This window comes from Microbacterium gilvum (assembly GCF_039543865.1).
GTDB classification, from domain to species: Bacteria; Actinomycetota; Actinomycetes; order Actinomycetales; family Microbacteriaceae; genus Microbacterium; species Microbacterium gilvum.
In genome coordinates this window covers 835,187-889,633 of record NZ_BAABKO010000001.1, presented here as the reverse complement: position 1 = coordinate 889,633, position 54,447 = coordinate 835,187, and the positions used below count along the sequence as shown (strand labels likewise).

60 protein-coding genes, 1 pseudogene and 3 riboswitches (2 of these 64 only partly in view) are annotated in these 54,447 nt (G+C 72.6%); of the genes and pseudogenes, 39 read left to right on the top strand and 22 right to left on the bottom strand.

Annotated features, from left to right (window positions below; translation table 11 throughout):
- Window positions 1-31, bottom strand: the start of a protein-coding gene (locus tag ABD998_RS04515) for a type II toxin-antitoxin system Phd/YefM family antitoxin (protein WP_345436348.1). 248 nt of this gene lie to the left of the window's left edge; 31 of the gene's 279 nt are visible here — the first part of the coding sequence; the start codon lies at window positions 29-31; its stop codon lies beyond the left edge, outside the window.
- On the opposite strand from ABD998_RS04515, the pseudogene ABD998_RS17780 reads away from it, so the two are divergent.
- Window positions 21-101, top strand: a pseudogene (locus ABD998_RS17780) (HigA family addiction module antitoxin); the annotation flags it as partial. The gene ABD998_RS04515 and the pseudogene ABD998_RS17780 overlap by 11 nt on opposite strands.
- A gap of 117 nt (window positions 102-218) precedes the next feature.
- Here ABD998_RS17780 and ABD998_RS04510 read toward each other — a convergent pair.
- The gene (locus ABD998_RS04510; protein ID WP_345436346.1) at window positions 219-608 is read right to left on the bottom strand and encodes a VOC family protein; all 390 of its coding nucleotides are present in this window, start codon (window positions 606-608) and stop codon (window positions 219-221) included.
- Between the two features lie 36 nt (window positions 609-644).
- On the opposite strand from ABD998_RS04510, the gene ABD998_RS04505 reads away from it, so the two are divergent.
- Window positions 645-962 (top strand): putative quinol monooxygenase, encoded by a 318-nt coding sequence (locus tag ABD998_RS04505; RefSeq protein WP_345436344.1) that lies wholly within the window; start codon window positions 645-647, stop codon window positions 960-962.
- Here the strand turns inward: ABD998_RS04505 and arfB are convergent.
- Entirely contained in the window at window positions 928-1,368 is a 441-nt protein-coding gene (arfB, locus tag ABD998_RS04500) for an alternative ribosome rescue aminoacyl-tRNA hydrolase ArfB (protein WP_345436342.1), read from the bottom strand. The two genes, ABD998_RS04505 and arfB, sit on opposite strands and share 35 nt — an antisense overlap.
- Window positions 1,369-1,400: 32 nt before the next feature.
- Here arfB and ABD998_RS04495 point away from each other — a divergent pair, with 32 nt between their 5' ends.
- Window positions 1,401-2,000, top strand: a complete 600-nt coding sequence (locus ABD998_RS04495; protein WP_345436340.1) for a GTP pyrophosphokinase — start codon at window positions 1,401-1,403, stop codon at window positions 1,998-2,000.
- Between the two features lie 14 nt (window positions 2,001-2,014).
- On the opposite strand, the gene ABD998_RS04490 is transcribed toward ABD998_RS04495, so the two are convergent.
- Both ABD998_RS04490 and ABD998_RS04485 read right to left on the bottom strand, forming a co-directional pair.
- Window positions 2,015-3,889 (bottom strand): penicillin-binding transpeptidase domain-containing protein, encoded by a 1,875-nt coding sequence (locus ABD998_RS04490; protein ID WP_345436338.1) that lies wholly within the window; start codon window positions 3,887-3,889, stop codon window positions 2,015-2,017.
- 44 nt (window positions 3,890-3,933) lie between these two features.
- Entirely contained in the window at window positions 3,934-4,401 is a 468-nt protein-coding gene (locus ABD998_RS04485) for an SRPBCC family protein (protein ID WP_345436336.1), read from the bottom strand.
- A gap of 129 nt (window positions 4,402-4,530) precedes the next feature.
- Between ABD998_RS04485 and ABD998_RS04480 the strand changes: the two genes are divergently transcribed.
- Window positions 4,531-5,796: a cytochrome P450 gene (locus ABD998_RS04480; RefSeq protein WP_345436334.1), complete on the top strand. Its 1,266-nt coding sequence runs from the start codon at window positions 4,531-4,533 to the stop codon at window positions 5,794-5,796.
- Between the two features lie 15 nt (window positions 5,797-5,811).
- Here the strand turns inward: ABD998_RS04480 and ABD998_RS04475 are convergent, their stop codons facing one another.
- Entirely contained in the window at window positions 5,812-6,129 is a 318-nt protein-coding gene (locus ABD998_RS04475) for a DUF7882 family protein (RefSeq protein WP_345436332.1), read from the bottom strand.
- Between the two features lie 397 nt (window positions 6,130-6,526).
- Between ABD998_RS04475 and ABD998_RS04470 the strand changes: the two genes are divergently transcribed.
- The 4 genes from ABD998_RS04470 to ABD998_RS04455 are packed head-to-tail and all read left to right on the top strand — an operon-like array spanning window position 6,527 to window position 8,779.
- Window positions 6,527-7,501, top strand: coding sequence for an AraC family transcriptional regulator (locus tag ABD998_RS04470; RefSeq protein ID WP_345436330.1), 975 nt, complete (start codon window positions 6,527-6,529; stop codon window positions 7,499-7,501).
- A gap of 9 nt (window positions 7,502-7,510) precedes the next feature.
- Window positions 7,511-8,032 carry a GNAT family N-acetyltransferase gene (locus tag ABD998_RS04465; protein ID WP_345436328.1) on the top strand — a complete coding sequence of 174 codons (522 nt, stop codon included), beginning with the start codon at window positions 7,511-7,513 and terminating at the stop codon, window positions 8,030-8,032.
- On the top strand, window positions 8,029-8,646 hold the full coding sequence (locus tag ABD998_RS04460; RefSeq protein ID WP_345436326.1) for a YdcF family protein: 618 nt from the start codon (window positions 8,029-8,031) through the stop codon (window positions 8,644-8,646). Before ABD998_RS04465 ends, ABD998_RS04460 begins: the two co-directional genes overlap by 4 nt.
- Before the next feature lie 10 nt (window positions 8,647-8,656).
- Window positions 8,657-8,779, top strand: a complete 123-nt coding sequence (locus ABD998_RS04455) for a hypothetical protein (RefSeq protein WP_345436324.1) — start codon at window positions 8,657-8,659, stop codon at window positions 8,777-8,779.
- Between the two features lie 67 nt (window positions 8,780-8,846).
- Here the strand turns inward: ABD998_RS04455 and ABD998_RS04450 are convergent, their stop codons facing one another.
- Window positions 8,847-10,325, bottom strand: coding sequence for an MDR family MFS transporter (locus ABD998_RS04450; protein WP_345436322.1), 1,479 nt, complete (start codon window positions 10,323-10,325; stop codon window positions 8,847-8,849).
- Window positions 10,326-10,483: 158 nt separating this feature from the next.
- Between ABD998_RS04450 and ABD998_RS04445 the strand changes: the two genes are divergently transcribed.
- Complete coding sequence (locus tag ABD998_RS04445) at window positions 10,484-12,352, top strand: ABC transporter ATP-binding protein (RefSeq protein WP_345436928.1); 1,869 nt, start codon at window positions 10,484-10,486, stop codon at window positions 12,350-12,352.
- 3 nt (window positions 12,353-12,355) lie between these two features.
- On the opposite strand, the gene ABD998_RS04440 is transcribed toward ABD998_RS04445, so the two are convergent.
- The 7 genes from ABD998_RS04440 to ABD998_RS04410 all read right to left on the bottom strand — a co-directional run bounded on the left by ABD998_RS04440 (window position 12,356) and on the right by ABD998_RS04410 (window position 19,543).
- Window positions 12,356-12,589 carry a hypothetical protein gene (locus ABD998_RS04440; RefSeq protein WP_345436320.1) on the bottom strand — a complete coding sequence of 78 codons (234 nt, stop codon included), beginning with the start codon at window positions 12,587-12,589 and terminating at the stop codon, window positions 12,356-12,358.
- Window positions 12,590-13,037: 448 nt separating this feature from the next.
- Window positions 13,038-13,922, bottom strand: coding sequence for a glycosyltransferase family 2 protein (locus ABD998_RS04435; protein WP_345436318.1), 885 nt, complete (start codon window positions 13,920-13,922; stop codon window positions 13,038-13,040).
- 38 nt (window positions 13,923-13,960) lie between these two features.
- Window positions 13,961-15,070 (bottom strand): cysteine desulfurase family protein, encoded by a 1,110-nt coding sequence (locus ABD998_RS04430; protein ID WP_345436316.1) that lies wholly within the window; start codon window positions 15,068-15,070, stop codon window positions 13,961-13,963.
- A gap of 1 nt (window position 15,071) precedes the next feature.
- The gene (nadC, locus tag ABD998_RS04425; RefSeq protein ID WP_345436314.1) at window positions 15,072-15,917 is read right to left on the bottom strand and encodes a carboxylating nicotinate-nucleotide diphosphorylase; all 846 of its coding nucleotides are present in this window, start codon (window positions 15,915-15,917) and stop codon (window positions 15,072-15,074) included.
- Window positions 15,911-17,425 (bottom strand): L-aspartate oxidase, encoded by a 1,515-nt coding sequence (nadB, locus tag ABD998_RS04420; RefSeq protein WP_345436312.1) that lies wholly within the window; start codon window positions 17,423-17,425, stop codon window positions 15,911-15,913. Before nadB ends, nadC begins: the two co-directional genes overlap by 7 nt.
- The gene (nadA, locus tag ABD998_RS04415; RefSeq protein ID WP_345436310.1) at window positions 17,422-18,744 is read right to left on the bottom strand and encodes a quinolinate synthase NadA; all 1,323 of its coding nucleotides are present in this window, start codon (window positions 18,742-18,744) and stop codon (window positions 17,422-17,424) included. The genes nadB and nadA overlap by 4 nt, the downstream gene beginning before the upstream one ends.
- Before the next feature lie 103 nt (window positions 18,745-18,847).
- Window positions 18,848-19,543, bottom strand: coding sequence for an NUDIX hydrolase (locus ABD998_RS04410; protein ID WP_425562936.1), 696 nt, complete (start codon window positions 19,541-19,543; stop codon window positions 18,848-18,850).
- A 23-nt stretch (window positions 19,544-19,566) separates the two neighbouring features.
- Window positions 19,567-19,661, top strand: a riboswitch (TPP riboswitch).
- Between ABD998_RS04410 and thiM the strand changes: the two genes are divergently transcribed.
- The 7 genes from thiM to gcvPB all read left to right on the top strand — a co-directional run bounded on the left by thiM (window position 19,653) and on the right by gcvPB (window position 28,628).
- Window positions 19,653-20,459, top strand: a complete 807-nt coding sequence (gene thiM, locus ABD998_RS04405; RefSeq protein WP_345436308.1) for a hydroxyethylthiazole kinase — start codon at window positions 19,653-19,655, stop codon at window positions 20,457-20,459. (Overlaps the previous riboswitch by 9 nt.)
- Entirely contained in the window at window positions 20,456-21,124 is a 669-nt protein-coding gene (gene thiE, locus ABD998_RS04400; protein ID WP_345436305.1) for a thiamine phosphate synthase, read from the top strand. The genes thiM and thiE overlap by 4 nt, the downstream gene beginning before the upstream one ends.
- Window positions 21,121-22,572, top strand: a complete 1,452-nt coding sequence (thiD, locus tag ABD998_RS04395; RefSeq protein WP_345436303.1) for a bifunctional hydroxymethylpyrimidine kinase/phosphomethylpyrimidine kinase — start codon at window positions 21,121-21,123, stop codon at window positions 22,570-22,572. Before thiE ends, thiD begins: the two co-directional genes overlap by 4 nt.
- Window positions 22,573-22,624: 52 nt before the next feature.
- Window positions 22,625-22,715, top strand: a riboswitch (glycine riboswitch).
- A riboswitch (glycine riboswitch) is annotated at window positions 22,716-22,800 on the top strand.
- A gap of 23 nt (window positions 22,801-22,823) precedes the next feature.
- Entirely contained in the window at window positions 22,824-24,206 is a 1,383-nt protein-coding gene (locus ABD998_RS04390) for an L-serine ammonia-lyase (RefSeq protein WP_345436301.1), read from the top strand.
- Window positions 24,200-25,312, top strand: coding sequence for a glycine cleavage system aminomethyltransferase GcvT (gene gcvT / locus ABD998_RS04385; protein WP_345436299.1), 1,113 nt, complete (start codon window positions 24,200-24,202; stop codon window positions 25,310-25,312). The genes ABD998_RS04390 and gcvT overlap by 7 nt, the downstream gene beginning before the upstream one ends.
- On the top strand, window positions 25,309-25,689 hold the full coding sequence (gene gcvH, locus ABD998_RS04380) for a glycine cleavage system protein GcvH (protein ID WP_345436297.1): 381 nt from the start codon (window positions 25,309-25,311) through the stop codon (window positions 25,687-25,689). Before gcvT ends, gcvH begins: the two co-directional genes overlap by 4 nt.
- Window positions 25,686-28,628 (top strand): aminomethyl-transferring glycine dehydrogenase subunit GcvPB, encoded by a 2,943-nt coding sequence (gcvPB, locus tag ABD998_RS04375; RefSeq protein WP_345436295.1) that lies wholly within the window; start codon window positions 25,686-25,688, stop codon window positions 28,626-28,628. The genes gcvH and gcvPB overlap by 4 nt, the downstream gene beginning before the upstream one ends.
- Window positions 28,629-28,707: 79 nt before the next feature.
- Here the strand turns inward: gcvPB and ABD998_RS04370 are convergent, their stop codons facing one another.
- A complete protein-coding gene (locus ABD998_RS04370; RefSeq protein ID WP_345436292.1) occupies window positions 28,708-29,187 on the bottom strand; it encodes an NUDIX hydrolase in 480 nt (159 codons plus the stop codon).
- Window positions 29,188-29,219: 32 nt separating this feature from the next.
- Between ABD998_RS04370 and ABD998_RS04365 the strand changes: the two genes are divergently transcribed.
- The 4 genes from ABD998_RS04365 to ABD998_RS04350 are packed head-to-tail and all read left to right on the top strand — an operon-like array spanning window position 29,220 to window position 31,160.
- Window positions 29,220-29,816, top strand: coding sequence for a GNAT family N-acetyltransferase (locus tag ABD998_RS04365; RefSeq protein WP_345436290.1), 597 nt, complete (start codon window positions 29,220-29,222; stop codon window positions 29,814-29,816).
- Window positions 29,813-30,277, top strand: a complete 465-nt coding sequence (locus ABD998_RS04360; protein WP_345436288.1) for a GNAT family N-acetyltransferase — start codon at window positions 29,813-29,815, stop codon at window positions 30,275-30,277. The genes ABD998_RS04365 and ABD998_RS04360 overlap by 4 nt, the downstream gene beginning before the upstream one ends.
- Window positions 30,274-30,738 carry a hypothetical protein gene (locus ABD998_RS04355; protein WP_345436286.1) on the top strand — a complete coding sequence of 155 codons (465 nt, stop codon included), beginning with the start codon at window positions 30,274-30,276 and terminating at the stop codon, window positions 30,736-30,738. The genes ABD998_RS04360 and ABD998_RS04355 overlap by 4 nt, the downstream gene beginning before the upstream one ends.
- Window positions 30,735-31,160, top strand: a complete 426-nt coding sequence (locus tag ABD998_RS04350) for a GNAT family acetyltransferase (RefSeq protein WP_345436284.1) — start codon at window positions 30,735-30,737, stop codon at window positions 31,158-31,160. The genes ABD998_RS04355 and ABD998_RS04350 overlap by 4 nt, the downstream gene beginning before the upstream one ends.
- Window positions 31,161-31,214: 54 nt before the next feature.
- Here the strand turns inward: ABD998_RS04350 and ABD998_RS04345 are convergent, their stop codons facing one another.
- Window positions 31,215-31,976: a CPBP family intramembrane glutamic endopeptidase gene (locus ABD998_RS04345; RefSeq protein WP_345436282.1), complete on the bottom strand. Its 762-nt coding sequence runs from the start codon at window positions 31,974-31,976 to the stop codon at window positions 31,215-31,217.
- A gap of 264 nt (window positions 31,977-32,240) precedes the next feature.
- On the opposite strand from ABD998_RS04345, the gene ABD998_RS04340 reads away from it, so the two are divergent.
- The 13 genes from ABD998_RS04340 (at window position 32,241) to ABD998_RS04280 (ending at window position 45,139) form a co-directional block, all read left to right on the top strand.
- Window positions 32,241-33,869, top strand: a complete 1,629-nt coding sequence (locus ABD998_RS04340; protein WP_345436280.1) for a peptide ABC transporter substrate-binding protein — start codon at window positions 32,241-32,243, stop codon at window positions 33,867-33,869.
- 192 nt (window positions 33,870-34,061) lie between these two features.
- A complete protein-coding gene (locus tag ABD998_RS04335) occupies window positions 34,062-34,991 on the top strand; it encodes an ABC transporter permease (RefSeq protein ID WP_345436278.1) in 930 nt (309 codons plus the stop codon).
- Entirely contained in the window at window positions 34,981-35,919 is a 939-nt protein-coding gene (locus ABD998_RS04330; RefSeq protein WP_345436275.1) for an ABC transporter permease, read from the top strand. Before ABD998_RS04335 ends, ABD998_RS04330 begins: the two co-directional genes overlap by 11 nt.
- A gap of 17 nt (window positions 35,920-35,936) precedes the next feature.
- Entirely contained in the window at window positions 35,937-37,595 is a 1,659-nt protein-coding gene (locus ABD998_RS04325; RefSeq protein WP_345436273.1) for an ABC transporter ATP-binding protein, read from the top strand.
- A complete protein-coding gene (locus tag ABD998_RS04320) occupies window positions 37,592-38,119 on the top strand; it encodes a PH domain-containing protein (protein ID WP_345436271.1) in 528 nt (175 codons plus the stop codon). Before ABD998_RS04325 ends, ABD998_RS04320 begins: the two co-directional genes overlap by 4 nt.
- The gene (locus tag ABD998_RS04315; RefSeq protein WP_345436269.1) at window positions 38,116-38,649 is read left to right on the top strand and encodes a PH domain-containing protein; all 534 of its coding nucleotides are present in this window, start codon (window positions 38,116-38,118) and stop codon (window positions 38,647-38,649) included. Before ABD998_RS04320 ends, ABD998_RS04315 begins: the two co-directional genes overlap by 4 nt.
- Window positions 38,650-38,737: 88 nt before the next feature.
- Complete coding sequence (gene typA / locus ABD998_RS04310) at window positions 38,738-40,642, top strand: translational GTPase TypA (protein ID WP_345436266.1); 1,905 nt, start codon at window positions 38,738-38,740, stop codon at window positions 40,640-40,642.
- An 87-nt stretch (window positions 40,643-40,729) separates the two neighbouring features.
- Window positions 40,730-41,428: an AzlC family ABC transporter permease gene (locus ABD998_RS04305; RefSeq protein WP_345436264.1), complete on the top strand. Its 699-nt coding sequence runs from the start codon at window positions 40,730-40,732 to the stop codon at window positions 41,426-41,428.
- Entirely contained in the window at window positions 41,425-41,739 is a 315-nt protein-coding gene (locus tag ABD998_RS04300; protein WP_345436262.1) for an AzlD domain-containing protein, read from the top strand. The genes ABD998_RS04305 and ABD998_RS04300 overlap by 4 nt, the downstream gene beginning before the upstream one ends.
- Window positions 41,740-41,772: 33 nt before the next feature.
- Complete coding sequence (locus ABD998_RS04295) at window positions 41,773-42,183, top strand: histidinol dehydrogenase (RefSeq protein WP_345436260.1); 411 nt, start codon at window positions 41,773-41,775, stop codon at window positions 42,181-42,183.
- 48 nt (window positions 42,184-42,231) lie between these two features.
- Entirely contained in the window at window positions 42,232-42,552 is a 321-nt protein-coding gene (gene fdxA, locus ABD998_RS04290; RefSeq protein ID WP_345436258.1) for a ferredoxin, read from the top strand.
- Between the two features lie 2 nt (window positions 42,553-42,554).
- The gene (gene dapC, locus ABD998_RS04285) at window positions 42,555-43,667 is read left to right on the top strand and encodes a succinyldiaminopimelate transaminase (protein WP_345436255.1); all 1,113 of its coding nucleotides are present in this window, start codon (window positions 42,555-42,557) and stop codon (window positions 43,665-43,667) included.
- Window positions 43,668-43,843: 176 nt separating this feature from the next.
- A complete protein-coding gene (locus tag ABD998_RS04280; RefSeq protein WP_345436253.1) occupies window positions 43,844-45,139 on the top strand; it encodes a citrate synthase in 1,296 nt (431 codons plus the stop codon).
- Window positions 45,140-45,199: 60 nt separating this feature from the next.
- On the opposite strand, the gene dapD is transcribed toward ABD998_RS04280, so the two are convergent.
- Window positions 45,200-46,153, bottom strand: coding sequence for a 2,3,4,5-tetrahydropyridine-2,6-dicarboxylate N-succinyltransferase (gene dapD, locus ABD998_RS04275; protein WP_345436251.1), 954 nt, complete (start codon window positions 46,151-46,153; stop codon window positions 45,200-45,202).
- A gap of 60 nt (window positions 46,154-46,213) precedes the next feature.
- Here dapD and dapE point away from each other — a divergent pair, with 60 nt between their 5' ends.
- The 3 genes from dapE (at window position 46,214) to ABD998_RS04260 (ending at window position 48,775) form a co-directional block, all read left to right on the top strand.
- The gene (gene dapE, locus ABD998_RS04270) at window positions 46,214-47,290 is read left to right on the top strand and encodes a succinyl-diaminopimelate desuccinylase (protein WP_345436249.1); all 1,077 of its coding nucleotides are present in this window, start codon (window positions 46,214-46,216) and stop codon (window positions 47,288-47,290) included.
- A complete protein-coding gene (locus tag ABD998_RS04265) occupies window positions 47,272-48,510 on the top strand; it encodes a hypothetical protein (RefSeq protein WP_345436248.1) in 1,239 nt (412 codons plus the stop codon). The genes dapE and ABD998_RS04265 overlap by 19 nt, the downstream gene beginning before the upstream one ends.
- 94 nt (window positions 48,511-48,604) lie before the next feature.
- On the top strand, window positions 48,605-48,775 hold the full coding sequence (locus tag ABD998_RS04260; RefSeq protein WP_345436246.1) for a DUF3117 domain-containing protein: 171 nt from the start codon (window positions 48,605-48,607) through the stop codon (window positions 48,773-48,775).
- A gap of 52 nt (window positions 48,776-48,827) precedes the next feature.
- On the opposite strand, the gene ABD998_RS04255 is transcribed toward ABD998_RS04260, so the two are convergent.
- Window positions 48,828-49,463, bottom strand: coding sequence for an O-methyltransferase (locus ABD998_RS04255; RefSeq protein WP_345436245.1), 636 nt, complete (start codon window positions 49,461-49,463; stop codon window positions 48,828-48,830).
- Window positions 49,464-49,542: 79 nt separating this feature from the next.
- Here ABD998_RS04255 and ABD998_RS04250 point away from each other — a divergent pair, with 79 nt between their 5' ends.
- Entirely contained in the window at window positions 49,543-49,917 is a 375-nt protein-coding gene (locus tag ABD998_RS04250; RefSeq protein WP_345436244.1) for a Sec-independent protein translocase family protein, read from the top strand.
- Between the two features lie 6 nt (window positions 49,918-49,923).
- On the opposite strand, the gene ABD998_RS04245 is transcribed toward ABD998_RS04250, so the two are convergent.
- The 3 genes from ABD998_RS04245 to ABD998_RS04235 are packed head-to-tail and all read right to left on the bottom strand — an operon-like array spanning window position 49,924 to window position 52,855.
- The gene (locus ABD998_RS04245; RefSeq protein ID WP_345436243.1) at window positions 49,924-51,045 is read right to left on the bottom strand and encodes an Mrp/NBP35 family ATP-binding protein; all 1,122 of its coding nucleotides are present in this window, start codon (window positions 51,043-51,045) and stop codon (window positions 49,924-49,926) included.
- Window positions 51,042-51,566 (bottom strand): DUF1003 domain-containing protein, encoded by a 525-nt coding sequence (locus ABD998_RS04240; protein WP_425562946.1) that lies wholly within the window; start codon window positions 51,564-51,566, stop codon window positions 51,042-51,044. Before ABD998_RS04240 ends, ABD998_RS04245 begins: the two co-directional genes overlap by 4 nt.
- Window positions 51,566-52,855 carry a magnesium transporter MgtE N-terminal domain-containing protein gene (locus ABD998_RS04235; protein WP_345436242.1) on the bottom strand — a complete coding sequence of 430 codons (1,290 nt, stop codon included), beginning with the start codon at window positions 52,853-52,855 and terminating at the stop codon, window positions 51,566-51,568. The genes ABD998_RS04240 and ABD998_RS04235 overlap by 1 nt, the downstream gene beginning before the upstream one ends.
- Before the next feature lie 109 nt (window positions 52,856-52,964).
- Between ABD998_RS04235 and ABD998_RS04230 the strand changes: the two genes are divergently transcribed.
- Entirely contained in the window at window positions 52,965-53,624 is a 660-nt protein-coding gene (locus ABD998_RS04230) for a YflT domain-containing protein (protein ID WP_345436240.1), read from the top strand.
- Window positions 53,621-54,292: an alpha/beta hydrolase family protein gene (locus tag ABD998_RS04225; protein WP_345436238.1), complete on the top strand. Its 672-nt coding sequence runs from the start codon at window positions 53,621-53,623 to the stop codon at window positions 54,290-54,292. Before ABD998_RS04230 ends, ABD998_RS04225 begins: the two co-directional genes overlap by 4 nt.
- Before the next feature lies 1 nt (window position 54,293).
- On the opposite strand, the gene ABD998_RS04220 is transcribed toward ABD998_RS04225, so the two are convergent.
- Window positions 54,294-54,447, bottom strand: the final stretch of a protein-coding gene (locus ABD998_RS04220; RefSeq protein WP_345436236.1) for an aminopeptidase P family protein. The gene runs 1,262 nt beyond the window's last position; the window shows 154 of its 1,416 coding nt (coding positions 1,263-1,416); the start codon falls outside the window, past its right edge — the gene reads right to left on this strand; it ends in the stop codon at window positions 54,294-54,296.

Genomic DNA, 54,447 nt, shown 5'->3' with positions numbered 1-54,447 from the left:
GCCGGGGGAGGTGGAGATCGTTGACGATCACTGACAGGATCGAGCCGATCCATCCCGGGGAGGTCCTCATGGAGGACCTCATCGAGGGATTCGGGATCACTACGAGCTCGACCGTGCGGAGGATCTCGCAGGAGAGCAGATCGCGGCGGCGATCGCGCCACTGAAAGTCGCATGAGCGAGGGCCCGTCGCTCGATCTCTCACACCCCGCCGCCGCCCCTCACAGATACGGGCGGGTGATGAGCTCCAGGTAGTGTCCTGACGGGTCGAGAAGGTAGACGCCGCGCCCGCCGTGCTCGTGGTTGATCTCGCCGGGCCGCGACCGCTGCGGGTCGGCCCAGTGCGCGCGTCCGCTCTCCGTGATCCGCGCGTGCGCGCGGTCGAAGTGCTCGTCGTCGAGCAGGTACGCGTAATGCTGCGGCGGGAACTCCGTCGGCGGAGCCGCGAACTGGAGCAGGACGCCCCCGCCGATGACGATGTTGACGAACGGTCCCCAGCTCGGGGCATCGTCCGCTTCGAGCAGGTCGCGGTAGAAGCCGGCCATCTCGGCCGGGTCGGTCGAGGCGATGATGGTGTGGTTGAAGTGCGCGGTCATGGTCCTCTCACCCAAGCAGGGATCCTGGTCGCCGTCGACTACCGTGGCGTGATGGCGATCATGCTCACGGGACGGCTCCTCTGCGCGAGCGCGGACGAGGCAGACATCGTGACGCGGCATCTGGCGCGCCATGTCGAGCTCACGCGGGCCGAGCCGGGATGCCTGTCCTTCGCCGTGACCGCCTCCGACGACCCCCTCGTGTGGGACGTGAGCGAGCGCTTCGCGGATCGTGCAGCGTTCGACGCGCACCAGGCGCGCGTCGCCACGAGCGTATGGGGTCGCGCGACGGCCGGCATCCGACGCGACTACGTCGTGCGGGACGACCCGGATGGCGTCACTCCGCGCTCGGACGACGCCGCGTCTGCTTGACGGCGCCGCGACGCTGCTTCGCCTCGAGACGGCGTCGCGTCGAGCCGCGCGTCGGCTTCGTCCTGCGTCGGTCGATGTCGGGCACGACCGCCTCGCGCAGGATGTCCGCGAGCCGCTCGCGCGCCATCCGGCGGTTGCGCAGCTGCGAGCGCTCCTCCGACGCGGCGATCGTCAGCACGCCGTCGACGAGCCGGCCTGCGAGGCGGGCGAGGACACGCGCCCGCTGGACGTCGTCGAACGCCGCGCTCGCCGCGATGTCGAGCCGCAGCTGCACGCGCGAGTCGGCCGTGTTGACGCCCTGGCCGCCCGGGCCCGATGACCGAGAGAACAGCTCGACGAGCTCGTCCGCGGGGATGCGGATGCCGTGCGGGGCGCCGGGACCTGGCGGCACGAGCAGATCGTCCATGCTCCAATCATCTCCCGGCATAGGCTGTCCCGGTGGACATCGAGGCCGAGGTCAAGGAGGCGCTGCGCGCCTACGATCGCGCCCTGCCCGCCTACCGCCTGCTGTGCGAGGCTCTCGAACGAGAGCTGCCCATCCACCTGCGTCAGTGGGGCGTGTCGTACGTCCGCGTGGAGGCGCGCGTGAAGAAGCGCTACTCGTACGAGCTCAAGGTGCGCAGCGACCCGACGCGCCCCGTGCTCGACATGATCGGCGTTCGGGTTATGGCGTTCTTCCGTCGCGACCTGCCCCAGATCGAGAAGATGGCGCGCCGGCTCCTCGACGTCGCCGAGGACTCCTACATCGACAAGGGCGAGCTGCTGGGCCCCGAGAGCTTCGGCTACCGCAGCGTGCAGTTCGTCGGCCGCACGCGCGGCGACGGCGCCTTCCCCGACTTCGACGCCGGCATCCCCGTCGAGGTGCAGATCCGCACGATGCTCGAGCACGTGTGGGCCGAGGTCGAGCACGATTTCCGCTACAAGCCGCAGGCCGAGCCGCCGACGGCCGAGATCAACCGCCGTTTCGCCCTCACAGCGGCGCTCCTGGAGCAGGCCGACCGCAATCTCGACGACATCCGCGAGGCGCTCGAGGGATGACCCGTGGCCGCGCCTCACCAGCGTTCGAAGAACGCCTGCAGCAGGGGTCCCGCCGTCTCGGCGCCTGAGACGCCGTCCTCCACGAAGACGGCGACGGCGAGATCTCCGTGGGTTCCGACCATCCAGCTGTGCGTCGCGTAGGCGCCGTCGGCATCCGGCTCGCCGTACTCGGCCGTGCCCGTCTTCGCCCCGACCGGCTCGCCGGCGATCCCCGCGAGGAAGGTCGCCGACCCCTCCGTGACGACGGCGCGCATGAGCTGCTGCAGCGATGACGCCTCATCCGACGTGAGCGGCACGTCGGCATCCGCCGTGCCGGCCTCCTCGACGAGGAGGTGGGGCACGACCGTCTCGCCGGCCTGCACCGACGCCGCGACCGCTGCCATCGCGAGGGGGGTGGCGAGCACGCGCCCCTGCCCGATGAGATCGGCGGCCTTCTCGGTCTCGCCCTCCGGCGCGGGCACCTGGCCGAGCGACGCGGGGTAGCCGAGATCGATCTCGCCGCCGACGCCGAGCGCTGCCGCCGCCGACTCGAGCGCTCCCTCGTCGACGCGGTCGCGCGCGCCGATGAGCGCCGTGTTGCACGAGTGGGCGATGGCCGTGCGGAAGGTGACATCGCCGAGCGCCGACGCGGGGTAGTCGTCGTAGTTGGAGAAGGTGTAGCCGTCGACCGTGAGCGATTCGGGGCAGCTCAGCACGTCGTCGAGCCCGACGCCGGCCCGCAGGAGCGCGAGCGACGTGACGAGCTTGAACGTCGAGCCCGGGGCGTACGCTCCCGTGGTCGCGACGTTCATCCCCTCCGCACCCTGTCCGTTGGCGGCGGCGAGCACCTCGCCGGTGGACGGGCGGATGGCGACCATCGCGCTCGCGGGCGCGTCGTCGCCCAGGCCGGCGAGGATCTCCTCGGCGCCGATCTGCATGTCCTGGTCGAGCGTCAACGCGAGCGGGGTGCCGTCCTCGCCGTCCCACGCCGCGAGCTCACGGCGGTCCTCGCCCGCGACCGCCTCGACGACGACGTCTGGCGTGCCGCGGAGGGCCGCGTCGTACGTCAGCTGGAGGCCGGAGAGCCCGACCTCGTCGCCCGCGCGCACGGCGCCGTCCGACGCCTCGACGGCCTCCGCCGTCGCCTGTCCGACGATGCCGAGCAGCTCCCGCGCGAACGTGCGCGTCGGGGCGAGCGGGATCTCGTCGGCCACGACGAGCGCACCGGGGATCGACGAGAAGTCGTCCGACACGTAGCGGTCCTCCTCGCCCTCGCGGACGACGATGGCCTCCACGAACGCCTGCGGGCCTGCGCCCTCGGCGGCCGCGCGGTACGCGGCGGCATCGATTCCGACCGCGGCGGCGATGCGCTCCGCCGACTCGCCCACGGCGGTCGGATCGACGTTCGCCTTGTCGAGGCCGTAGCGTCCGACCGCGCGCTCCGTGACGATGGGCTCGCCCGATGCGTCGACGATGTCGGCGCGGGGGCCGAACGATCGCGTGACCGAGAGCTGCTCGTCGGCGGCGAGACCGGGGACGAACGTCTCCGACGACCAGTCCGCCGTCCATGCGCCGTCTTCCTCGACGAGCGTCGCGACCGTCTCGTACTCCCAGGCGTGGCCCTCGACGTCCCACGACCATGACAGCGGGACGGTCGCCTCGGCCTCCTCGCGCTCGACCTCGCCGGCCGTGACCGAGACGTCGTACGCCGCGAGCGGCTCCGCCTGCGCGGCGAACGCCTCCGCGGCCGCCGCGTCGGCGACCCCCTCGAGCGACCGGTCCTGCAGCGCGGCGACCAGATCGTCCGCGGCGGCGCGGGCGGCGTCACCGCGCGTGTCCGCGCATGCGGCGAGCGGGAGGAGCAGGGGGAGGATGGCCACGGCGGCGAGACGAGTCGGCGAGATCGGCATGCGGGACGGTCCTTCCGGAGAGCCGTGCGGATACCGCCATCCTGTCACGGGGTCTCGGCCGCCCCCGCCCTCGCGCGCGCGGCGTGCCCCTCGGCGAGAAAGGCGAGCCGGCGCAGAGTCTCGCGATTGCGGATGTGCAGGGGCGGGTCCAGGAGGAAGCCGGGGATCCAGGCTCCCGGCCCGCGGACCGCCCTCTCCGTGATGCGGACGAGGCACCCCTGCGCGTGCGCGCGGACGTCGATCGTCACCTCGGCCTCGCCCATGGGCCATCCGCGCGCCCGCAGCCGCATACGCGCCTGCGGGCGCCATTCCAGAGCCTCCGTCGTGTCGTCGATGAGCACGGGCCACACCCCGAAGGAGTGATGCAGCCGCCGGCCGGGGGTGGGCCATCCGCTGTCGACGTCGCGCATGCGCGAGGCGCCGACCACCCAGACGGGGTACAGCCATCCGTCGGCGAGCACGGCCGACAGCTCTTCGGGAGTGCAGCGGATGATGCGCCAGGTGCGTGCCATGCCGCGACGCTAACCGCGGGGCGGGCGCCGCCCCAGGCGATTGACAGCGCACGCGGCGCATGCGTAGCACAGGCGTCCGCCGATCTCAGCCCCCTGGGGCGGGCGTCCCGATCCTGTCAGCGTGGCGGCATGCGGATCCCCGACACCCTCTCGCTCCTCACGCACGGATACGACGCCGGGGCGCGCATCTGGCGGCGCGTGCCCGACGGCGCGCGTTCCGCGCCCATGCGCCTGCTCGGGCGGCGCGCCCTGCTCGTGCGCGGTCCGGAGGGAGTCGACGCCTTCTACGACGACGCGCGCATCGCCCGGAGGGGCGCGATGCCGGCCGTCGTGCGGGAGCCGCTGTTCGGTCACGGATCGGTTCACGGTCTCGACGGCGACGCCCACCGTCACCGCAAGGCGGCGTTCACGGCGGTCGCGTACGACGATGCGGAGGTCGATCGGCTGCGCCCGCTCCTGGAAGCGGAGTGGCGTGCGGAGCAGGCGGCATGGCTCGCAGGCGGCGGCCGCTCCGTCTACGACGCCGGCGTGGGCGCGTACGGGCGCGCCGTCCTCCGCTGGGCGGGAACGCCGGGCACGGCGGCGGCGCGCACGCGATGGGCGGCCCGGCTCGCGCAGATCGTCGACGGCTTCGGAGCGCCCTACTCGCCCGCCTATCTGCGGGCTGTGCAGAACCGGGTGCGATCGGACCGTCACGCGCGCCGGCTGGTCGACGCCGTGCGTGCGGGCGAGCTGCAGCCGGACTCGCGTACCGCGCTCGCCGTATGGGCTCTGCACCGCGACGAGCGCGGGGTCCTCCTGCCCGCGCGCACGGCGGGCGTGGAGCTGCAGAACTGCGTCAGGCCGATGATCGCCGTCGCGCGCTTCGCCGCATTCGCCGCGAAGGCCCTCCACGACCATCCGGATGCCCGTCGCGACATCGCGCGCGAGGTCGCGGAGCGCGGCGTGCGCACCGACGGGCCGCGGGCCGTCGCCTTCGCGCAGGAGGTCAGGAGGACGGCGCCGTTCGTCCCGATGCTCCCCGGGCGCGTCATGCGCGATACGACGGTCGACGGCCGGACGGTGGCGGAAGGCGGGCGCCTCGTGCTCGACATCCTCGGCACCGACCTCGACGGCGCGTCATGGGAGCGGCCCGACGACTTCGACGCGGAGCGGTTCCTCGGCGTCGACGCGTACGAGGCGCTCCCGGCGTTCGTGCCGCACGGCGGCGCGGACGTCGCCACGGGGCATCGCTGCCCCGGCGAGAAGCTCGCCATCGCGGGGCTCTCGGTCGCGGTGGCCGCGCTCAGTGATCCGCGGCTCGAGATCCCGGGGGAGGGCCTGGGCGTGAACCGGCGCCGGCTCCCCACCCGGCCGGCATCGGGTGGTCGCGTGCGCCGCTGCCCGTTCCACTGAGCGGGCAGCGGCCGTTCACTCGGCGGGGAGGCCGTCCACCGGCTCCGCCGGCTCGGGGGTGATCGTGAGGCCGGACGGCCCGCTCGCGGCCTTCATGAGGTCGTCGAGCCAGGCGCGGTTGAGCCGCGGAGACCGTCCGCCGTGGAACTGGAACTGAAGGGGCACGGCGGGGTGCACCCAGAAGCTCCGGCGCCCGATCCCCTCGCCGGGCGAGGCGTCGAACATGAACGGCTCCGACCGCCTCAGCTTGTTCATGACGACGATGCGCAGATGCGCCAGCGTCCGATCGTCGAGGTCGATCGCGTCGCCCGGCCCGTAGATGAATCTGCCCACGGGGAGAGGCTATCCGCGCGTCTCGTCGTCGATACCCGCCCGCCGTATCCGCACGCGAGCGCCGCACCCGAGGCGGCCCGAGCCGCCGTCCCCTCCCGTCGAACCCGCGAACGGTGTCTGAACGGGGGTTTCATGGGTGCGGCGGGGGTACATCCGACGGGGCCTGCGCGTGCCGCCGCCGCGTAACGTGGTTCGCGAACTGCGGTGATCGCGCGGCGCGCGTTGCGGATGCGCCGCACGCCGACTCGCGGCGCGCACTGGCTTACTCGTAAGGGGAGTCGTGCGCCGTCCGCGAGGTCGACCCGTTCCCGTCCGGGCCCATGGGGTCCGTCGACAGAAGACCGGCATCCGGCGCGCACGCAGGAGCGCGCCCCGACAGAAGGAGGTGGATGGGCACGTGACCGAGATCGTCCCGTACCCGGTGGGCATCACCTTCGCCGCGACGGCGGGCACGCGCACCGTCTACCGCTTCAGCGGAGCCGAGGGCCTCCGCGCGCTCTCGCTCTGGTTCGCCATGTCGAGCCCCGACGTCGACGCCTTCGCCGGCCGTCTCGTGTCGGTGCCCCTGCAGGACTATGCCTACGAGGACTTCTCCGCCTCCGCATTCGTGTGCGAGCGGACGCCCGCGCACATCCTCGCGGCTCCGTCGGACCTCGTCCGGATCACCTACGTCGTCGAGGGCACCGTCTTCGTCGATGCGGCGCAGCGGAGCACCCGCGTCGACCCCGGCCAGATCCTCGCGGTCAATCTGCGCACGCCCTTCCGCTTCTGGACGGAGGGCCCGACGCGGCTCGCGACGACGTCCATCCCGATCCGCGACCTGCGGCTGCCGCCCGAGCAGCTCGAGGCGGTCGAGTTCACCGTGCTGGAGCGCTCGCCCGTCATCGCCACCTGGGGCGCCGTCATGCGCGCGCTGTCGAACGCCGCACCCGACGACGGCACGCGCGAGTCCGAGCTCGTGGCGCACGCGCTTCTCGACCTGGCGCAGGCCATCCTCTCCGCCCCCGTCGGCGCGACGCGGACGTTCCGCGCCGACGACGCCCTGCGGCAGCGGGTGTACGACCTCATCGAGCGCGAGTACGCCGACCCCGACCTGCAGGTGAGCGACATCGCGCGTCGTCTGCGCGTGAGCACGCGCTATGTGCACCGTCTCTTCCAGGACGAGCCGCTGTCCGTCGCCCGCGCCATCCGCAGCCGTCGGGTCGAGGCCGCCGCGCGGGCGATGCTGCTCACGCGCCGCAGCTTCGAGGAGATCGCGATCGCGGTCGGCTTCGGCTCGGTGGACTCCGCGCACCGGGCGTTCCGCGAGCAGATCGGGCTCACACCGAGCGCCTATCGGCGCAGCGGCGGGGAGGCGGAGCCGCCAGGCTAGCCTGGGCGGATGGTCGAACTCGTCGCTCCCGACACCCGTTTCCACCGCTCGTTCCTCTCGTCCCACGTCGAGTGGGACGGAGCGTGGCAGGACGGCGCGGGCCTCGCGGAGGGGGATCTGGTCGAGACGGCGCAGGGTTTCGAGCGCTGGGTGGCGCGCCTGAACGCCGCAGAGACGACCGCACCCGGCGAAGGGATGGTCACGTGCACGCACCGATGGATCGTCGATGGCGACGACTACCTCGGAGCCATCGCCTTCCGCCACGAGCTGACGCCGTTCCTCCTCGAGCAGGGAGGGCACATCGGCTACGGCGTGCGGCCGTCCGCGCGCCGCCGGGGTCTCGCCTCGTGGGCCCTGGGGGAGACGCTCGAGCTCGCCCGTGGGCGGGGATACGACCGGGTGCTCATCGTGTGCGACATCGACAACGTCGCCTCGCGCCGCACGATCGAGGGAGCCGGGGGCGTGCTGGAGGACGTCCGCGACACGGCGGACGGGAAGGCGATGCGCCGCTACTGGGTGACCCTCGCGTGATCGCGCGCGTCGCGGTCGCGGGTGGACCTGTGCTCGCGGCTGTCGCCGTGCTCGCGGCCGGTGTCGCGGCGGGCGAGGTCGTGAACCGGGTCGCGGCGCGTCGGGCGCTCGGGTCGCACGCCGAGGACGGCCGGACGGTCGTCGTCGCGCTCGGGTTCCGCAATGCGGGCGGGCGGATCAACGCCGTCAACCGCTGGCGCGTCCGTGCGGCTCTCGCCACCGCGGATCGCGACGACGCAGACCTGCTGGTCTTCTCCGGCGGCAGCCCGGGAGGGCGCATCGCCGAGGCCGACCTCATGGCCGCGTACGCGGGGGAGACCGGGAGGACCGTCGCGCGCGAGAGCGCGTCGCGCACGACATGGGAGAACCTGCTCTTCACGACCCCGTTCCTCGAGGGCGCCACGCGCATCGTGCTCGTGTCGAACCCGCTGCACGCGGAGCGCGCTCGACAGGATCTGCGTCGGCAGCGGCCGGACCTGGCCGACCGGCTCTCGCCTGCCGTCGACGTGCGCGACGGCGCCTGGATCGTGCTGCTGCCCCTCGCCGCGCTGTACGAGATCGCCGTGCGCGCCTGGTTCCGCGCGCGCGGCCCCCGTGTCCGCGCGCGGGCGTAGCATGGTCGCCATGTCCGCATCCTCCGGCCCCGACCCGAAGCCGCTGCTCCTGACGCCGCTCGACGGGGTGCTCGATGCCGCCCCCGCTTGCGTCGACGGGGTCTGCAGCTGGCAGGTGCCCGAGAAGGACTGACACGCCGCAGCTCGTCCCACGCAGAAGCGCCCCGCGATCGCGGGGCGCTTCTGCGTGGAGCGAGCGGTCAGTGCCCGGGGAAGCCGCCGGCCTCCTGATCCGCCGGCCGCCGCACGAAGAACGCGAGCACGACCGCGACGAGCGAGATGAGCGCCGCGATGAGGAACGCCATCCGCGCGCCGGGTGCACCCGCGACGGGTGTCGAGAGCCCTGCGGCCTCGCCCGCGTGCAGGATGCCCGAGTACGTCGCGATGAGGATCGCCACGCCCGCCGCGCCCGCGACCTGCTGCAGCGTGTTCAGCACGGCGGAGCCGTGGGAGTAGAGGTGCCGCTCGAGCGATCCGAGCGATGCCGAGAACAGCGGCGTGAACGACGCCGCCATGCCGACCGACATCGCCGTCTGCACGAGGATGAGCACCCACTCCGGCGTGTGCTCCGTCACGGTCGAGTAGAAGAACAGCGCTCCCGCGACGATGATCGTGCCGGGCACGAGCAGCGTCTTCGGGCCGCGGGCGTCGTAGATGCGGCCCATGAACGGGCCGAGCACGCCCATCAGCACCGATCCCGGCAGGAGGACGAGGCCCGACTGCAGAGCGTCGAGGCCGGCGACGTTCTGCAGGTACTGGGGCAGGAGCGTCAGCGTCCCGAACATCGACAGCGCGATGATCGACATGATGACGACGGACACCGTGAAGTTCGCCGAACGGAAGACGCGCAGGTCGAGGAGCGCGTCGTCGACCCGCTGCAGCACGAGCTGCCGCCACACGAACAGGGCGAGGAAGGCGACCCCCAGGACGAGCACGACGACGCCGACCGTCGTCGAGGACGAGGCGCCGTCCCCGCTGTGCCCGCCGAACTGGCTGAGCCCGTAGACGATGCCGCCGAACGCGAGAGCCGACAGGATGATCGACAGGACGTCGATGGGCGCCTTGCGCGTCTCGCCGAGGTTGGTCATCCACTTGCCGCCGACGACCAGCGCGACGATCGCGATCGGCAGGATGATGGCGAAGAGCCAGCGCCAGCTGAGCGTCTCGAGCACGGCGCCCGAGAGGGTGGGTCCGATGGCGGGAGCCAGCGAGATGACGAGGCCGACGCGGCCCATCATGCGCCCGCGCGAGTGCGCGGGGACGACGTTCATCATCGTCGTCATGAGGAGCGGCATCATGATGCCCGTTCCGAGTGCCTGGACGACGCGCCCCGCGAGCAGGAGCACGAATCCTGGCGCGACGAGGCAGACGAGCGTGCCGAGCGAGAACGCCGTCATGGCGGCGAGGAAGATCTGCCGCGTCGTGAAGCGCTGCAGCAGGAAGCCGGTGGTCGGGATGACGACGGCCATCGTCAGCATGAACGCGCTCGTCAGCCACTGGCCGAGCTCCGGGGCGAGACCGAGGTCCTCGTTGAGGTGCGGGATGGCGATGCCCATCGTCGTCTCGTTGAGGATGGCCACGAAGGCGGCGATGAGGAGGAGCCAGATGACCCTCATGCCGCGGGGATCGATCCCCTGCTGCTGCTGTGCGCGGATGGCGCCGGTGTCGGTGGACGTCATGAGGCTCCCGGGGAGAAGAGGTGGCGGATGCCGCGGCGGGCGCGAGGAGGAGAGGCGCCGGGGCGACGTTACAGCCTAACGGCGACATCCCGTCCGCCATTCCCGATCCGCCGCCCCTGCCGGAATGTATGCTCTTTGACATGAGTATGGGGAGAGTCATGGGCGGACCCGGACGCGGGGGGCCGCGGCCCATCGACGAGGCGGCGCAGCGCCGTGCCAACGCGGAGGCGCCGCGTGTCCCCGACCTCGGCGCGCGCGTCGTGCGGCTCTTCCGCCCGTACCGCGGCCGCATCGCGGTCACCGCCGGCCTCGTCGTCGTCGGCGCCGCGCTCGGGGTCGTGCCTCCGCTCGTCGTGCAGCGCGTGTTCGACGACGCGCTCTTCCCCGTCGACGGCGGCGCCGTCGACATCCCCCTCCTCGTCCGACTCGTCGCGATCATGATCGGCCTCTACCTGCTGAGCGCCGTCGTGGGGGTCGCGCAGACCTGGTTCACCTCGAACGTCGGGAACCGCGTGACGGGCGACCTGCGCGTGCGGATGTTCGACCACCTCCAGGCGATGGAGCTCGGCTTCTTCACGCGCACCAAGACGGGCGTCATCCAGTCGCGTCTGCAGAACGACGTCGGCGGGGTGTCGAGCGTCCTCACGAGCACCGTGACGGCCATCCTCGGGAACAGCGTGACGGTCGTCGCATCGCTCGTCGCCATGATCCTCATCGACTGGCGGCTGACGCTCATCGCCGTCGTCGTCATGCCCGTGCTCGTCATCGTGCAGAGGAGGGTGGGCCAGGTCCGCGCGCGCATCGCGGCCGAGACGCAGCAGTCGCTCTCCGAGCTGACCGCGATCACGCAGGAGACGCTGAGCGTCTCGGGCATCCTGCTCTCGAAGTCGTTCAACCGCCAGCGCACCGAGTCGGCGCGCTATGCCGACGAGAACGCCAACCAGATCCGCCTGCAGGTGCGCCAGGCGATGAGCGGGCAGGGTTTCTTCGCCGTCGTGCACGTCCTGATGGCCTCGGTGCCCGCTGTCATCTACCTCGTCGCGGGCTTCCTCCTCGCGGGGGAGAGCGGACTGCTCACGGCCGGCACGATCGTCGCCTTCACGAACGTGCAGGCCCGGCTGCTGCAGCCGCTCACGAGCCTCATGCGCATCGCGCTCGACGTGCAGACGTCGTTCGCGCTGTTCGCCCGCATCTTCGAGTACCTCGATCTCGAGCCGGCCATCCGAGACGCTCCCGACGCCGTCCCGGTCTCGGAGGCGCCCGGTCCTCTCGGGCGTGTGGAGTTCCGCGACGTGACGTTCCGCTATCCGGATGCGGCGCGCGAATCCGTTCCGACGCTGCGCGGAGTGTCGTTCACGGCCGAGCCGGGCTCGCACGTGGCGTTCGTCGGCCCGTCCGGTGCGGGGAAGACGACCGTCCTGTACCTCACGCCGCGGTTGTATGAGGCGGAGACAGGACGCGTGCTGTTCGCCGGGGCGGATGTCCGCTCGCTCACGCAGGAGTCGATCGTGGACGCCGTCGGCATCGTCTCGCAGGAGACGTACCTCTTCCACGCGACCGTCCGCGAGAACCTCCGGTACGCGCGGCCCGAGGCGACCGACGAGGAGATCGAACGCGCCTGCCGCCAGGCGAACATCCACCACGTCATCGCGGGCTTCGAGGACGGCTACGACACCGTCGTGGGGGAGCGCGGCTACCGGCTGTCGGGCGGCGAGAAGCAGCGCATCGCGATCGCGCGCGTGCTCCTGAAGGACCCGCCCGTCCTGCTCCTCGACGAGGCGACGAGCGCACTCGATACCGTGTCGGAGCGGATCGTGCAGGAGGCGCTCGAGAGCGCATCGCGCGGGCGCACGACGATCTCGATCGCGCACCGGCTGTCGACCGTCATCGACGCCGACGTCATCCACGTCGTCGAGGCGGGGCGCATCGTCGAGTCGGGCACGCACGCCGAGCTCGTCCTCGCGGGCGGGCTGTACGCGGAGCTCGCGGCCGAGCAGCTCGCGGCGACGCGCGCGCTCGAGGAGTGAGGTTCAGGCGCCGATCGCCGCACGGAGGTCGGCGAGCAGCGCCCGCGGGTCGTCGAGATCGGCCTGCGTCACGCTCACGTACGTCCATCCGAGCGCCTCGAGCCGGCGGCGCCGCGCGAGGTCCTTCCGCCACTGCGCCTTGTCGCGATGATGGTCGCCCTCGTACTCGATCGCCATGCGGAGCTCGGGCAGAGCGAGATCCACCCGCGCGACGAACGCGCCGGCAGAGTCGAGCACGCAAGGGGAGGCCCCAGAGGCGTGCGGCTGTGGTGTGGCTGAACGCGGAACCGGCGGGGAGCGTGAGCGCGATCGCCCGGCAGACGTCCACGAAGCTCCTCCGCGTGGCCGCCATCCTGACACCGTGGACGGGGCTCCACAGGTCGGCACCGCGTGCGCGGCGGGCCGAGACCTCGGGAGTCTCGGAGGGCCGGAACGGCCCGTGGCGAAGGTGGGCCGGCAGGTCGGACGGTCGTCTGCTCATGACGGCAGCCTGCGCCCCCGCGCACGGCTCGCCCGGGGTCGTCCACAGCCCTGTCGGTCGACGCGCCGGTTCTGCCGGCCGGTGCACGGGAGGACGGCGGGGCTGTTGCCACGAACGGTCGCCTCAGGCGGCGGATGGCGACGACATGCGGCAAGAGCCCCGGGTACTGGGGTCCCGGGAGGCGCCGGGTCGGGGGGAAAGGTGTCAGGAGGACAGGGCCTCCACCTCCGCGGCGAAGGCGGAGAGGAGGGGGGACAGGCGCGGGTCCAGGTGGACGATCTCGGCGAGACGGGGGATGTCCATCCGCAGGATCTGGCCCGCGCGGGCACGGCGCGCGGGCTCGTGCGCCGCGAGGGCCCGGAGCCCGTCGCGCATGGCCTGGAGGCATGCCTGGAACACCCGGGGGTCGGCCTCGCGCTGCGTGATGGACGTGCCGTCGGCCCGCACCCGCCACTGCACGACGACGTCGGGGACGACGTCGAACGCGCGCGCGGAGGTGTACATGCGCTGCGCGATCTCCTGGTCCTCGTAGAGCACTCCCTCCGGGAAGCGCAGCCCGTGGTCGCGCCAGAACGCGGTGCGCGACAGCTTGGACCACGCCACGATGTTGCCCGTCACCTCGGGATGCGCGTCGAGCGTCGTCGCGATGCGCCGGGGCGAGGTCGCCGCCGCGACCCAAGGCTGCACCTCGCCCGCACGGTAGCCGCCTCCCTCAGGGCGCAGGCGCACGTAGGCGCCCGCGACGAGGTCGCTCCCCGACGACTCCAGCGAGCCGACGAGCGTCTCGAGCGCACCTGGCATCATGACGTCGTCGGCGTCGAGGAATCCGACGTAGGCGGTGTCGACGAGGTCGAGGCCGGTGTTGCGCGCCGCGCCGAGGCCGCGCTGATGGTCGTGCGGCGCGAGGACGAAGCGGTCGTCCACCGCCGCGTACCGCGCGAAGATCTCGCCCGTGCCGTCGGTCGAGCCGTCGTCGACGAGGACGGCTCGCCACCCGCCGAACGTCTGCGCACGCAGCGAGTCGAGCGCAGCGGCGGCGAAGGGGGCGACATCCCACCCGGGGACGATGACGGTCGCGAGCGGGGGCACGGGACGAGGATATCGCCGCGACGCGGGCCGGGGACGCGTCAGGCGACCGCGCGCACCGCCGCGGCGACCGCATCGGCGACGTCGTCGAGCGGGCGGCTGTGCCCGTGCGCCAGGGTGAAGCGCACGGACGTCTGCGCGACCTCGGGCGGCACGCCCATCGCGACGAGCACATGCGACGGCTCGTCCGATCCGGCGGCGCACGCCGAGCCGCTCGACGACACCACGCCGCGGCGCTCCAGCTCGAGCAGAACGGCCTCCCCGCTCGTGCCCGCGAACGTGAAGCTCGCACTGCCCGGCAGGCGCCGCGCCGGATGCCCCGTGAGCCGGGCGGAGGGGATGAGCGAGAGCACGCGCGCCACGAAGTCGTCGCGGATGGCGGCGACCCGGCGCACGCACTCCTCGCGCTCGTCCTCGGCGAGCTCGAGGGCGCGCGCCATCGCCACCGCGAGCGCGGCCGATTCCGTGCCGCTCCGGCGGCCGCGCTGCTGACCGCCGCCGTGGACGAGGGGCTCGAGCGGGATCCGCCCCCGGATGGCGAGCACGCCCACCCCCTTCGGCGCGCCGACCTTGTGCCCCGCGAGCGAGAGGGCGTCGGCGCCCGTCGACCGCAGGTCGAGCCATCCTGCGGCCTGCACCGCGTCGAGATGGAGCGGGACGGCGACGTCCGGCACGATCTGCACGGTGCCGACCTCGTTGTTCGCGAGACCCATCGACACGAGGGACGTGTCGGGCCGGATGGCCGCGGCGAGCTCGTCCGCCGACGCCGCGCCGTCGCCATCCACCCCGACGACCGTCGCCTCGATGCCGTGGAAGCGCGCCAGGTAGGCCGCGGACTCGAGGATCGACTCGTGCTCGACGGCGGTCGTCACGATGTGCCGCGCACCGCGATGGGCGAGCGCGGCGAGCGCGACGCCCTTGACGGCGAGGTTGTTGGCCTCCGTGCCGCCGGAGGTGAAGACGACGTCTCCCCGGCGCATGCCGAGGACGCCGGCGATGCGCGAACGGGCGTCTTCGACCGCAGCCGCCGCCCGCTCGCCGACCGTGTGGCGGCTCGCCGGGTTGCCGTAGTCGCGCGTCAGGTACGGTGCCATGGCCTCGAGCACCTCGGGGCGAATGGGGCCGGTGGCGGCGTTGTCGAGGTAGAGCACGTCAGCGCACGCGGAGATCGAGCCCGAGGTCGACGGCGGGCGCCGAATGGGTCAGGGCGCCCACCGACACGACGTCGACGCCCGTCTCGGCGATCGCCCGCACCGTCTCGAGGCTCACGCCCCCCGACGCCTCCACGACCGCGCGCCCCGCGACCAGCGCGACCCCTTCGCGGAGCGCGGCGAGCGGGAAGTTGTCGAGCATGATCGTGTCGACACCCGCCGCGAGCACGGGCTCGATCTGGTCGATGCGGTCGACCTCCACCTCGACGTGCACGGTATGGCCGAGCCTGGCCATCCCCGCGCGCAGCGCGGTCGTGAGGTCGTCGCCGTCGAGGACCGCGAGGTGGTTGTCCTTCGCCATGACGGCGTCCGAGAGCGAGAAGCGGTGGTTCGAGCCGCCGCCCGAGCGCACGGCGTGCCGCTCGAAGGCGCGCAGGCCCGGCGTCGTCTTGCGCGTGTCGGCGATGCGCGCGCCCGTCCCCGCCACCTCGGCGACGTAGCGCGCCGTGAGCGTCGCGATGCCGGACATCCGCTGCGTGAAGTTGAGGGCGACGCGTTCGGCCGTGAGGACACCGCGCGCGGGACCGGCGACGCGTGCGAGCACCGTCCCCTCGGCGAAGCGCGAGCCGTCGTCGACGAGCACGTCGACGCCGATGCGGGAGTCGACAAGGCCGAAGGCGGCCTCGAACACCTCACCGCCGCTGAGGACGCCGGCCTCGCGCGCGACCAGTGCCGCCTCCGCTGTCGCGTGCGCGGGGACGAAGGCCTCGCTCGTGAGGTCGCCCCACGGCGCGTCCTCGTCGAGGGCGGCGCGCACGGCGCGGTCGATGGCGGATCGGGTCAGCATGGTGCTCCTGCCGTGGCGAGGGCCGGTTCGGGTGCGGGGCGGACGGCGTCTGCGCGATGGTGCGCGCCGGCCGACGCCGTGCGTGCGAGGGCCGCGCTCGCGGCCAGGGCGCCGACGTGCACGAGGGCGGCGTCCTCGTGCGCGCGGGGTGTGCGGGGGGCGGGAAGCGCGGCGTCCCACGCCGACAGGACTCCCGCCGCATGCATCAGCCGTGCCCCGTCGCGGACGAGGCCGACCTCGTCCCACATCAGCCGCTGCAGCGCCTCGCGCGAGAACGGGGGCGCATCGGGATCGGGCGGGACGGGCGCGCCCCGGTCGGATGGCCCCGGCGCGCTCGCCGCGGTCGAGTCGGCGAGCACGGCGGCCGCGCGGGCGCCGAAGACGGCCCCCTCCAGCAGCGAGTTCGAGGCGAGCCGGTTGGCGCCGTGGACGCCCGTGCGCGCGCACTCGCCGACGGCGAGAAGCCCCGCGCGCGTCGTCCGTCCGTGGAGGTCGGTGGCCACGCCCCCCATGAGGTAGTGCGCGGCGGGGGTGACGGGCACGGCCGTCTCCGCCCAGTCGAACCCGCGCGCCGCGACGGCCGCCGTGATCGTGGGGAAGCGGGCCGCGAGCGCCGCCCTGCCGAGCGCGGTCGCATCGAGGAGCACAGGGCGGCCTCCCTGCTCGGCCATCCGCCGGGCGATGGAGCGCGCGACGACGTCGCGCGGGGCGAGCTCGCCGTCGGGATGGTCGTCGAAGGCGAAGCGGCGACCGGTCTCGTCGACGAGCACGGCGCCCTCGCCGCGCACCGCCTCGGAGACGAGGAACGGCGCGCCGGCGGCGAGCACCGTGGGATGGAACTGGACGAACTCGAGATCGGCGACCGCGGCACCCGCGCGCGACGCCGCGGCGATGCCGTCGCCCGTGGCGAGCGCGGGGTTCGTCGTGCGGGAGTAGAGCCGGCCAGCGCCGCCCGTCGCGAGCACGACGGCGTCCGCGCGCAGCTCGCGGACCTCCCCGCCCGCGATGACGCGCACCCCGCCGATGCGGTCGCCGTCGTCGACGAGGTCGATGAGACGGGCGTGCTCGAGGATGCGCGCGCGCGACGCCCGTGCGGCGGCGACGAGCACCTCCTCGATGGCGCGGCCGGTGGCATCCCCGCCCGCGTGCAGGATGCGGGCATGCGAGTGCGCGGCCTCCAGGCCCATGCGGAGCGCGCCATCGGCGTCGCGGTCGAAGGCGACGCCGAGCGCGATGAGCTCGCGCACGCGACCAGGGCCTTCCGAGGCGAGGACGCGGACGGCATCCTCGTCGCACAGGCCGTCGCCCGCGCGCAGCGTGTCGGCGACGTGCGCCTCGACGCTGTCGCCGCGCGTCAGCACGGCGGCGATGCCGCCCTGCGCCCATCGGGTCGCGGTGTCGGCGAGCGCGCCCTTCGCGACGATCGTGACGTCGACGCCCGCGCGCACGGCATGGAGTGCGGCAGAGAGGCCGGCGATGCCGCTCCCGACGATGATCGCGCTCGTCATGATCCGGCCGGCCGCGCAGCGAGCATGCGCTCGAGCGCGATGCGCGCGGGCGCGGTGACGGATGCGTCCACCGAGATGCGGTTGACGACGCGTCCGGCCACGAGCTCCTCGAGCACCCAGGCGAGGTAGCCGGGGTGGATGCGGTACATCGTCGAGCACGGGCAGACGACGGGGTCGAGGCAGAAGATCTCGTGCTGCGGATGCTCGGCCGCGAGCCGTTGCACGAGGTTGATCTCGGTGCCGATGGCGAACGTCGTCGGCTCCGTCGCGGCGAGGATGGCCTTGCGGATGTAGTCGGTCGACCCCGCCTCGTCCGCGGCGTCGACGACCTCCATGGGGCACTCGGGGTGCACGATGACGCGCACGCCGGGGTGCTCCGCGCGCGCCTGCGCGATCTGCGCTGGCGTGAAGCGGCGGTGGACGGAGCAGAACCCGTGCCACAGGATGACGGCGCTGTCGCGCAGCGTCTGCTCTGTCGAGCCGCCGAGGGGGCGCCGGGGGTTCCACATCGGCATCCGGTCGAGCGGCACGCCCATGGCCTTCGCGGTGTTCCGCCCGAGGTGCTGGTCGGGGAAGAAGAGCACGCGGCGGCCGCGGGCGAACGCCCACTCCAGCACGGTGCTCGCGTTCGACGAGGTGCAGACGATGCCGCCGTGTCGGCCCACGAATCCCTTGATGGCGGCCGACGAGTTCATGTACGTCACGGGGACGACCGGCACGAGCCCGTCGGCATCCGGCGCGTCGAGCGGCCCGAGCACGTCCTCGAGCTGCTCCCAGCACTCCTCGACCTGGTCGATGTCGGCCATGTCGGCCATGGAGCACCCCGCGGCGAGGTTCGGCAGGATGACCGCCTGCTCGGTGCCGGAGAGCATGTCGGCTGTCTCGGCCATGAAGTGCACCCCGCAGAAGACGATCGCCTCCGCGGCGGGATGGGCGAGGGCGGCGTTCGCGAGCTGGAAGGAGTCGCCCACGTAGTCGGCGTGCTGCACGACTTCGTCGCGCTGGTAGAAGTGGCCGAGCACCACGACACGGTCGCCGAGCGCCGCCTTCGCCGCGCGGATGCGGTCGTGGAGCTCTGCCTCCGGTGCCTCCCGGTAGGCGCGGGGGAGCTCGCCCTGGCGGGGGGCGCCCGTGGGGATCACATCTGCCATGGAGGCACCGGGTCCGTAGCCCTCCTCGACGTCGAACGCCCACGGCCCGTCGGCGAGGTCGGTCGAGCAGGTCGAACCCGCGGCGGCGCCCGACAGGATGGCGCGGATGCCGTGGTCGACGCTGGGGTCGACGGGGCGCGGCGAGAGGGCGACGGAGGTGGCGGCCATGGGAACCCCGTTCGGGTCGGTGTGACTCTAAGTCGGACGAACCGAGTTTAAGTCACTCTGACCACAATGGCGACCGGAGTGCGAGAGGGCGGCGGGGAGAGCCTCAGGCGTCGCCGAGGGGCCCGCGGTCGGCGAGCTCCACGTCGGAGTTGTAGCGGAAGAGCCGCGCGGGGCGGTGCTTGCCCGTGCGGAACGACTCGGTCGGGATGAGGGACTCCGAGCCCTCCAGGAGGCGGCGGAAGTTCGAGGGGTCGAGGCGCCGGCCGAGCACGGCCTCGTAGACCTCGCGCAGCTCGGTGAGGGTGAACTCGTCGGGAAGCAGACCGTGGGCGATGCGGCTGTAGCCGACCTTGTTGCGCAGGCGCCAGAGCGCGTACGCGACGATCCGGTTGTGGTCGAACGCGAGCGCGGGGAGGTCGTCGACGTCGAACCACTCGACGTTCTCGGGCGCGCCCTCCGCGGCGCGCTGGGCGTCGACGAGATCGGAGCGGAGCAGGGCCCAGTACACGACCGACACGACCCGGGTGGGGGAGCGGTCGACGTCTCCGAAGGCGTAGAGCTGCTCGAGGTAGCTGGGGCTGAGGGCCGTCGTCTCCGCGAGGGTCCGCGATGCGGCGTCGTCGAGCCCCTCCGCGGCGTCGAGCCAGCCGCCCGGCAGCGCCCACTGGTCTCGGAACGGCTCCCGCGTACGCCGCACGAGCGGGATCATGAGCGCATCCGCCCCCGGTCGCGCGCGCAGCGAGAAGATCGCCGTCGAGACGGCGACGCGGATGGCGGCGGGCGTCGGGTCGGGCGTCACCCTCCGAGCGTATATGCTCGCTTCCCAGTGACACGGGGTGTCCCGACCGGGACTGAGATCACACCCGTACGCACCTGATCTCGTTAGAACGAGCGGAGGGATGTCGCTGATGAGTGACGCATACGCACCGGTGCTCGCGAGCGTGAGGGAGTCGTCTCCGCTCGTGCAGTGCCTCACCAATTCCGTCGTCGTGAACGTCACGGCCAACGCGCTCCTCGCGGTGGGCGCCGCGCCCGTGATGGCCGACGTCCCCGAGGAGGCGGGCGAATGCGCGGCGGTCGCGTCGGCCGTGCTCGTGAACCTCGGCACGCCGACCGCGGAGCAGCGCGAGGCGATGCTCGCCGCGGCGTCGTCGGCGCACCTCGCCGGCGTGCCCTGGGTGCTCGACCCCGTCGGAGTGGGCGCGCTCGGGATGCGCACGGCGTTCGCGCAGCGCCTGCTCGATCTCGAGCCGACGGCCGTGCGCGGGAACGCCTCGGAGATCCGCGCGCTCGCGGGCGTCGGAGCGGGCGGTCGCGGCGTGGACGCCGCCGACGACGTCGACGCGGCGCTGGACGCCGCGCGGGAGATCGCCCAGCGGACCGGCGCCGTCGTGGCGGTCTCCGGCCCCGTCGACGCCGTCGTCGCGGTCCGCCGGGTCGCGCGGATCCACGGCGGCAGCGCGCTCCTCACGCGCATCACGGGCGGCGGATGCTCGCTCGGCGCCGTCACCGCCGCGTGCATCGCGGCGGCGGGCGACGCGTTCGCCGGCGCCGTGGCCGCGCACGCACTGTACGCGGCGGCCTCGGAGCGCGCCGCGGCGGCGTCGGACGGTCCCGGCTCGTTCGGATGGCGCTTCCTCGACGCGCTCGACGCCGTCTCGCCCTCCGATCTCGCCGCCGTGCGCGTCGACGAGACCACGGCGGTGCGCGGATGAGGCGCGCGTTCGACCCCTCCGTCTACCTGGTCGCCGACGCCGCGTCGGTCGGCGACCGTCCCGTCGCCGACATCGTGGCGGCCGCCGTGGACGGCGGCGTGTCGGCCGTGCAGATCCGCGGCAAGGAGCTCTCGGCGGCCGAGCTGCTGCGCGTCGTGGAGGAGGCGGCCCTGCACATGGCCGGCCGGGCGACCCTCCTCGTGAACGACCGCGTCGACGTCTTCCTCGCCGCCCGGGCGGCGGGCGCCGCCGTCGACGGCGTGCACATCGGTCAGAGCGACCTGCCGGCGGGGCGCGTGCGCGATCTCGTCGGGCCCGACGCCGTCGTGGGGCTCAGCGCGAGCCTCGCATCGCAGCTGCCGGCGCTGCGCGGCCTGCCATCGGGGACGGTCGACTACCTGGGCGTCGGCGCCGTCCGCCCCACGCCCACGAAGAAGGACCATCCGGCACCGCTCGGGTGGGACGGCTTCGCGGCGTTCGCCGCGCTCGTCCCCGACATCCCGTGCGTCGCGATCGGCGGGGTGGGGCCGGGCGACGCCGCCGACGCGCGCCGCGCCGGTGCGGCGGGCATCGCCGTCGTCCGCGCGATCTGCGCGGCGACGCGGCCGGCGGAGGCGGCGGCCGCGCTGCGGGTCGAGTGGGCCGATGCGGGGGCCGGCGCGTGAGCCGCGTCGCGAACGTGCTGTCGATCGCCGGCTCCGATCCGTCCGGCGGGGCGGGCGTGCAGGCCGATCTGAAGACGATCCTCGCCTGCGGCGGCTACGGGATGGCGGCCGTCACGGCCCTCACGGCGCAGAACACGCGCGGCGTCTCGGCCGTGCACACGCCGCCCTCGTCGTTCCTGCGGGCGCAGCTCGACGCCGTCGCGGCCGACGTGCGCATCGACGCCGTCAAGATCGGCATGCTGGGAACCGCCGAGGTGATCGCCGAGACGGCCGCATGGCTGAGCGCGCTCCCGGCACGTCCCGTCGTCGTGCTCGATCCCGTCATGGTCGCCACGAGCGGCGACCGCCTCATCGACGCCGAGGCCGAGCGGGCGCTGCACGACCTGTTCGCACTCGTCGACGTCGTCACCCCGAACCTGCCCGAGCTCGCCGTGCTCGTCGGGGGCGCGGTCGCGAGCTCCTGGCCGGACGCGCTCGACCAGGCCGCAGAGCTCGCGCGCAGACACGGCGTGCGCGTGCTCGCGAAGGGCGGCCACCTCGACGGCCCCGACTGCCCCGATGCGCTCGTCGCGCCGGACGGGAGCTCGACGACCTTCCCCGGGGCGCGCATCGCCACGACGAGCACGCACGGCACGGGCTGCTCGCTCTCGGCCGCACTCGCGACGATGCAGGCGCGCACGGGCGACTGGGGATGGTCGGCGCGCCTCGCGAGGGACTGGCTGCGGCGGGCGATCGCGGAGGCCGACGCGCTCGAGGTCGGCGGCGGCCACGGACCGCTGCATCACGGCGCAGCGCTGTGGGCGGGAGACGCGCCGCCCCGTCGCGATGCCGAGCTCGACGCCTGGTGGGACGACATCGCCGCGCTGCGCGCCGGCATCGACGACGTCTGGTTCGTCGCCGCTCTCGGCGACGGAACCCTCGACGAGGCCGACTTCGCCCACTATCTCGCGCAGGACTCGCTGTACCTGCGCGGATACGCCCGGGTGCTCAGCCGTGCTGCCGCCCTCGCGCCGACCCTGGAGGAGCAGGCGTTCTGGGCGGGCTCGGCGCACACGTGCCTCGAGACCGAGCTCTCGCTGCACCGCGCCCGCGTCGGCGACGAACCCGCCGAGGAGAGCGCGGAGACCGCGGCGTACCTCTCGCATCTGCGCGCCGCATCGGGGGATCATGCGACGCTCGTCGCGGCGCTGCTGCCCTGCTTCTGGCTCTATCAGGACGTCGCCGAGCGGCTCGCGGCGCGCCGGCGTCCCGGGCATCCGTACGCGGACTGGCTGGAGATGTACGCGTCGGACGCCTTCGCGCTCTCCACGCAGGAGGCCATCCGCTGGACCCAGCGCGCCGCGCACGGCGCCGACGATGCGGCGCTCGCGCGGATGCGCGCGGCCTTCCTCGCCTCTGCGCGGCACGAGTTGGCGTTCTTCGCGCAGCGCCGGCCGTCGCATCGGTAACGCGCCGGAAACCCGCTGGCGCTATCATCGGGATCACAACCGAACAGACCGTCCACCCGTCACGGGAGAACGCGGCCTCGCGCCGCTGCCGTAGGAGCAAGTCCCTCCCGGAATCTCTCAGGCCCACGTACCGTGTCGGCAGGTCACTCTGGAAAGCGGCGCCCGAGCGCCCGCCGACGGGGCAAGCGGCGCGCCGCGGAAACTCTCAGGCACCATGACAGAGCGGGAGGAACTCACCGCATCCGTCGCGGATGCCGACAACGGGAGTTCCTCTTGTGACCTACATCGGGGTGTTCGACCTCTTCACGATCGGGATCGGGCCGTCGAGCTCGCACACGGTCGGCCCCATGCGCGCCGCCGCCGAGTTCGTCGCGCGGCTGGCCCAGCCGCCAGCCGCCGTGGCGGTCGACCTGTACGGCTCGCTCGCGGCGACAGGAGCGGGACACGGCACGCTCGCCGCCGTGCTCGTGGGGCTCGAGGGGCGGCAGCCCGACGGGGTCTCCGCCGCCGAGGTGGCGGAGCGCATCGCGCGCATCGAGGCAGACGGCACGGTGCGGATCGGCGACGCGACACCCGTCCCGCTGCGGACGGAGGACATCCGCCTGCATCCCCTCACCGTGCACGGCCGGCACACGAACGCGATGCGCTTCGCCGCGCTCCGAGGCGACGGCTCGGTCGCCGAGGAGGCGGTCTACTACTCGGTCGGCGGCGGCTTCATCGTGCGCGACGGGGAGGAGCGGGAGCAGGCGGACGACGGCGTCGTGCCGCATCCGTTCTCGACGGCCGCCGAGCTGCTCGCGCACTGCGAGGCGGAGGGGGCGTCGATCGCCGACATCGCCCTCCGCAACGAGGCGGCCCTCCGGGCGCCCGAGGACGTGCGCGCGGGCATCCTGCGCATCAGGGACGCCATGGTGGAGTGCTACACGGCCGGCACGCGGACGGAGGGGATGCTGCCGGGAGGGCTCGGCGTCGTCCGCCGCGCGCCCGCCTGGCGCGCGCGCCTCGCCGTCGAGGACCCCGACCGCAGCCCGCTGTTCGCGCAGGAGTGGATTAACCTCGTCGCCCTCGCCGTCAACGAGGAGAACGCCGCAGGGGGACGCGTCGTGACGGCGCCCACGAACGGGGCAGCCGGGATCATCCCCGCCGTCCTCCATCACGCCGCGCACTACACCCCGCGCGCGACCGGATCGCACGACGACATCGCCGTCGAGTTCCTGCTCACCGCGGCCGCCATCGGGTCGATCTACAAGCAGCGCGCCTCCATCTCGGGTGCGGAGGTCGGGTGCCAGGGCGAGGTCGGCTCCGCGTCGTCGATGGCCGCGGGAGCGCTGGCGGCCATCCTGGGCGGGACCCCGGCGCAGGTGGAGAACGCCGCCGAGATCGCCATGGAGCACAATCTCGGCCTCACGTGCGACCCCGTCGGAGGCCTCGTCCAGATCCCGTGCATCGAGCGGAACGCGATCGCTTCCGGCAAGGCGGTCAACGCCGCCAAGATGGCCATGTGGGGCGACGGCACGCACCGGGTGTCGCTCGACACGGTCATCGAGACGATGCGGCAGACGGGGCGCGACATGAGCGAGAAGTACAAGGAGACGGCGATGGCGGGTCTCGCCGTCAACGTCGTGGAATGCTGAGGAGGCACCCCGTGACCGAACCGAGGACGACGCCCCTGCACGCCGAGCACGAGGCGCTCGGGGCATCCTTCACCGATTTCGGCGGATGGCTCATGCCCGTCCGCTACTCGTCCGACCTCGCCGAGCACCACGCCGTGCGGACGGCGGCCGGGCTGTTCGACATCTCGCACATGGCGGAGTTCTCCGTGACGGGCGCCGGCGCGGGGGCGTTCCTCGACCACGCGCTCGCGGGGCGCCTGTCGGCCCTCGCCACCGGCCGGGCGAAGTACTCGCTCGTGCTCGCCGACGACGGCGGAATCGTCGACGACGTGATCGTGTACCGGCTGGGCGACGAGAGCTATCTCGTCATCGCCAACGCCGGCAACCGCGCCGCCGTGCGCGCGGCGTTCGAGGAGCGCGCGTGCACGGACGCCGCGGTCGAGGACCTCACCGACGTCTCGGCGCTCATCGCCGTGCAGGGGCCGGTCGCGCAGCGCGTCCTGGAGGAGACCGCCGGCATCGGCGAGCCGTCCACCCCGTGGGCCGATCAGCGCTACTACGCCTGGGCCGACGCGACCTTCGACGGCGCGCCGCTGCTCCTCGCCCGCACGGGCTACACGGGGGAGGACGGCTTCGAGCTGCTGGTCGCGAACGACAAGGCCCCCGCTCTGTGGCGGGCGCTGCTCGCCGCTGGCGCCCCGCACGGGCTCGTGCCCGCGGGGCTCGCGGCACGAGACACCCTGCGCCTCGAAGCCGGCATGCCGCTCTACGGCCATGAGCTGACGCGCGGCATCCGCCCCGCTCAGGCCGGGCTCGGCCGGGTCGTGGTCGACACGGGCGACTTCGTCGGGCGCGCCGCCCTCGACGCCGACCCCGCCGCGCGCGTGCTCGTCGGCCTCGTCTCCGACGGCCGCCGCGCGGGACGCGCCGGCTATCCCGTCCTCCGCGGCGGCACCGTCGTCGGGGAGGTCACGAGCGGTGCGCTCAGCCCCACGCTCGGCCATCCCATCGCCCTCGCCTACGTCGACCCCGCCGCGGCCGCGGCGGACGACCTCGCCATCGACGTGCGCGGAACGCGCATCGCCGCCACCCCGACCGCCCTGCCCTTCTACCGGAGGATCTCATGACCGACCTCACCGCGCTGTCCTACACGTCCGAGCACGAGTGGATCCGCATCGACGGCGACATGGCCACGATCGGCGTCACCGACTACGCCGCAGACCAGCTCGGCGACGTCGTCTTCGTCGACCTGCCAGCGGTCGACGCGGCCGTCTCGTCGGGGCAGGTGATGGGCGAGATCGAGTCGACCAAGTCGGTCTCGGAGCTCTACGCGCCCGTCGACGGCGTCGTCGTCGCGACGAACGCCGATGTCGACGCGAACCCCGGCCTCGTGAACGAGGCGCCCTTCGACGGTGCATGGCTCGTGAAGGTGCGTCTGTCGGGAGAGCCGGCCGGACTGCTCGACCGCTCCGCCTACATCGGCCTGACGGGGCAGGAGGCGTGAGCGCGGCCTACGCCGATCGGCACATCGGCACCACGGCGGGCGAGCGCGAGCGGATGGCCGCGCTCGTCGGCGACGCCGACGCGGCGGGCGTCCTCGCGGCGGCCGTGCCTCCCGTCATCCGCGGCCTCGGCGCGGCCGGTGCCGCCATCCCCGCCGAGGGCGTCTCGGAGGCCGAGGCGCTCGCGGAGCTGCGCGAGCTCGCTGCCCGCAACCGCGTGCTCTCGCCCCTCATCGGGCTCGGCTACAGCGACACACTCACCCCCTCGGTCATCCAGCGGAACGTGCTCGAGAACCCGTCGTGGTACACCGCGTACACGCCGTACCAGCCCGAGATCTCGCAGGGGCGCCTCGAGGCGCTCCTGAACTTCCAGACCATGGTGGCCGACCTCGCCGGCCTGCCGGTCGCCAACGCGTCGATGCTCGACGAGGCCACCGCCGCCGTCGAGGGGATGCTCGTCGCGCGGCGCGCCGTGCGCGGGGGCTCCGACGTCTTCGTCGTCGACGCCGACGCGCTGCCGCAGACCAAGGCCGTGCTCGCCGTGCGCGCCGAGGCCCTCGGCATCGAGCTCGTCGAGGTCGACCTCGCGGGCGGGGAGGCTCTGCCCGAGGCGCTCTTCGGCGCCCTCGTCCAGTACCCCGGCGCATCCGGGCGGGTGTGGAACCCGCAGGGCGTCGTCGATGCCGTGCATGTCGCGGGAGGCCAGGCGGTCGTCGCGGCCGATCTGCTCGCCCTCGCCCTGCTCGCGTCACCCGGGTCGCTCGGCGCCGACGTCGTCGTGGGCTCGTCGCAGCGCTTCGGCGTGCCCCTCGGCTTCGGGGGACCGCACGCGGGCTTCATGGTCGTGCGGCAGGGGCTCGAGCGGCAGCTGCCCGGACGTCTCGTGGGCGTCTCGAAGGACGCGGACGGCCGGCTCGCCTACCGTCTCGCGCTGCAGACGCGCGAGCAGCACATCCGCCGGGAGAAGGCGACGAGCAACATCTGCACGGCGCAGGTGCTGCTCGCCGTCATGGCGGCCATGTACGCCGTCTACCACGGCCCCGAGGGCATCCGCGCGATCGCGGAGGACGTGCGCGCGAAGACGACGCTGCTGCGCGGATGGCTCGCCGAGCTCGGCCTCGACACGGGCGACGCGGCGCACTTCGACACGGTCCGCGTGCGCGTGCCCGCCCGCGCGGCCGCGGTCGCCGCCGCCGCGCACGACGGCGGCGTCCTCCTGCACCTCGTCGACGCCGACACGGTCGGCGTGTCGGTCGGCGAGGCCACGACCCTGGCCGACCTCGACGCCGTGCGCGCGGCGTTCGCGGCGGGCGCGGGTGCCGGCTCGGGTGGTGGTGTCGGCTCGACTGACGGTGCGGGCTCGACATCCGCACTGGCGAACGGGGAAAGCGCTTCCACTGCCGACATCCGCACTGGCGAAGCGTCCACGGCGCCCATCCGCACGGGCGAAGCACTGCCCGACGACCTCGTCCGCACGGAGGCGTACCTGACGCACCCCGTCTTCTCGAGCCACCGCTCGGAGACGGCCATGATGCGCTACCTCAAGCGCCTCGCCGACAAGGACTACGCGCTCGACCGGGGGATGATCCCGCTCGGCTCGTGCACCATGAAGCTCAACGCGGCGACCGCGATGGCCGCCATCACATGGCCCGAGTTCGGGCGCATCCACCCGTTCGCGCCACGCGAGGACGTCGGCGGCTACCTCGCCCTCATCGCGCAGCTGGAGGGCTGGCTCGCCGACCTCACGGGCTACGACGCGGTGTCGCTGCAGCCGAACGCGGGGTCGCAGGGCGAGCTCGCCGGCCTCCTCGCCATCCGCGGGTACCACCGCTCGCGCGGCGACCTCGGGCGCGACGTGTGCCTCATCCCCTCGTCGGCGCACGGGACGAACGCGGCATCCGCCGTGCTCGCCGGCATGCGCGTCGTCGTCGTGGCATGCGACGAGCAGGGCAACGTCGACCTCGACGACCTGCGCGCGAAGATCGCCTCCCACGCCGACGCGCTCGCGGCGCTCATGATCACGTACCCGTCGACGCACGGCGTGTACGAGCACGACGTCCTGGAGATCACGGCCGCCGTCCACGACGCGGGAGGGCAGGTGTACATCGACGGGGCGAACCTCAACGCGCTCCTCGGGCACGCCCGGTTCGGCGACCTCGGCGGCGACGTGTCGCACCTCAACCTGCACAAGACGTTCGCGATCCCGCACGGCGGCGGCGGACCGGGGGTCGGGCCCGTCGCGGCGAAGGCGCACCTCGCGCCGTTCCTGCCCTCGCACCCCTTCGCGCAGGCGGACCGCGACGGGATCGGGCCCGTCTCCGCGGCGCCGTACGGCTCGGCGGGCATCCTGCCGATCTCGTGGGCGTACGTGCGCATGATGGGCCTCGAGGGGCTGACCATGGCGACCGACGCCGCCGTGATCGCCGCGAACTACGTCGCCGCCCGCCTCTCGGAGCACTACCCGGTGCTCTACACGGGAGAAGAGGGGCGCGTCGCGCACGAGTGCATCCTCGACCTGCGTCCCCTCAAGGCCGAGACAGGGGTGAGCGTCGACGACGTCGCCAAGCGGCTGGTCGACTACGGGTTCCACGCGCCGACGATGTCGTTCCCCGTGGCGGGAACGCTCATGGTCGAGCCGACCGAGTCGGAGGACCTCGCCGAGCTCGACCGGTTCGTCGACGCGATGATCGCCATCCGCCGCGAGGCCGGCCGCGTGGCGGCGGGGGAGTGGCCGCAGGGCGACAACCCGCTGGCGAACGCGCCGCACACGGCGGCCTCCGCGCTCGTGGGCGAGTGGGGCCATCCGTACTCGCGCGAGACGGCGGTGTACCCGTCCGGCGACGTGGAGGGGAAGTACTGGCCGCCCGTGCGCCGCATCGACCAGGCCTACGGCGACCGCAACCTCGTGTGCGCCTGCCCGCCGATCGAGGCCTTCGCCTGATCCGGATGGCCGCGCTCCCTCGCCGAGGCCGGCCCCTGGCCGGTCTCGGCGGGAGGTCGGATGGCCGCGGCCGCGCGGCTCAGACCTCGAACCGGGCGCGGTCGGAGCCGTCCACGGCCATCCGGATGCGCTCGCGCATCTCGCCGTCGACGTCGGCGAGGTCGTCGACGCGACGCCAGAAGGCCTCGCTGTTCTCGCCGTCCGCCGGGCGCGGGTCGCCCGAGACGTAGCGGCAGCGGAACACGAGGTCGAGGTACTGGGAGCGGTCGCCGTTGGGATAGACCATGGGCGGAAGGGTGTTGACCCAGACGAGCGCCTCCGCCTCGGCGACGACGTCCGCCTCCTCGAGCACCTCCCGCACCGCCGCGACGGCGGGCTGCTCGCCCGGGTCGACGATGCCCGTCACGGGGGTCAGCCGGCCGTTGTCGGCGCGCCGCACGAGCAGCACCTCCCGCGCATCGCCCTCGCCGCGCAGCACGACGGCCGTCGCCCCGGTGAGCCAGAGCAGCTCGGTGCCGATCTTCTCGCGCAGCCGCAGGATGAACTCGGGGGTCGCCATGAGCCGATCCTAGGCGGCGGTAGCGTGGTGCCGTGGACTTCGCTGCGACGCCCGTGCTCGAGAACGATGTCGTGCGGCTGGAACCGCTCGCCGCGCATCACCGCGACGACCTCGTCGCCGCCCTCTCCGCCGACGAGGCGGCGCGCACGTGGTACACCTCGGTGCCGACGGCAGAGGGGATGGCCGGGGAGATCGAGCGCCGGCTCGCCGAGCAGGCGGCGGGGAGGATGGCCCCCTGGGTCGTCGTCGACCGGCGCGCGGGACGCGCCGTCGGGATGACGACGTACTGCGACATCGATCAGGGGAACCGCCGGCTCGAGATCGGCTACACGTGGCTCGGCGCGTCGGCACAGGGCACGGGGGTGAACCCGGCGGCGAAGCTGCTGCTGCTCGAGCGCGCGTTCGACGTGCTCGACTGCATCCGCGTGCAGTTCTGCACCCACTGGCACAACCAGCAGTCGCGCGCGGCGATCACCCGCCTCGGAGCGAGGCAGGACGGCGTGCTCCGCAGCCACCGCATCATGCCGGACGGCCACGTGCGCGACACCGTGGTGTTCTCGATCCTGGCGCACGAATGGCCGCCCGTGCGGATCGGGCTCGAGGCGCGGCTGGCGCGGCACCGCGCATGAGCCTCGCCTCCGCGACACCCGCCGACCGCGCCGACATCGAGGCGTTCCTGCGGCTCGCCGACCTCACCGTGAGCGGTCTCGACGCGCCGTCCGTGCACCTGTGGGTGGAGCGCGACGCCGCGGGCGCGGTCTCGGCGACGACGGGATTCGAGCGGGGCGCGGATGGCCGGAACGTGCTCATCCGCAGTGTCGCCGTGCATCCGGCCGCGCGCGGCGGCGGTCGCGGCACGGCGCTCGCGCGGCGGGCGATCGACGAGGCGGCCGCGCACGGGGCGTCGAGGGCGTGGCTCTTCTCCCGCCGCTCCGGTCCGTTCTGGCAGGGGCTGGGCTTCGCCCCGGCCGACCGCGACGAGCTGGCCGCCGTGCTCTCGGACGCGCACCAGGTGCGGCTGTTCCGCGCCACGGGACAGCTCGGTCGCGAGGTCGCCTGGTCGATGCCGCTCGATAGCCTGTCGACGTGAGCATCGCCATCCGCCCGCTGCCCGCCGTGATCGCGGCGGCGATGATCGGCGCGCTCACGGGCTGCGCGGCTCCCGACCCCCAGCCGACGGCGGACGCCGTCGCGCCGTGCCCGGAAGAGCTCGGCGACCGCATCGCCGACGACCTCGACGCCGTGGGGGAGGCCCCCGCCGTGATCGGCGAGGAGCTCGGCCTCCCCGACCACCGGCTGCCGCACTGCGCCTTCGTCGCGGGCGAGACGACGTGGGCGTTCTATCCCCAGGAGGGAGGCGCGATGGTCGATGAGCTCGCAGCGCTCGCGGAGCAGGCCGGTTTCGCGGTCGATGCGCCGCCGCCGGCGTTCTCGGCGCACCGCGGCGATGAGCTCGTCGCGATCGAGGAGCAGGCGTTCGACGACGCGGGACGCCCGTACGACGACCTCTTCGACGGCGCCGACTACGTGCTGGTGGTGCTGAGCCGGTGACGGTCGTGATCCGCCCGCTGCAGGACGACGACGTCGAGTCCGTCGTGGCGCTCTGGCTCGCCGCCGGTCTCACGCGTCCGTGGAACGACCCGCACGCGGACATCCGCCGTGCACGCGCCGTCTGGCCCGACCTGCTGCTCGTCGCCGTCGACGGCGACGCCGTGACGGGATCCGTCATGGCGGGGTACGACGGCCACCGCGGCTGGCTGTACTACCTCGCCGCCGACCCGGCGCGGCGAGGGGAGGGGATCGGCCGTGCGCTCGTCGCGGAGGCCGAACGCCGACTCGTCGCGCTCGGCTGCCCCAAGGTGATGCTCATGGTGCGCGCCGAGAACACGCGCGTGCTGGAGTACTACGACGCGATCGGGTACACGCGCGAGTCGACCTCGCTCACGGGCAAGCGGCTCATCCCCGACGCTTGAGCCCGCGGCGGGGTGCTGCGGGGTGCGGCGGCTCGCATGCTCCGGCCGCATCCGTCAGGGGAGGTACGGCGCGGCCAGCGGATACCCGACGAACGCGATGACGTCGATGAACGTGTGCGCGACGACGAGCGGCATCACGCGGCCCCAGCGGCGGTAGCACCAGCCGAACACGACGCCCATCGCGAAGTTGCCGACGATCGCTCCGAACCCCTGGTACGCGTGATACGCGGCGCGCAGCGCGGAGGTGGCGAGGATGATCGTCCACGGTCCCCATGCGAGCCGGCGGAGGCGATCGAACAGGTACCCGTTCATGATCACCTCCTCGAGGAGCCCGGCGCGCACGGCCGACAGCACGAGGATCGGCACGGTCCACCACGCGGCGTCGAGCGGCGAGGCCTCCACCGCGACCGTGATGCCGAGCAGGCGCCCGCCCGCGTACAGCGCGAGACCGGGGATCCCGATCGCGGCGAGCAGGGCGACGGCGAGTCCGAGGTCGCGACCGAACCGCGAGAAGTCGAGCCCGACGGCGCGCAGCGCGCTCCGCCCCGGCTCCCACAGCAGGAAGATCGCGAGCGCCACGAGCGCGAGATCGAAGCCGATGTCGAGCACCTGGTACAGCGCGTCCCACAGCGCCTCGTCGGCTCGCGAGGGGTTGAGCGCGGTCGACTGGTCGGCGAGCGCCACGTCGCGCGTGAGCGCGCGGACGAGCGCGAGCACGGAGTAGACGGCGGACTGCCCGAGGCTCAGCGCGAGGAGGATCGCGATCTCCCACCACAGCCTTGCGCGGGTGGGTCCGGTGCGGGATGGTGTCGTCACGGGACGAGATTCCCACACCCTTCGATGCCACGGCTGAAGGTGCCAGACAGCCATGCAGGACGCCCGAGTCGATGCGGGTGCATGGAGGCCGTGCGCGTCGCGAGCAGATTGCCCACGAACGTCACAGAGGAGTAAAGGGTCTGTAACGGTTGCACGGAAGATTTGTCACAGACCGTCGACGGGCTTAGATTGCCATCATCGCTCTCAGCGGGTTCCTACCTGCCTGACAGCATCCACATCCCCTTCCATCGGAGGAACAGCACAGTGAAGCGCAACAAGATCGCCCTGTCGGGCCTCGCGCTCCTCGGCATCGGCGGGCTCGTGCTCGCCGGCTGCTCGAGCGACACGGGCGGCAGCGGCGAGGAGACGCCCTCGGAGGGCTCGTCCACGGCCGTCATCACGACGAACGGCTCGGAGCCGCAGTACGGCCTCATCGGATCGATGACGGGCGAGACCGGCGGCGGCAAGATCGTGACGTCGATCTACGCCGGACTGGTGGCGTACGACGCCGAGGGCGCCGTCGTCAACGACGCGGCCGAGGAGATCACGGTCGACTCGCCGACGCACCTCACCGTGAAGCTGCGCGAGGGCACGACCTTCACGAACGGCGAGGAGGTCACGGCCGACAACTTCACGAAGGCGTGGAACGAGGGCGCGAAGCTCTCGAACGGCCACTACGGCTCGTACTTCTTCGAGGACATCGAGGGCTACAGCGCCGAGGAGGACTCCGAGCTCACCGGCCTCGAGATCGTCGACGACTACACCTTCACGATCACGCTCAACAAGCCGGCCTCCGACTTCGCGCAGCGTCTCGGCTACTCGGCGTACTACCCGCTGCCCGACGTGGCGTTCGAGGACCTCGAGGCCTTCGCGCAGAGCCCCATCGGCAACGGCCCGTACATGCTCGACGGCGAGGACGCGTGGCAGCACGACGTCCGCATCGACCTCGTGACGAACCCCGACTACGACGGTCCGCGCGTCGCCCAGAACGGCGGCCTCGACATCGTCTTCTACGCCACGCAGGATGCGGCCTACGCCGACCTCCAGGGCGGCGTGCTCGACGTTCTCGACGCGATCCCCGACTCGGCGTTCGAGACCTACGAGACCGACCTCGACGGCCGCACGGTGAACCAGCCGGCCGCCATCTTCCAGTCGCTCACGATCCCCGAGTGGTACGAGCACTTCGCGACCGACGAGGAGGGGCGCCTGCGCAAGGCGGCCATCTCCCACGCCATCAACCGCGAGGAGATCACCGACGTCGTCTTCAGCGGCACGCGCACCCCGGCGAACGACTTCACGTCGCCGGTCATCGACGGGTGGAGCGACTCCGTCCCCGGCAGCGAGGTGCTCGAGTACGACCCCGAGCTCGCGCAGGAGCTGTGGGCTCAGGCCGACGAGATCAGCCCCTGGGAGGGCGAGTTCACGATCGCGTACAACGCCGACGGCGGCCACCAGACGTGGGTCGACGCCACGGCGAACTCCATCTCGAACGTGCTCGGCATCACGGCCGTGGGCGACCCGTACCCCGACTTCGCGACGCTGCTCGACGCGCGCGACGCCTCGACGGTCGGCCCGTACCGCGCCGGATGGCAGGCCGACTACCCGGGTCTGTACAACTTCCTCGCCCCGCTCTACGCCTCGACGGCGGGCGGCAACGACGGCAAGTACAACAACCCCGAGTTCGACGCGCTCCTCGCCGAGGGCATCAGCGCGACCGACCCCGACGAGGCGAACGCGAAGTTCCAGGAGGCGCAGACGGTGCTCTTCACCGACCTGCCCGCCATCCCGCTCTGGTACTCCAACGTGACCGGCGGATGGGCTGAGGGCGTCGAGAACGTCGTCTTCGGCTGGGACTCGGTTCCGATCTACACCGACATCACCAAGGCCGAGTAATCGGCCGGGAGCTCCGCTCCCGCGCGGGCGAAGCGGTGGCATGCCATGCCACCGCTTCGCCCATGTCCTCGACCGTCGTCCATGCATCTCCCAGCGGGGGAGGCGGATGATGGACAAGAAGGGCACCGCTGAGCGGGGCCCTTTTCCGTGTGCCCGACACGGCAGAGAAAACCCCCGGAAGGGAGGGCGAGGGTGATCGCTTACATCCTCAGACGTCTGCTGCAGGTGATCCCGGTGTTCCTGGGAGCCACGCTGCTCATCTACTTCATGGTCTTCGCGATGCCGGGAGACCCCATCGCCGCGATGTACGGCGACAAGCAGCCGCCGGAGGCGGTCATCACCGCGATCCGAGAGCGCTACGCGCTGGATCAGCCGTTCATCGTGCAGTACCTCAACTACCTCGGCGGCATCCTCACGGGTGACTTCGGGACGACGTTCACCGGTCAGAGCGTGGGCGAGGTGCTCGCCCGCACCTTCCCCGTCACGCTGCGCCTCGCCGTCCTCGCCATCCTCATCGCCTTCGTGCTGTCCATCGTCATCGGCGCGACCTCGGCGATCTTCAAGGGGACGTGGTACGACCACCTGCAGCTCGTCATCGCGCTCGTCTTCATCGCCGTGCCGATCTTCGTGCTCGCCTTCCTGGCGCAGTTCTTCCTCGCGGTCCAGCTGGAGTGGTTCAAGCCGACCGTGGGAGGCGAGAACGGGTGGGGCGACCTCTGGCTGCCCGCGATCGTCCTCGGCTTCAGCGTCTACGCGGCCAGCATGCGCCTGACGCGCTCGTCGATGATCGAGTCGCTCGGCCAGGACTGGGTGCGCACGGCGTACAGCAAGGGCCTCTCGCGCGGTCGCGTCATCCCCGTGCACGTGCTGCGCAACTCGCTCATCCCGATGGTGACCGACATGGCGACGAACTTCGGGATCCTGATGGTCGGCGCGACGGTGACCGAGGGCATCTTCAACGTGCCGGGCGTGGGCAACACGCTGTACCAGGCGATCATCCGCCACGAGACCCCGACGGTCGTGTCGTTCGTCACCGTCTTCGTCGTCGTCTACGTGATCGTCAACCTGTTCGTCGACCTGCTGTACGGTCTGCTCGACCCGAGGATCCGCTATGTCAAGTAGTACGCACTACGTCGCGCCCGTGAAGGAGGCGAGCGTCGTCGTCGACGCCGTCCGGGTCGACGAGAAGAAGAGCAACCTCTGGCTGGACGCATGGCGCGACCTGCGCAAGCGGCCGCTGTTCTGGATCTCGGTCGTGATGTGCGCCCTGGTCCTCCTCGTCTCGGTGTGGCCCTCGCTGTTCGCGTCGTTCCCCCCGGCGGGTTCGAACGCCTGCTTCCTCGACAAGAGCAACGCCGGTCCCGAGGCCGGGCATCCGCTCGGGTACACGCGGCTCGGGTGCGACGTGTGGTCGCGCCTCATCTACGGCACGCGCGTCTCGCTGACGGTCGGCCTCCTCGCGACCCTCATCGGGACGGTCATCGGCGTCATCATGGGCGCCCTCGCGGCGTTCTACGGCGGATGGCTCGACTCGCTGCTGTCGCGCGTCGGCGACATCTTCTTCACGATCCCCTACATCGTCGCGGCCATCGTCGTCATGACGGTCGTCCCCCGCGAGGTGAGGAACGAGCTCGTGCTCGCGTTCGCGATCGGCGGGTTCTCGTGGGCGTCGACGGCGCGCGTCATGCGCGCCGAGGTGCTGCGCGTGAAGCAGTCGGACTTCGTCATGGGGTCGATCGCCGTCGGGCTGTCGCGGTTCAAGACGCTCGTCGTGCACGTGCTGCCCAACGCCATGGCGCCCATCATCGTCATCTCCACGGTGGGCCTCGGCAGCGCCATCGTCGCGGAGGCGACGCTGTCGTTCCTGGGCGTCGGCCTCGGCGGCGTGTCGTGGGGCGCCGACATCAGCCAGGCGCAGACGTCGATCCGGACGTCGCCCATGGCGCTGTTCTGGCCGTCCCTCGCGCTCACGGTGACCGTGCTCGCGTTCGTGACGCTGGGCGAACTCCTCCGCGATGCGCTCGACCCGAAGGCGAGGGCGCAGCGATGACCACGAAAGGCGGCAGCATGGCCGAGCCCCTCCTGCGCGTCCGCGGCCTGAAGATCTCCTTCGGCACGGGCAAGAAGCAGCGCGAGGTCGTCCACGGCGTCGACCTCGACATCCACCGCGGCGAGACGGTCGCGATCGTCGGCGAGTCGGGCTCCGGCAAGTCGACGACGGCGAGCGCCATCATCGACCTGCTGCCCGGCACGGGCGCCGTCACAGGCGGAACCATCGAGCTCGAGGGCGTCGACCTCACGAAGGCGTCGCGCCGCGAGATGGAGGACGTCCGCGGGCGGCGGATCGGCTACGTCCCGCAGGACCCGATGTCGAACCTCAACCCGGTGTGGTCGATCGGCTTCCAGGTGAAGGAGGCCATCCGCGCGAACGGCCTCGCGAGCGGTCGCAAGGAGGTCGAGCGCCGCGCCATCGAGGTGCTGCAGCAGGCCGGCCTCGCAGACGCCGAGCGGCGCCTGCACCAGTTCCCGCACCAGTTCTCCGGCGGGATGCGCCAGCGCGCCCTCATCGGCATCGGCCTCGCCGCCGACCCGGCGCTGCTCATCGCCGACGAGCCGACGAGCGCGCTCGACGTGACGGTGCAGCGGGTCATCCTCGACCACCTCGCGTCGCTCACGCGGGAGAAGGGCACCTCTGTGCTCTTCATCACGCACGACCTGGGGCTCGCCGCCGACCGCGCCGACACCATCATCGTCATGAACCAGGGCGAGATCGTCGAGTCGGGGCCCAGCCGCGAGATCCTCGAGGACCCCCAGCACCCCTACACGCAGCGTCTCGTCGCGGCGGCCCCGAGCCTCGCCTCGCAGCGCATCCAGGCGACCGTGGAGGACCGGGGCATCGAGACGACGACGGAGGTCCTGCAGACCGCGGCGCCCGTCGTCGAGGTGCGCGACCTCGTCAAGGAGTACAAGATCCGCCGCGGCGGGTTCCGCAGCGAGCCGTTCCGCGCCGTGGACGGGGTCTCGTTCCAGATCCCCAAGGGGAAGACCCTGGCCCTCGTCGGCGAGTCGGGATCGGGCAAGTCGACCGTCGCGAAGATGGTGCTCCAGCTCGAGACGGCCACGAGCGGGCAGATCCTCATCGACGGCACCGACGCGACCACGCTGTCGCGTCAGGGCGTCTTCGCCCTTCGCCGCCGCATGCAGCCCGTCTTCCAGGACCCGTACGGGTCGCTCGACCCGCTGCGCTCGATCGGCGCGCTCATCTCCGAGCCGCTGCACGTGCACAAGGTCGGCGACCAGGCGTCGCGGCGCGACCGCGTGTTCGAGCTGCTCGAGCAGGTCGCCCTCCCGCGCGAGCTCGCCTGGCGCTATCCCAACGAGCTCTCGGGCGGTCAGCGCCAGCGGGTCGCGATCGCGCGTGCCCTCGCCCTCAAGCCCGACATCGTCGTGCTCGACGAGGCGGTGTCGGCGCTCGACGTGCTCGTGCAGGATCAGATCCTCAAGCTCCTCGCGGAGCTGCAGGGAGAGCTGGGCCTCACGTACCTCTTCATCACGCACGACCTCGCCGTCGTGCGGGTCGCCGCCGACCTCGTGTCGGTGATGGAGAAGGGCCGCATCGTCGAGCAGGGGGCCGTGGACCAGGTGTTCGCGAACCCGCAGGAGGCCTACACCGAGCGCCTGCTCGAGGCCATCCCCGGCCGCACCGTGGAGCTGGGCGGCCGATGACGCATCCCGAGGCGGCGAGCCGGACGATCCGCAGCACCGCGGGCATCGTCTGGCTCGTCGTCACGGGCGGCGTCGTGCTCTTCCTCCTGGTCGACGTCGTCGTCCGGGGGAGCGCGACGCAGGCGCTCCTCATCGCGCCGTGGCTCCTCCTCGTCGTCTGGTTCGCGTGGGTGTTCCTCGCGAGCCCGCGGGTGACGTCCGACGCCCACGGCGTCGTCGTCCGCAACCCGCTGCGGACCACCGCGGCGACCTGGGGCGCCGTCGTCGACATCACGCTCCGGTGGCAGGTCACGCTGGAGCTCGCCGAAGGACGCCCCGTGCAGGCGTGGGCGCTGGCCGCGCGCAGGCAGGGGAGGCGCCCCGTCGAGCAGCCGGCCGAGCGCGAGCTCGAGCTCCTGCGCGAGCTGCGCTCCGCCGCCTCCCCGGCGCCCGGCACGATCCGGCGCACATGGGACGTCCCCGCCATCGTCGCGCTCGTCGTCCTCCTCGTGTGGGCGGGGATCGCGGTCGCCCTCACGCGGTGACCGGCTACCGCATCGCCTTCCGCCGCGCCGCCGGATGGCTGGGGCTCGTCCTCGTCGGAACCGGATGCGGCCTCCTCCTCGTCGACGCGGCGCTCCGCGCCTCGCCGTTCGACGCGCTCCTCGTGGCGCCGTGGCTGCTCGCCCTCTGCTGGGCGGTCTACGTCCTCTTCGCGGCGCCGAGCGTCGTCGCCGACGACGATCTGCTGCGCGTGCGCAACATCCTCCACGTCGTCGAGATCCCGTGGCACGAGATCGCCGACATCCGCATGCGCTGGCAGCTCGAGGTCGTGCTCCGCGACGGCCGCATCGTCCGTGCGCTCGGCGCGGCGCCCCGCCACCTGCATTCCCGCCATCTGTGCACCGGCCGCGCACCCGAGCCCGGTGACGATCAGGCCGACACGCTCCGTCTCTTCCTCGCACGTGCGCGGACGTCCGATCGCGACGTGCGCCGGCGCGTCGACGTGCCGAGCCTCGTCGCGCTCTGCGTCATCGCCGTGGGAGCGACGTGGTCGCTCGTCGTCGCGGCCTGACCGCAGCCTGAACGGCGCGTCGTCGGCGGACGGTACGATGGACTGCCCCGCTTCCGGGGATCTCCCCGCTGATCAGAAGGATCCCTTCATGGCGCTCGCCCACCGTTCCGATCTCCGCAACGTCGCGATCGTCGCGCACGTCGACCACGGCAAGACGACCCTCGTGGACGCCATGCTGCGTCAGACGGGCTCGTTCGGCGAGCACGCGCACGTCGAGGAGCGCGCGATGGACTCGAACGACCTCGAGCGCGAGAAGGGCATCACGATCCTCGCCAAGAACACGGCGATCACGTACAACGGCGTCCACACCGAGACCCCCGTGACGATCAACGTGATCGACACCCCGGGTCACGCCGACTTCGGCGGCGAGGTCGAGCGCGGACTGTCCATGGTCGACGGCGTGGTCCTCCTCGTGGACTCCTCCGAGGGCCCGCTGCCGCAGACGCGCTTCGTGCTGCGCAAGGCTCTCGAGGCGAAGCTCCCCGTCATCCTCCTCGTCAACAAGACCGACCGCCCCGACGCCCGCATCGCCGAGGTCGAGGAGGAGGCGCACGACCTGCTGCTCGGTCTCGCGAGCGACCTCCAGGACGACGTTCCCGACCTCGACGTCGACGCCCTGCTCGACGTGCCGGTCGTCTACGCCTCCGGCCGCGCCGGCGCGGCATCGCGCACGCGCCCCGAGAACGGCGCGCTGCCCGACAACGACGACCTCGAGCCGCTCTTCGAGGCCATCCTCGAGCACGTGCCGGCGCCGTCGTACGACGACGAGGCCCCGCTGCAGGCGTGGGTGACGAACCTCGACTCGTCGTCGTTCCTCGGCCGCCTCGCGCTGCTGCGCGTCTTCAACGGCACCCTCAAGAAGGGCCAGACGGTCGCGTGGGTGCGTCAGGACGGCACGACGCAGAACGCCCGCATCACCGAGCTGCTCATGACGAAGGCGCTCGACCGCTACCCGGCCGAGTCGGCGGGCCCCGGCGACATCGCCGTCATCGCCGGCTTCGAGGACATCATGATCGGCGAGACCATCGCCGACCCCGAGGACGTCCGCCCGCTGCCGCAGATCACGGTCGACGAGCCATCGATCTCCATGACGATCGGGACGAACACCTCGCCGCTCGTCGGCAAGGTCAAGGGCCACAAGCTCACGGCGCGCATGGTGAAGGACCGCCTCGACCGCGAGCTCATCGGCAACGTGTCGATCCGCGTGAACGACATCGGGCGTCCCGACGCCTGGGAGGTGCAGGGGCGCGGAGAGCTGCAGCTCGCCATCCTCGTCGAGAACATGCGCCGCGAGGGCTTCGAGCTCACGGTCGGCAAGCCCCAGGTCGTCACGCGCAAGGGCCCGGACGGCAAGACGCAGGAGCCGTTCGAGCACCTCACGATCGACGTGCCGGAGGAGCACCTCGGCGCCGTGACGCAGCTCATGGCGAACCGCAAGGGCCGCATGGACAACATGATCAACCACGGCACCGGCTGGATCCGCATGGAGTTCATCGTGCCGTCGCGCGGTCTCATCGGGTTCCGCACCGAGTTCCTGTCGATCACGCGCGGCACGGGCATCGCGAACGCCATCTCGCACGGCTACGACGACTGGGCGGGGCAGATCGTCGCGCGTCAGAACGGCTCGATCGTCGCCGACCGCGCGGGCGTCGTGACGCCCTTCGCCATGATCGGCCTGCAGGAGCGCATGTCGTTCTTCGTGAAGCCGACCGAGGAGGTCTACGAGGGCATGGTCGTCGGCGAGAACTCCCGCGCCGACGACATGGACGTGAACATCACCAAGGAGAAGAAGCTCACGAACATGCGGTCGGCCACGGCCGACTCGTTCGAGTCGATGACCCCGCCGCGCATCCTGTCGCTCGAGGAGTCGCTCGAGTTCGCCCGCGAGGACGAATGCGTCGAGGTCACGCCCGAGGCCGTGCGCATCCGCAAGGTCGTGCTCGACGCGACCGAGCGCGGCCGCGCGGCCGCGCGCCTCAAGCGCCAGGGCTGACGCGAATCGATCCGGAACCTCGCCAGAGGTGAACCTCCGAGCGCCCCCGGTTCCGCGGACCGGGGGCGCTCTGCGTAGGCTCGGAGGATGACCGTGTCCTCCGCCGTGCGCCAGGCGAGGCGCCAGGGCATCGCCGTCGCGGTCGCGACCGGCCTGTACGGCGTCTCGTTCGGCGCGCTCGGCGTCGCGGCCGGCCTCGACGTCTGGCAGACGTGCGTGCTGAGCCTCCTCATGTTCACGGGCGGATCGCAGTTCGCCTTCGTCGGCGTGATCGCGTCGGGCGGCCTCGCCGCCGCGCCGTCGGCGATCGCGTCGGCCGTCCTCCTCGGGGTGCGCAACGCCGCGTACGCCGTGCGCATGGGGCCCGTCGTCGGGGGGCCCTGGTGGCGGCGGGTGCTCGCCGCCCCCTTCACGATCGACGAGTCGACGGCTGTCGCGCTCGCCCAGGACGAGCCGGCGGCGCGACGTGCGGGCTTCTGGATCACCGGACTCGGGATCTTCGCCACCTGGAACGCCATGACCCTCGTCGGCGCGCTGCTCGGCGACGTCATGGGGGACGTGCGCGCGTACGGCCTCGACGCGGCAGCGGCCGCCGCCATGCTCGCGCTCCTGTGGCCGCGGCTCCGGTCGCGGCAGGCCGTGGCCGTGGGAGCCGCGGCCGCCGTCATCGCCGCCGCGCTGACGCCGGCGCTCCCGGCGGGGCTTCCCGTGCTCGTCGCGGCGTTCACGGCCGTCGTGGTCGGATGGACGAACTGGCTCGGCGGTCGGACGGAGCACCGCGCGTGACGCTGTGGACGCCGATCCTCGTCGCCGCCGTCGCGTGCGCGGCGCTCAAGCTCGTGGGCTACGCCATCCCGGTGCGCTGGTTCGAGCGCCCGCGCGCGGCGCGCATCACCGACCTGCTGACCGTCGCCCTCCTGGGCGCGCTCGTCGCGACCCAGACCGTGGGGGACGGGCAGGGCCTCTCGCTCGACGCGCGCCTGCCCGCCCTCGCCGTCGCGGTGGTGCTGCTGCGCCTGCGCGCTCCCTTCCTCGTGGTCGTCGTCGCCGCGGCCGCGACCGCTGCCCTCCTGCGTTTCGCGGGGTGGGCGACCTGACAGCTCCCAGATCGGGCGCGATAGCCTGGCCGGATGAGGAACGAGTGGCTCGCGCACGTCGTCACGTGGATCGTCGCCTTCGTCGCGGGCGCGGTGTTCGGGGTGGCCGGCACGATCGCGCATCCCTTCACCTGGGGGGTCGTGCCGATCGGCCTCGTGCTCGCCGGCATCGGCTGCGCGGGGCTGCTGCTCTCGCTGCGCCTCCTGACGGACGACCGGTGGTCGGCGCTCTCTGCCGGGCTCGGCATGCTCGCCGCGCTCACGGTCTACTCGGGGCGCGGCCCGGGCGGGTCCGTCGTCGTGGCGGTGCCGGCGGAGGGGGAGTTCCCGTTCGGGTACGTATGGTCGTTCCTCCTCGCGGGGATCGTGCTCGTCGCGGTCGCGTGGCCGGATCTCTCGCGCCTGCGCCGTCTCGCGGCCGCGCAGGGCGGGGCCGCCCGCTAAGGCACGCCTTCGGGGCGGGGCGCTGCGCCCGCGCGTAGAATCGCAGGCGTGACTTACGTGATCGCCCTGCCCTGCGTGGACGTCAAGGACCGCGCCTGCATCGACGAGTGCCCTGTCGACTGCATCTACGAGGGCGAGCGGTCGCTGTACATCCACCCGGACGAGTGCGTCGACTGCGGCGCCTGCGAGCCGGCGTGCCCCGTCGAGGCGATCTACTACGAGGACGACCTCCCCGACGAGTGGCAGGACTACTACAAGGCCAACGTCGAGTTCTTCGACGACCTCGGATCGCCCGGCGGCGCGTCCAAGGTCGGCGTCGTCGACAAGGACCACCCCCTCATCGCGGCACTCCCCCCGCAGGGCGAGTGAGGATGGGCGTCCGCGACCTGGCCGACTACCCCTGGGACTCGGTCGTCCCCTTCCGCGAGCGCGCGGCAGCGCATCCCGGTGGTCTCGTAGACCTCTCCATCGGCTCTCCCGTCGACCCGACGCCGGCGTCCATCCGGGCCGCGCTCGCGGAGGCGACCGACGCGCACGCGTATCCGCAGACCGTGGGCACGCCCGCCCTGCGAGAGGCGATCGTGGACTGGTACGCGCGCCGGCGCGGCGTGCCGGGGCTGACCACGGCGAACACCCTGCCCACGATCGGCTCGAAGGAGCTCGTCGCGCTCCTCCCCACCCTCCTCGGGCTCGGGCCAGGCGACGTCGTCGTGCATCCCCGTGCCGCCTACCCCACCTACGAGGTGGGGGCCCGCGTCGCGGGGGCGGAGCCGCTCGCGGAGGACGACCCCGCGCGGTGGCCCTCCGGCGCGAAGCTCATCTGGATCAACACGCCGGGCAACCCCGACGGACGCACCTGGACGATCGACGAGCTGCGCGCCGCCGTCGTGCGTGCCCGCGAGATCGGCGCGGTCCTCGCGAGCGACGAGTGCTACGCCGAGCTCGGCTGGGACGGCCCGTGGGCGTCCGACCCCGTGCCCTCGGTGCTCGATCCGCGCGTCACCGAGGGATCCCGCGAGGGGCTCCTGAGCGTGTACTCGCTCAGCAAGCAGTCGAACCTCGCCGGCTACCGCGCGGCCTTCGTCGCCGGATGCGCGCGCATCGTGGCCGACCTGCTCGCGGCGCGCAAGCATCTCGGGCTCATGCCGCCCGCTCCCGTCCAGCACGCCATGGCGGTCGCCCTCGGCGACGACGCCCACGTCGAGGCGCAGAAGGCGCTCTACCGCGCCCGCCGCGACGTGCTGCTGCCTGCGGTGCAGGCCGCGGGCTTCCGGGTCGACAGGAGCGAGGCCGGCCTCTACCTGTGGGCGACGGAGGGCCGCGACGCGTGGGAGTCGATGGGCCGCCTCGCCGACCTCGGCATCCTCGCGGGCCCCGGCGTCTTCTACGGAGCGCACTTCCCGCAGCATGTGCGTCTGTCGCTGACGGCCACCGACGAGCGCGTGGCGGCGGCCGCCGAGCGCCTTCGCGCCTCCCTCTCGTAGGTTTCCTCCACGTCCTGCGCGGTCCTTTGGGAGATTTCACAGGTAGGCGAGACGACCGATAGGCTGTATCGGCACAGCGTCCGCGCACCGACCGGGCTTGTGCCGGGCCGCCGATCGGCGGCCGACCCCAGATCCATGCGACCAAGAAGTCGCGAAACGATCCGCCAGGAGGCGCTGTGAGCGACGCGGGAGTCCCGGCCGACAAGGCCACCCTCACGATCGGCGACAAGACGGCCGAGTTCCCGGTGCTGCGCAGCACCGCGGGGGCTCCGAGCATCGACATCTCGACGCTCATGCGGCAGACGGGCCACACGACGCTGGACTACGGCTTCGTGAACACCGCCGCGACGGCGTCGGACATCACGTACATCGACGGCGACAAGGGCATCCTGCGCTACCGCGGCTATCCGATCGAGCAGATCGCGAAGAACTCGACCTTCCTCGAGACGGCGTGGCTCCTCATCTACGGCGAGCTCCCCACGGCCGACGAGCTCGCCGACTTCGACGAGCGCATCCGGCGCCACACGCTCCTCCACGAGGACCTCAAGCGGTTCTTCTCGGCTCTGCCCGACGGGGCGCACCCCATGGCCGTGCTGTCGTCGGCTGTGTCGGCGCTGTCGACGTACTACGAGCACCAGTCCGACCCGGCGAACCCCGAGCACGTCGAGCTCAACATCGTCCGCCTGCTCGCGAAGCTGCCCGTGATCGCGGCGTACGCCCACAAGAAGTCGATCGGCCAGGCGTTCCTCTACCCGGACAACTCGCTGAGCTTCGTCGACAACTTCCTCCGCCTCAACTTCGGCGTCATGAGCGAGCCGTACGAGGTCGACCCCGTGATGTCGCGCGCGCTCGAGCGCCTGCTGCTCCTCCACGAGGACCACGAGCAGAACGCGTCCACGTCGACCGTGCGCCTCGTCGGCTCGACCGGCGCCGACCAGTTCGCGTCCGTCTCCGCGGGCATCCACGCGCTCTCCGGCCCGCTCCACGGCGGTGCGAACGAGGCCGTCCTGAACATGCTCGGCCAGATCCGCGACTCCGGTCAGAGCGTCCAGCGCTTCGTGGAGCGCGTCAAGAACAAGGAAGACGGCGTGAAGCTCATGGGCTTCGGGCACCGCGTCTACAAGAACTACGACCCGCGCGCGAAGCTCGTGAAGGAGTCCGCGGACGAGGTGCTGAGCGCTCTCGGCGTGACCGACCCCCTCCTCGACCTGGCGAAGGAGCTCGAGGAGATCGCCCTCAGCGACGACTACTTCAAGGAGCGCCGCCTCTACCCGAACGTCGACTTCTACACGGGGGTCATCTACAAGGCGATGGGGTTCCCGACGCGGATGTTCACGGTGCTGTTCGCGATCGGGCGCCTTCCGGGCTGGCTGGCGCACTGGCGCGAGCTGACGCTCGACCCGAAGACGAAGATCGGCCGCCCGCAGCAGCTGTTCACGGGGTCGCCCGAGCGCGACTACCCGACTGCCTGACCCCTCCGCACGCAGAAGGCCCGGGACCGCGAGGTCCCGGGCCTTTCGGCATGCCCGCCGTCAGGCGTGCAGAGCGGAGTTGAGCGTGACGCCCACGCCCTTGCGGCGGCGCGCCTCGATCGATCCCGTGAGCGAGTTGCGGAGGAAGAGCAGACCGCTCGCTCCGTGCAGCTCGGCCGCCTTGACGACGCGGGGACGGCCGTCGGCCGTCGGCGCCTCGTCGACGAGGGCGACCTTCGTGCCCGCCGTGAGGTAGAGGCCGGCCTCCACCACGCAGTCGTCGCCGAGCGAGATGCCGATTCCCGCGTTGGCCCCGAGGAGCGTGCGCTCGCCGATCGAGACGCGGTGGGTGCCGCCGCCCGAGAGGGTGCCCATGATCGACGAGCCTCCGCCGATGTCGCTTCCCTCGCCCACGACGACGCCCTGCGAGATGCGCCCCTCCACCATGGAGGCGCCGAGCGTCCCGGCGTTGAAGTTGACGAAGCCCTCGTGCATGACGGTGGTGCCGGGGGAGAGGTGGGCGCCCAGGCGCACGCGCGACGCGTCGGCGATGCGCACGCCGGCCGGCAGCACGTAGTCGGTGAGGCGGGGGAACTTGTCGAGTCCCTGCACCTGGATGCCGGCGCGCTGCAGCACGGGCCGCAGCCGTGCGAGGTCGTCGGGGTGGACGGGCCCCGCGTTCGTCCAGGCGACGTTGGGCAGGTGGCCGAAGATCCCGTCCAGGTTGAGGCCGTTGGGCGCCACGAGCCGGTGCGAGAGCGCGTGCAGGCGCAGGTACGCGTCGGAGGTGGACGCGGGGGCGGCATCGAGGTCGATCTCGACGTGCACGGCCGAGACCACCACGGCGCGCCGCTCGTCCGGTCCCGCCTGCGCGCCGAGCTCCTCGAGGGCGGGGGCGACGGCCGCGTCATCGCCTCGGCCCGTGCCGAGATCGCGGTACCACGTGTCCAGCACGGTGCCGTCGGAGGCCGTCGTCGCGAGGCCGACGCCCCACACGGTTCGTTCATCGCTCATGCCCTCCAGGGTATCGGGATGGCCGGGGGCGCCCCGCCCGCCGTCGATAGACTCGAGGTCATGCCGACGCTCGATCTGTCCCTCTCCGCCGCCGACCTCACCCGGGCGATCTGCGACATCCCGAGCGTCTCCGACGACGAGACCGCGCTCGCCGATGCGATCGAGGGGGCCATCCGCCCTCTCGGGCACCTCGAGGTGCACCGCGACGGCGACACGATCGTCGCCCGCACGCGGCTGGGGCGCGCGCAGCGCGTCATCATCGCCGGCCACATCGATACCGTGCCCGTCAACGGGAACCTCCCCACGCGCGACGTCGAGGATGACGGCGCCGCCATGATTTGGGGGCGCGGGACGGTCGACATGAAGGCCGGCACGGCCGTGCAGCTGAAGCTCGCCGCAGAGCTCGTCGACCCGGCCTACGACATCACCTGGATCTGGTACGACCACGAGGAGGTGGCCGCCGAGCGGAGCGGCCTGACCCGCCTGGAGCGCTCGCTCCCCGAGGCGTTCGAGGGCGACTTCGCGATCCTCGGCGAGCCGTCCGACGGACAGGTCGAGGGAGGCTGCAACGGCACGCTCCGCGTCGTGGCGCGCACGCACGGCCGGCGCTCCCACTCGGCGCGCGCCTGGATGGGCGAGAACGCGATCCATGCCGCCGCGCCCATCCTGGAGCGGCTCGCCGCGTACCGTCCGCAGGAGATCGTCGTGGACGGCCTCGCCTACCGGGAGGGGCTTAACGCCGTGCGCGTCTCCGGCGGCGTCGCCGGCAACGTCATCCCCGACCTGTGCGAGGTCGAGGTGAACTTCCGCTTCGCCCCCAGCCGCACGGGCGAGGAGGCCGTCGCCCATGTGCGCGAGGTCCTGGACGGGTTCGAGGTCGAGGTCGCCGACCTCGCGGAGGGCGCGCGGCCCGGGCTCGACTCGGCCATCGCACGGGGCTTCGTCGCGGCCGTGGGCGCCGAGCCGCGACCGAAGTACGGATGGACCGATGTCGCGCGCTTCTCGGCGCGCGGCGTGCCCGCCGTGAACTACGGTCCCGGGGACCCGAGCCTCGCCCACCACGACGAGGAGCGCGTCGCCGTCGCGCAGATCGAGGACGTCGAGCGCGGTCTGCGGGCATGGCTCACGACCGCGTGAGCGCGGTCGCGACGCGCTTCGGCGCCCTGCCGACATGGGCGCGCGTCGCGCTCGTGTACGGCGCGGCGCGGATCGTGACGACGGGCCTCATGCTCCTCGCCGCCGCGATGTCACCGGACGGCTCGCGGCACGGGCCCGACCCGTCGCTCGTCGACTACGTGCTCGGCTGGGATGCGCAGTGGTACTGGACCGTCGCGGTCTCGGGCTATCCCGACGAGCTGCCGGTCACGGAGACGGGCGACGTCGCGCAGAACGCCTGGGCGTTCATGCCCGTCTACGCGCACATCGCCCAGCTCGCGGGCAATGTGCTCGGGGCGGGGCAGTGGTGGGTCGGCGCCCTCGTCGTCACGCTCGTCGCGGGCTACCTCGCCTGCCTTGCGCTCCACGCGCTCCTGCGCGAGCGGCTCGACGACGACCAGGCCATGTGGGGGGTGGTCCTGCTCGCCGCGGGTCCCCTCGGCGCGCTCTTCCAGGTCGGGTACGCAGAGGCGCTCTTCCTCCTCCTGCTCCTCCTCTCCCTGCTGTGCGTCGTCCGGCGGCAGTACCGCCCGCTCTACCTCCTCGTCCCGCTCATGGGCTACACGCGGCCCGGCGTGCTGGCCTTCGCGCTCTTCCTGGGGCTCTACGGGCTGTGGCGTCTCGCCCCCGCACGCCGGCGGGCGCTCGGGGGGCCGACGGCGTGGGAGTGCGTGCACATCGTCGCCCTCGGCGCCCTCGCCACCGTCGTCGGGTTCTCCTGGCAGTACATCGCGGGCGCCGTCACGGGCGATCCCGGAGCCTACCTCGCCACCGAGCTCTCGTGGCGGCGGTCGTGGACGGGAGGGGGCGAGGCGGGATTCGTGCCGTTCGAGGGCTGGATCCAGGCCGCAGGCGTGTGGTCGGGGATCTGGGGCATCCCGTCGTGGCTCGGCTATGCCGCCCTCGCGCTGCTCGTCGTAGGGGCGTTCGCGGCCGTCCTGCTCCTCCCGCAGGCGCGCCGCGGCGGAGGCGAGCTGCAGCTGTGGTCGATCGCGTACCTCGTCTACCTCCTCGCGGTGTTCTTCCCGCAGTCGAGCGTCTTCCGCCTCCTGTTCCCTCTCGCGCCGCTCGCGTGCCTCGCGCTCGCCGTGCCGCGGAGCGCGCGCGTGCGCGCGACGACGCTGGCCCTGTGCCTCGTCGGGCAGTGGGGGTGGATCTACGGCATGTACGGTCTCGGGAACACGTTCTGGCTCATCCCCTGACGGGTCATGCGAGGACATGCGCCGCGCCCGTGCGCGGATCGACGGCGCGTGCCCGATAAACTGGGAGCCTGACCACAACGGAAAGGATGCCGCGATGGCAGCGATGAAGCCGAGAACCGGAGACGGACCCATGGAGGCCGTGAAGGAGGGGCGCCTCATCATCGTGCGCGTGCCGCTCGAGGGGGGCGGGCGCCTGGTCGTCTCCGTCAACGACGAAGAGGCCCGGGAGCTGTACGGCGTCCTGGGCGGCGTCGTGAACGCCTAGTACACGACGTCACCGGAGGGGCGGTCGGATCTGCGGATCCGACCGCCCTCTTCTATGGCCGCGGGACGACGTTCAGCTGCAGCAGGCCCTCGCCGACCGTCGAGAGCGCCGCGATCACGGCGGGAGACGACTGCGTCTCCTGCAGCAGCGACCGGTAGCCGCGTGTGATGCCGTCGCGCTGAACGGGGTCGGCGACGCGGCCTCCGTGCAGGACGCGCGGCACGAGCACGGTCCCTCCGGGACGGGCGAGGCGCAGCCCGTGCGCGACGTAGTCGATGACGCGTCCCGGGTCGGCGTCGATGAGCACGACGTCGTATGCCGCATCGTTCATGCGGGGGAGGACCTCGGCCGCGCGTCCCGTGATGAAGCGCGTGCGCGCAGCGGGGACGCGTGCGGCCTGGAAGGCCTCGCGAGCGGCCGACAGGTGCTCCGGCTCGCTGTCGATCGTCGTGAGCACGGCATCCGGAGCACCGTGGAGCAGCCACAGACCCGAGACGCCGGCACCCGTGCCGATCTCGATGATCGTGCGTGCCGCCGCGGCGGCCGTGACGATCGCGCTCTGCGCACCGACACCGGGACTGACCGGGGCCGCGCCCAGCTCGAGCGCATGCTGGCGGGCGCGGGCGATGTGATCGGGCTCGACGACCGTTTCGCGGGCGAAGCGCGCGACGGCGTCCAGTTCGCTCATGGGTTCCTCCTGACGATCCCTCCAGCCTACGGCCCCGGCGGGGGCGGGCCCGCGCGGCGCGGCCCGGTACGCTGAGATCATGTTCTTCGGCCTCACCATCGAGAAGGTGCTGCTGATCGCGTTCATCGCGGCGCTCATCATCGGGCCGGAGCGGCTGCCGCGCTATGCCGAGAACCTGGCGCAGTTCACGCGCCGCGCACGCGAGTGGGTGCAGGGAGCGCGCACGCGCGTCAAGGACGAGATGGGCGAGGACTTCGACGAGGTCGACTGGCGCAAGCTCGATCCGCGCCAGTACGACCCGCGCCGGATCATCCGCGAGGCCCTCCTCGACGACGCTCCCGTCGCGGCGCCGACCACCGTGAAGGCGGCCGTGCGCACCCCGCGGACGACGCCGCTCGCGCGGCGCACGTTCACCGCGGAGGAGCCGCCGCCCTTCGACTCCGAGGCGACCTGATCCGGATCAGACCGGGGCGACGGGCAGCTTCCTCCCCGCGAGGCGCCGCGGCTCCGCCGCGATCCGCTCCGCGAGGGCCGAGATGGCCGTCGCAGCGGGATCGTCCGGGTGGGTCGAGACGACGGGCGCCCCGGAATCGCCGCCCGCGCGCAGGGCAGGGCTGAGCGGTACGGACGCGAGGAGGGGGGCGTCGAGCGCCGAGGAGACCGCTGCGCCGCCGCCCGCGCCGAACAGGTCGAGCACGGTGCCGTCGGGCAGCGTCATGGCCGCCATGTTCTCCACGACGCCGATCACGCGCTGACCGGTCTGGCGCGCGACGCGGCCGCTGCGGACGGCGACGTCGGAAGCGGCGGTCTGCGGGGTCGTCACGACGAGCACGTCGGCGTGCGGGAGCAGCTGGCCGACCGAGATCGCCACATCCCCCGTGCCGGGAGGCATGTCGAGCAGGAGGATGTCGAGATCGCCGAAGAACACGTCGGTGAGGAACTGCTGCACGGTGCGGTGGAGCATCGGCCCGCGCCAGGCGACCACCTCGTCGCCGCGCTGCAGGAACATCCCGATCGAGATCGCCTTCACGCCGTAGGCGACGGGCGGCAGGATGAGATCCCCCACCTGCGTGGGGGAGGGCGCTGCGCCGTCGACGACGAGGCCGAGCAGGGCGGGGATGGAGAAGCCGTGCACGTCGGCGTCGATCAGGCCGACCTTGAGCCCGCGCGCGGCGAGTGCGACGGCGAGGTTGGCCGTGAGCGTGGACTTGCCGACGCCGCCCTTGCCGCTCGTGACGGCGACGATGCGCGTCAGCGAGTCCTCGCCGAACGGCATCGCGCGCGCGGCGCCGCCCCGCAGGCGCTCGGTGAGCGCCTTCCTCTGCGCGGGCGTCATGACCCCGATCTCGACGGCGACGGGGGCGCCGCCCGCGGCCGACTCCGCCGCCGTGCGGACGTCGCGCTCGATGCGGTCGGCGGCCGGGCAGCCCACGATCGTGAGCGCGATCTCCACGACGACCCCGTCGCCGTCCGCCCGGACGTCGCGCAGCATGTCGAGCTCGGAGAGCGGGCGGCGCAGCTCGGGGTCGGAGACGCGGCCCACGGCCTCGCGCACGGCATCGAGGGCTGCTTCCGCCGTCACGCCTCCTCCTCCGCGCGCTTCAGGCGCTTCTGGCGGCGGCCGTCCGCGTCGATCGCGTCCAGGCGGTCGAGCAGCGCCTGCAGCTGCTCGCGCGTGACGATGCGCTCCTCGACCTCGGTGAGGGCCATCCGCAGCGCGACGATCTCGCGCGCCAGGTACTCCGTGTCGGCCAGGTTCCGCTCGGCGCGCTGGCGGTCCTGCTCCATGCCCACGCGGTCGCGGTCGTCCTGGCGGTTCTGCGCGAGCAGGATGAGCGGCGCCGCGTACGACGCCTGCAGCGACAGCACGAGCGTGAGCGCCGTGAAGCCGAGAGCCGCGGAGTCGAAACGCCACCCCTCGGGCATGAGGGAGTTCCAGGCCATCCAGAGCGCGCAGAACAGCGTGAGGCCGATGAGGAACCACGGTGTGCCCATGGCGCGCGCGATCCACTCCGTCGCCCGGCCGAAGCGGTCGCTGCCGCGTCCGTCGTAGGAGGCGTCGATGCGCGGACGCCGACCCCGCATCTCCGACGCGCGGGCCATCATCCGCGGACCGTCCGGATGGCGCCGGTCGAGGGCTGGCGCGGGATCTGGTCGTCGGCGTCCTGCGAACGCCAGTCCTCCGGCAGCAGGTAGTCGAGCACGTCGTCGACCGTCACGGCGCCGACGAGCCGGTGGGCGGCGTCGACGACGGGGAGCGAGACGAGGTCGTAGCTCGCGAGTCGGCGGGCCACCTCCGACGCCGAGCCCGTCACGACGACCGGCTCGATGGTCTCGTCGATGATGGCGCCGATCCGCTCGTGGGGCGGGTAGCGGAGCATGCGCTGGAAGTGCACGGCGCCGAGGAACCGGCCGGTCGGCGTCTCGTACGGCGGCAGCGTGACGTACACGCTCGCTGCGAGCGCGGGGTGCAGCTCGTGGCGGCGGATGAGGGCGAGCGCCTCGGCGATCGTCGCGTCGGCAGGCAGGATGATCGGCTCGGTCGTCATGAGGCCGCCGGCCGTGTCGCCGCCGTACCGCAGCAGCATGCGCACGTCCTCGGCCTCCTCGGGCTCCATGAGCTCGAGGAGCTCCTCGCTGCGCTGCGGCGCGAGCTCGGCGAGGAGGTCGGCGGCGTCGTCGGGGTCCATGGCATCGAGCACGTCGGCGGCACGCTCGTCGCCCAGCTTCTCGAGGATGTGCACCTGCTCGTCCTCCGGCATCTCCTCGAGTGCGTCGGCGAGGCGCTCGTCGGAGAGCTCCTCGGCGACCTCGATCATGCGCTCCTCCGGCAGGTCGAGCAGGGTGTTGGCGAGGTCGGCGGCGCGCAGCTCGGCGTAGCTCGCGGCGAGATGCTCTGCGGACTGCGCCTCGCCCGGCACGTGGTGCTCGCGCACCTCGCTCCATGTTGCGAAGGTCGTCGGGCCCTTCGCGAACGGCGAGCCGCTCGTCTTCGGCTTGCGCAGGAAGAGCTGCCCGACGGCCCATTCGCCGATCCGGTTCGGCTCGATCGCGACGTCCTCGATGATCGCGGAGCCGGTGCCGTCGCGGAAGTCGACGCGACGTCCGACGAGCTCGGCCATGACGCGCACCTCGTCGGCGCGCGGCTGGAACCGCCGGACGTTGATGAGGCCCGTCGTGATGACCTGGCCCTGCGAGATCGAGGTGACCCGCCCGATGGCGACGAACACGTGCCGTCGCCCGGGGATCTCGCAGACGATCCCGATGACGCGAGGGGCTCCCGTACTTCGGTACACGACGACGACGTCGCGGACCCTGCCGAGCCGGTCGCCCGTGGGGTCGAAGACGGGGCGGCCGGCCAGGCGCGCCACGAAAACCCTCTGCGTGCTCACCCGTCCAGCGTAGACCGCGCGGCGCGGCGAGAGCGGGTGGGCGGGTTCGGAGGTCGCGCAGAGGTGCGTCGGAGGATGCAGCGGATGCGCCCATGGGACAATGGCGCGCATGAGCATGATGAGCGGATTCGGCAGGACCCCGGAGGTCGGCGAGACCGTCGCGAGCTTCCGCGACTACGACGACGCCCTCAAGGCGGTGTCGAAGCTCATCTCGTCCGAGATCCCCGCGCGCGAGATCGCCATCGTGGGCACGGCGCTGCGCTCCGTCGAACGTGTCACGGGGCGCCTCGGGTGGGCCCAGGCGGCCTGGTCGGGCGCGCTCAACGGCGTGCTGCTCGGACTGCTGCTCGGCGCGATGGTCGTCATCTGGTCGCCCGCGCTGCCGATGGGCGCCTTCGTCGGCCTCATCCTCCTCGGCGTCGCGATGGGGATGGTCTTCCGGCTCGCGAACTACATGATCGTGCGCCGGCGCCGCGACTTCGCGAGCGTCATGCAGGTGACGGCGGACCACTACGAGGTGGCGGTGCAGCGGGGGAGCGTCGGCAAGGCGCGCCAGGTGCTCGGCACCGCCCCCGTCGCGCCCGTCCGGGTCGACCCCGCCGACCTGACGGAGCCGCCGCGGTTCGGCGTGCGGGTGGATCCGCGGACGGGTGCCCCCGTCGTGGCCGAGGCACCCGTCGCGCAGGAGGCGCCCGTCGCTCAGGAGGAGCCCGGGAAGCCGTCGACGGCGTCGGCGGATGACGGTCCCTCGGAGGGCGATCGCGCGTGACGCGCGCCGTCGCCATCCCCGTCGACCTGCCGACGGGGCGTGTGGAGCTGCCCGCAGTGGTCGACTCCCCGGAGGGCGCGACGGCCGCACTCGTCATCGCGCACGGCGCGGGCGCCGGCAAGGACCATCCCTTCCTCGTCGGCTTCGCGGCCGCCGTGGCCGCTGCGGGGATGGCGACGGTCCGCTTCGACTTCCCGTACGTCGCGGCGGGGCGCCGGATGCCAGGCCCGGCCGCGCACGCGGTGGCGGCGTGGCGGGCCGTCGCCGCGTATGCGGCGGAGGAGCTGCCCGGCCCCGTGCACGCCGCCGGGAAGTCGTACGGAGGCCGGATGGCCTCCGTGGCGGCGTCCGAGCAGGCCGGCCTCGACGTGACGGCGCTCGTGTACCTCGGCTATCCGCTGCATGCACCGGGCAAGCCGGAGAGCCCCCGTGCGGAGCACCTGCCTGCGGTGCGGCAGCCCCAGCTCTTCGTCGAGGGGACGAACGACCCGTTCATCCAGCCGCTCGCGCAGTTCGAGCAGGCGGTGGCGAGCTGCCGCGACGCCGACGTCGAGTGGATCGAGGGCGGGACGCACGCGTTCGAGGTGAAGGGGCGCAGACGCGCCGCCGACGTGATCGGCGCGGAGCTCGCTGATCCCGTCGTGCGGTTCCTCCGCGCGCGCGGCTGAGTCAGCCCCGCAGCCGCGCGATCCACTCCTCGACCTCGTCGGCCGTCCGGGGGATGCCAGAGGAGAGGTTGACGGGGCCGTCGGCGGTCATGAGGATGTCGTCCTCGATGCGCACGCCGATGCCGCGGTACTCCTCCGGCACCGTGAGGTCGTCG

What these genes read in the sequence shown, in the direction of transcription:
- ABD998_RS04505 (WP_345436344.1), top strand. Translation starts at nt 645, where the DNA reads ATGGCGATCATGCTCACGGGACGGCTCCTCTGCGCGAGCGCGGACGAG.
- arfB (WP_345436342.1), bottom strand. Translation starts at nt 1,368, where the DNA reads ATGGACGATCTGCTCGTGCCGCCAGGTCCCGGCGCCCCGCACGGCATC.
- ABD998_RS04490 (WP_345436338.1), bottom strand. Translation starts at nt 3,889, where the DNA reads ATGCCGATCTCGCCGACTCGTCTCGCCGCCGTGGCCATCCTCCCCCTG.
- ABD998_RS04485 (WP_345436336.1), bottom strand. Translation starts at nt 4,401, where the DNA reads ATGGCACGCACCTGGCGCATCATCCGCTGCACTCCCGAAGAGCTGTCG.
- ABD998_RS04480 (WP_345436334.1), top strand. Translation starts at nt 4,531, where the DNA reads ATGCGGATCCCCGACACCCTCTCGCTCCTCACGCACGGATACGACGCC.
- ABD998_RS04465 (WP_345436328.1), top strand. Translation starts at nt 7,511, where the DNA reads ATGGTCGAACTCGTCGCTCCCGACACCCGTTTCCACCGCTCGTTCCTC.
- ABD998_RS04455 (WP_345436324.1), top strand. Translation starts at nt 8,657, where the DNA reads ATGTCCGCATCCTCCGGCCCCGACCCGAAGCCGCTGCTCCTGACGCCG.
- ABD998_RS04450 (WP_345436322.1), bottom strand. Translation starts at nt 10,325, where the DNA reads ATGACGTCCACCGACACCGGCGCCATCCGCGCACAGCAGCAGCAGGGG.
- ABD998_RS04445 (WP_345436928.1), top strand. Translation starts at nt 10,484, where the DNA reads ATGGGCGGACCCGGACGCGGGGGGCCGCGGCCCATCGACGAGGCGGCG.
- nadC (WP_345436314.1), bottom strand. Translation starts at nt 15,917, where the DNA reads ATGCTGACCCGATCCGCCATCGACCGCGCCGTGCGCGCCGCCCTCGAC.
- nadB (WP_345436312.1), bottom strand. Translation starts at nt 17,425, where the DNA reads ATGACGAGCGCGATCATCGTCGGGAGCGGCATCGCCGGCCTCTCTGCC.
- nadA (WP_345436310.1), bottom strand. Translation starts at nt 18,744, where the DNA reads ATGGCCGCCACCTCCGTCGCCCTCTCGCCGCGCCCCGTCGACCCCAGC.
- thiM (WP_345436308.1), top strand. Translation starts at nt 19,653, where the DNA reads ATGAGTGACGCATACGCACCGGTGCTCGCGAGCGTGAGGGAGTCGTCT.
- thiE (WP_345436305.1), top strand. Translation starts at nt 20,456, where the DNA reads ATGAGGCGCGCGTTCGACCCCTCCGTCTACCTGGTCGCCGACGCCGCG.
- ABD998_RS04390 (WP_345436301.1), top strand. Translation starts at nt 22,824, where the DNA reads ATGCCGACAACGGGAGTTCCTCTTGTGACCTACATCGGGGTGTTCGAC.
- gcvT (WP_345436299.1), top strand. Translation starts at nt 24,200, where the DNA reads ATGCTGAGGAGGCACCCCGTGACCGAACCGAGGACGACGCCCCTGCAC.
- gcvH (WP_345436297.1), top strand. Translation starts at nt 25,309, where the DNA reads ATGACCGACCTCACCGCGCTGTCCTACACGTCCGAGCACGAGTGGATC.
- ABD998_RS04370 (WP_345436292.1), bottom strand. Translation starts at nt 29,187, where the DNA reads ATGGCGACCCCCGAGTTCATCCTGCGGCTGCGCGAGAAGATCGGCACC.
- ABD998_RS04360 (WP_345436288.1), top strand. Translation starts at nt 29,813, where the DNA reads ATGAGCCTCGCCTCCGCGACACCCGCCGACCGCGCCGACATCGAGGCG.
- ABD998_RS04330 (WP_345436275.1), top strand. Translation starts at nt 34,981, where the DNA reads ATGTCAAGTAGTACGCACTACGTCGCGCCCGTGAAGGAGGCGAGCGTC.
- ABD998_RS04325 (WP_345436273.1), top strand. Translation starts at nt 35,937, where the DNA reads ATGGCCGAGCCCCTCCTGCGCGTCCGCGGCCTGAAGATCTCCTTCGGC.
- ABD998_RS04320 (WP_345436271.1), top strand. Translation starts at nt 37,592, where the DNA reads ATGACGCATCCCGAGGCGGCGAGCCGGACGATCCGCAGCACCGCGGGC.
- typA (WP_345436266.1), top strand. Translation starts at nt 38,738, where the DNA reads ATGGCGCTCGCCCACCGTTCCGATCTCCGCAACGTCGCGATCGTCGCG.
- ABD998_RS04305 (WP_345436264.1), top strand. Translation starts at nt 40,730, where the DNA reads ATGACCGTGTCCTCCGCCGTGCGCCAGGCGAGGCGCCAGGGCATCGCC.
- ABD998_RS04295 (WP_345436260.1), top strand. Translation starts at nt 41,773, where the DNA reads ATGAGGAACGAGTGGCTCGCGCACGTCGTCACGTGGATCGTCGCCTTC.
- dapC (WP_345436255.1), top strand. Translation starts at nt 42,555, where the DNA reads ATGGGCGTCCGCGACCTGGCCGACTACCCCTGGGACTCGGTCGTCCCC.
- dapD (WP_345436251.1), bottom strand. Translation starts at nt 46,153, where the DNA reads ATGAGCGATGAACGAACCGTGTGGGGCGTCGGCCTCGCGACGACGGCC.
- dapE (WP_345436249.1), top strand. Translation starts at nt 46,214, where the DNA reads ATGCCGACGCTCGATCTGTCCCTCTCCGCCGCCGACCTCACCCGGGCG.
- ABD998_RS04265 (WP_345436248.1), top strand. Translation starts at nt 47,272, where the DNA reads ATGGCTCACGACCGCGTGAGCGCGGTCGCGACGCGCTTCGGCGCCCTG.
- ABD998_RS04260 (WP_345436246.1), top strand. Translation starts at nt 48,605, where the DNA reads ATGGCAGCGATGAAGCCGAGAACCGGAGACGGACCCATGGAGGCCGTG.
- ABD998_RS04255 (WP_345436245.1), bottom strand. Translation starts at nt 49,463, where the DNA reads ATGAGCGAACTGGACGCCGTCGCGCGCTTCGCCCGCGAAACGGTCGTC.
- ABD998_RS04250 (WP_345436244.1), top strand. Translation starts at nt 49,543, where the DNA reads ATGTTCTTCGGCCTCACCATCGAGAAGGTGCTGCTGATCGCGTTCATC.
- ABD998_RS04240 (WP_425562946.1), bottom strand. Translation starts at nt 51,566, where the DNA reads ATGGCCCGCGCGTCGGAGATGCGGGGTCGGCGTCCGCGCATCGACGCC.
- ABD998_RS04230 (WP_345436240.1), top strand. Translation starts at nt 52,965, where the DNA reads ATGAGCATGATGAGCGGATTCGGCAGGACCCCGGAGGTCGGCGAGACC.